Raw genomic sequence first — 57,671 nt, 5'->3', positions numbered from 1 at the left:
ATTTATACCATCTGCTGTAAATTGAATTTCAAATAATGATTCTTTATTGTTTTCAAATTCCTCAGTAAAATTATGAGCATAATTATCCATAAGCTCATAACTGCTATTCATGATTTTCGAAAACTCAGCTTTAGCTTCCGCATATTTTCCTTGATATAAATACACTTTTCCTAACATTCCTGTTGCTGCTCCAGATGTTACTCTACCTAATTCACTATCAGGCCATGACGCAGGTAATAATTGTTGAGCTTGCTTTAAATCTGCCTCAACTTGAGCCCAAACATCTGCCGGTGGTGCTTGAAGGATTTCACTAGGCTTTTCAATTTCTGAAATAGGAGATGTAATCAAAGGAACATTTAGCCAGTTATTTAATAAGTTGAAATAATTAAATCCTCTTATGAAATAACCTTCACCTACTATATTATCTCTATCTGTTGCATTCATATCTATGTTAGGCACATGAAAAATAACTTCATTTGCTCTATTTACACCTTGAAACATTGCTCTCCAAACCCATATAGTTCCATTAGCACCTGGTGTACCACCAAAACGACCAACAGCAGTTCTTTCAGACACATTAAACCCATTTACTAAATCATCTCTATAATCACTTGTAAAAATTTCAAATCTAGTATAATACCAGATATTTGTAAATGGTGCATACGCTCCTATTATGCCTTTTTTAGCATCTTCTGGTGTTTTCCAAAAGCCCGATGGCGTAATAACATTAGGGTTCACTTGTTCTAATACATCATCAGAACAATTAATATTCACAATACCTACTATGCTTAGAAAAAACATAGTAGTAATTGATAATTTTATATTTATTTTTTTCATAATTATTTTTTTATGTTAAAACGACACCTGTAAACCAGCCTGAAATGTTCTTGGTGTTGGATAAGCGGCCTCATCAACCCCTGAGTTAAATAATCTAACAGAACCTGTACGGCTATTGTTTCCTACCTCTGGATAATATCCTGTGTAATCAGTAATAGTAAACAAGTTGGTAGCAGAAACAAATAATCTTATCTTACTAACATTTATTTTATCCAGAATTTGATTTGGAATAGAATATCCTATTTGAGCATTTGCTAAACGGAAAAAAGAACCATTTTCTAAATAAAATGTAGACATTCTTCTATTATTACCTTGGTCTAATTGTGTCATTCTAGGAATGTTAGTGTCTGTGTTTGATGGTGTCCATGCGTTTAAAGCATCCGTTAAATAGTTTCCATCTGTATCAAAAATTCCTCTATACTTAGATCCATTTAATATTTCATTTCCAGAAACTCCATTAAAAAATAGGTTTAAATCAAAGTTTTTATAATCTAAAGCTAAGTTAATTCCATATTCAAAATCAGGAGTTGGGTTCCCTATAAATGTTTGATCATTCTCATCAATCATACCATCAGGAGCACTACCATCAGGGCCCGCAATATCTTTGAATTTTAAATCACCAGCTACTTGGTTTCCTCCAGTATCATTAGCTGCAGCAGCCTCAGCATCCGTTTGGTAAATTCCATCAACGATATAACCAAAGAATGAAGAAATTGGATGACCTATATCCGTTTTTGTTGAGTTGATAGTATTTGATGTGAAAGATCCTGCAATAACTGGAGTTCCTCTAGCTCCTAATGAGGTTACTTCATTATTTAAAGTAGAAAAATTAGCCGAAACATTGAATCCCAATTCTCCAACATTACCTGAATAATTGGCTGTGAATTCAAAACCTTTATTCCTAATACTTGCTGAATTCTCTGGAATAGTATTACCAAATCCAGTGTAAAAAGCCGGGTCTAAACTTACTAATACATCTTCAGAATCTTTTATAAAATAATCTAAAGTAACTCCTAATCTACTATCTAAAAGTCTAAATTCTAATCCTACATCTGTCGTTTTTGTTGTCTCCCAAATAATATTTGCATTTACACCATTTGTAATAGCATAACCATCAACTCTTTGCTGATCCCCTGTACCAAGAACATATGTACTAAATAAGTTTAGTGATGGATCTATAGAATATATTGCTACATTATTAGAACCTATTTCCCCATAACTTCCTCTAAGTTTTATATCAGTAATTGAAGTTACATCTTCCATAAACTTTTCATTACTAATATTCCAACCTACTGCAAAAGATGGAAAGGTACCCCATTGTAATTCTTTTCTAAATAATGAAGAACCATCTCTACGAAGCGTAGCAGTTAACAAATAGCGGTCATCAAAATTGTAATTGAATCTTCCAAAATAAGACTGAAGTGAACTTGTTCTATCTTGCTGTGGTGCTTGTTCCAAGTTGCTGGCAGCAGAAGCTACTCTTACGTTTTCATCAACAAAACCTGTGGCTACTATACCTAAAGATCTTGATTTATTAATTTGCTCTGAAAAACCACCTAATAAATCAACTGTATGCTTTCCAAAAGTTTTCTTATAATTTAAAGTATGCTCTAATAATGTTGAGATAAAATTTGTATTAGTTTCTCTTAAACCTCCAGCAGTATTTTGATAATCAAAACCACCACTATTGTTTGGGATTAGTGGATACGTTGGCGTAAACTTATAATTATTGTCAGAATAATATTCTAACCCTCCATTAATTTTATAGGTAAGTCCATCAAAAAACTCATATGAAGCCGCTATATTTCCAATAGCAGTGTATCTAGTAATAGTTCTATCTTCTAAAGCTGCTTCCGCAAGTTCATGTCTGGTATTATTTGTACTTACACCGTAAAAGTTACTAAATGTATCGGTTATACCTCTAACAGCTCTATCATCTACACTCCAATTACCTTCATTATCTCTTAAACGAATAGTTGGAACCATATTCCTTTCCTTACCAAAATAAGGGTTTGGATTATTAACTGTTTTATTTAAACCAATAGTATTATCCAATTTAAACTTTCCTTTTGAGAAATTAACATTTGATCTAATTGTAGTTCTTTTAAAATCTGAATACCTAACAACACCTTCATTATCAAAATTATTCATGGAAAGACTATATCTTAAATTTTCTGAACCTCCTGACAATCTAAGACTTGTATTTATAACAGTGGCGCTACGTAATGACTCTCCGTACAAATCACTGGAGTAGTTTGGGTCAAACTGCGTATCGTTAGCAGGATATCTTGGTAACCCGTCATTATCATTCGCCATATTTACAATATCAGCATATTGCCTAGCATTCGCCCAATTTAATTCATTGATAGCTTTATTTACACCAACACTAGTTTCAAAATCGATACTAACGTTTCCGTCGCGCCCTTTTTTAGTCGTTACAATTACAACTCCGTTTGCTGCACGAGAACCATAAATTGCACTTGCGGAAGCATCTTTTAAGACAGATATAGATTCAATATCGGCAGGGTTAAGTGTATTCATATTTCCAGTAATCATACCATCTATTACATAAAGTGGTCCTGCATCTGATAGTGTTCCACTTCCTCTAATAACAATATTTGGGCTACCGTTAGGAGCACCACCACTTGATTGTACTCTAACACCAGCCATTCTTCCTTGTAAGGCATTTGCAGCACTCGTATAAGTATATTTGTCAATATCTTTACTACCTACGCTTGCTACAGCACCAGTTAAATCTGATTTCTTTTGCGAACCATAACCAACAACAACAACCTCATCAAGTTGGCTAGCATCTTCTTCTAGGGTTATTGTAAAAGTGGATTGGTTGTTAATTGCTACATCTTGGGTTACAAATCCAATATAACTTACAGATATTGTCCCATTACTTGGAGCATTAAGTGTAAAATTACCATCAAAATCTGTTTGTGTTCCATTGGTAGTTCCTTTTACCAAAACATTGGCACCTGGTAGTGGTTGCCCTGTGTTGTCATTAACCGTTCCGCTAATTGTACTATCTTGTGCAAGTCCCAATGATGAGCTTGCAATCCAAAATAGTGCAAGTAGAAAAGTGCGCGGTTGGCATTTCTTTTTAATAAACTTTACTAATTTCATAAGCATTTCGAGTTTAAGTTAGTTAAACAATTTGTATGTTGTATGACAAATATATTTTTGAAATTATTGATTTTGGGAAACAGATATTTAAAAATGGATAACAAATGGTTTCTGGTGTAATTTTTTATAGAATAAGAATATTTATAAAATTAGGCCCTGTTTCCTGTCATTATATCCATTTTATGGGTGTTAACTAAGTTTTTCTTAATTAACAAGTAGTTAAAACAAATGGTTTTTGATTAAAAAAAGTAGATTTTGTTTTTACAGAATCTTAAATTTAATTTAAGATAAAACAGTAAGTCTAGAGAAGTTTTTATTCTTTTTCTACCCATTCTAGTTTATCAACATTAACGCCATAGTTTGGCCATACAACACTGGAAATATACCACTGACTATCTTCACCTTGAAATATTTCTGGCGCATGGGCATTTAAGATTGCTATTTCTTTTTCATTATCCGATCCAAAGTCTTTTAAATCATAAGATAAATATACATGAGCATCGTGGGTATATGCTCCCATTAAACTAACTTTATCCCATTGTCCTTTTTTCCAGGAGCATACAAACAAATAGAATGCGTTATTATGAAAAATAACCGTAGGCGATTCTGGGTCAAATTCATTAGTTACTAAAATAGTTTCTGCCTTGCTCCAGTTTATTAAATCTTTAGAAGTCCTCATTCTAACACATTTTTCAGAACAATATGACATATAATACGTTCCATTATGCAGTAACAAATTTGGGTCTCTTGCTCCTTTTTCTTCCTTAAATAGTTCTCCTTTTGGAGTCCATGTATATAAGTCAGGAGAGGTAGCTAACCGTATAGGACTATGACCATAAACCATATAATATAGTTTGTCTTTTTTTAAAATATAAGGAGCATGGTTAGCTGTTATTTCTCCAGGACGTTCTTTTGGTGGGAGTATTTTTGGTAAATCGGCATAATGATCTACTGCTATAGATTCTTTAAAATTGGTTACAGAAGATATAGCATGGAAAGAAGCAAATTCGCCTTGATGAATATTACCTAACTTGGGGTCTGTATATGGGTGGGTAATTCCAAAAATATGCCATTTACCATCCTCAGCTTTTACAAAAGTATGGTCGTTAGGAATCCATCTTTCATAAAATTTACCCTCTTTAAGTTCTTTAGTATCTGGGCCAAAAAAGATATCTCCGTCTGGTTTGTAAATTTCTACAAAGTTATTAGCTTGTTTTGGAATTAGGTTTTTTTTGCGTTTTTTGTTTTGAGAACAACATATTGTAAATGAACTTATTGTAAAAAGAAATATAAGAGTTCTAGTAAGCATTTTTTTAATATTATTTGTTAGTTTTTGGGGTTATATTTTTAATTATAAGAATAGCATCCGCTTTATTTCTCCAAGGTCTATAATCCCAAAAGCCGTATTTATGTTTAAACTCTAATTTTACTTCTTTAGTAAACTCGCCAGTAATAGTATTAAACCATTTTTTAGTTGCGTTCTCATAATTAAACTCCGTGTCTAAATGTCTTTTTATATCATCACTATGTACTTCTTTAGGAAAGTATTGCATAAGAACACCTTCTTTATTATTAACTAGAGTGTATGACCTTGGATTATATTTTGTAACTGGTTTAAAATTCTCATAGTTTACTTGATTAAATAATTTCCGCATATGCTTAAAATAAGCAAAATTAGGTTTTATAAAATCGTCATTTTGCTCAAACGGATTGTGAATAATTGCATTCCATGAAGCCGCTTGCCAATAATAAGTAGTGTATACTCCTGCAAATAGGCACATATAATTTCTTCTTAAACATTCTTCTGGGCTTTCATATCCTCCAGGGAAAACAGAATAAGGAGATTTTTCATAACCCCCATGTTCAATGTTAAAAACAGGTTTGTCTGGAAAAAGTTTATAGACATTCATCATGCTTTGATGAAGTGATAGTTTCCAATCTTGTGTAGAAATAAAATCTACATCGTCTTTATGATTTTTGCAAAAACTATAAGCGTGTACAGATAATAAACGATTATATGCATCTAGTTTTCTAGTTCGTGTAATTCGCTCTTCAATGTGTTGTACTATGTTTTTATTTTGAGAAACGGCAATTTTATTTGTTGCTTCCTTAGATACATCCCAAATAATATTTGGAAATGCTTGATAACGTTTAATTATATGGTCATAGTACATGTTATCAGCTTTAGAACCTGCTTCTGGCCATGCAACGCGCTTATTCCATACGTAAATCATTAAATGACTCACTATTTCTTTATTATGCATTTCTGCAATTACCTTATCAAAATGTTTAAAAAAATCAATATTCAAGGCACTGTAGTCCGGTTCTGAATTAGAACCTAAGAATGGAAATATATCTTCTCGAGCCCCATAATCATGTTGCGGGTTTTCTTTTAGTCTTTTATCCTTAACCCAATCTAAATCTGGGTCGTAGGCATAAACGTTCATGACTACTTGGTTAAACCCGTTTTTGTTTATTAAACCTAATAGATGTTCCGTTTTAGGAATTTCTTTTTGCCCATAGTCTAATGCAAATAACCAATCGCACTCAAATGCTAGATTAAAATAGTGCGATCCGTCTTCATAATAAAAATGTCTTGGATCATTTTCTTTTTTTACAATACCACCGTGTCTTTCTTTTTTCTTGTTTTCGGTTATTGTAATCTTCCCTTTTTTACCATTAAGCTCTTTAATGCTAGATTCTAAAATATATTTTTTTTTACCGATTCTAGAGCTAGAATATCTAAATACCCATTGGTTATTGTCATTGTAAAATAAAGGAATTCTTTGTTCCTCTTGTTCCTCCTTTACAATAGCAAAAATACTTTCACTGAATGGGTTAGTTATATTTTCGTTTACGGTATACAAAATGTCATTCACTTCCCATTGAGATGAAATAATGTTTTTATTTAATTTTGAAGAATTCCAAACTGTTATTTGTGCCATACTAGATTGTATAAGTAGTATGGTAAGTAATAAAGAAAAGTTTATTTTTTTCATTTTAAGATAGGTTAGTCTTTGTTAGAAATATTACTCCATTAATTTTTTATTTTCATTATTAATCCGATTTTTTTGCTTCTTATTTAGGCCGTGTTTGTAGTGTTCCTTTGGGGAATAAAGAATGTATGATCTTTTCATTTCTTGGTCATCTACATCTAGGCTTAAATCGCAATCAAAACGAGTTAAAATTGCGTGGTTTTGTTTATAATTTCCAGCCGCATTTGTAAAATGAGATATTCCCCAAGTAATACCTCTCCCATTAGTAGTATTAGTAAAGGCATCTGGAACAAAAGGCCCTCCAGCATCTGGCATTAATTCTACAATAGAAGCAATTTCAAAATTTACCCAATCCTTTGCATATTGTATTGTATTATGTTCCATGCCATCTCGTATAGCTAATGCTGCTACTCCTTCTTTAAAAGGGAATAAGGTTGTCTCATGCCCAGAAGTCATGATAGGGTTTAAATTATGCTTTTTAAAGGGCCCTAAAGGATTGTCTGCAATAGCAAGACCATGCATGCGACTTAATTTTGGATTGCGATCAAAATCAGATTTATAGTATAAGTATATTTTTCCATTATGAACAAGAGGATAAGGATCATGAATAGAATATTGGTCCCATTCACCTTCCGCACCATTTGGAATTACAACTTTATTTGCCGCTGTCCAAGGACCATCAGGAGAGTCTGCATAAGAAACGGCAACAGGGCAATTGTCCCCACCACTTTTGCCACTAGCTTCACTAAAACCTTGATAATATAAATAATACTTTCCTTTCCATTTAAGGATATCAGTAGTTGTTACTGAGCGCCAACCAACATTTGGTTTAGGAGGTCTAGGAACAGCAACACCTTGCTCTTCCCAAGTGAAACCATCTTTAGAGGTAGCATAAAAAATATCTGCTAAATCCCAGTCCGCTGAAGGTATTTCATCTGTAGATAAATGTGCGTTTTTACCACCTACAGGAGCAGTTTTAGTATCTCTATGCGTATACCAGACATAGTATTTTCCATTTTCTAAAATAACTTTTGATGGATCACGGCGAGATATAGTGCCATCATTATTATTATAATCAAAACCTTTTAGCTCTGTATATTTAAATTGTGTGTATAACTCATTATGGTCTGGTCTTGCAGACATATATTTGTCATAATTTCTTTCCATTGCCACACTTAAGGGAATGTTAGGCTTTTCTTCAGGAATAAAAAAAGGAAAGTTACTTGTGCTTTCTTTACTGATTGTTGCTTCTTGTTTGGGTTCTTTTTTTGATTGCTCCGAACAGGAGATAATCATGCATCCAATTAAAGTAAAATAAAATGATTTTAAGTAAACGTTTTTTAGTGGCATATGTTTAAGGATATAAATAATTCTTGTTATTTTTTTGATGTTTATTTTTTAAATACTTCTTCCCAGTTTTGGGTGCTAAAGGCAGAAGCAGGTAGTCCTGCAGTATTGAACAGACTTCCTTCTACATAGCTTTTCCATGCATAGCGTACATTTTTTGGATTTATAACACTATCACTCCAGACTTCTAATTTTTTTCCTTTTTCTATGATTTTTGCTTCTGCAGAATAAAATATGCCATCTTCACCAGCAACTTCAAAATTATTTAAAGGTTTTCCTAGACTTGTAATTCCTAATGGGGCTTCTTTAAATTGCAAGACTATTTTACTGGCTTCTATTTTCATAGATTTATAAACAGGACCCGAATGAACAATACCAGTAACATTATAATCTTTTGCTAAAGCCCAATAGGCCAAGCGTTCCCCTACTTGTATCTTTTTTGGAGGATGAATTCTGGTTTTGTAACCAATATCGTTTATTACTGCCATTCCGGTATTTGGTACAGTTAACATAGTTTTTAATTGGGCTAGCTGTATTCCTACCCAACCGTCTATATTGTTTCCAAAAGGAGCTAATTGAACAAAATAAAAAGGAAAGTCTCCTTGTTTCCATTTATCTCTCCAGTTTTTAATCATTGCAGGAAATAGCCTAGAATATTGCTCGGGGTTCCATCTGTTACCTTCTCCTTGATACCATATTGTGCCTTTTATAGTAAAGGGTATTAAGGGGTTAATCATACCATTATACAGGCTCGTTGCAGTTTTTGTATTGTATTCTTTTTTTAAGTCCTTGGTAAACTCAGGAAACTCAGAGGTTATTATTTCTTTAGATGTCCAAGCTTGCGCAGGTGTGCCTCCAACATTACTTGATATTAAACCAATAGGAACATTTAAATGTTCATGAAGCATTTTACCAAATGAATAAGCAACCGCACTAAAATTTGCAGATGTTTCTGGATTAGATAGTTTCCAAGTTCCTTTACAGTTGTCTAAAGGAGTAGAGCTAACTGTATCTGGAACAGTAAAAAAGCGGATGTTAGAGTTTTTGCTTTTTAAGATTGCTTTATTGCTACCTTCAATATGTTGTCCAGGGCCTCCTTTAAGAGCCATTGCCATGTTAGATTGTCCGCCGCATAGCCAAACTTCTCCTAAAAGAATGTTTTTAAGAATTATAGTTTCAGTACCTTTTACTGTAAGTGTATAAGGACCTCCTGCTTTTTTAGTTTTTAATGTTGTTTTCCATTTTCCATTCTTGTCTGTTTTGGTATTTATCTTTGCCCCCCAACTTCCTGTAATTTCTATGGTAGTCTTAGGAGAGTCTTTTCCCCAAATTTGAACCTCAGTATTACATTGTAACACCATATGATCATTAAAAATAGGGGCAATCTTAGTTTGTGATTGGCAAAAAATCGTAAATAAGAATAAGGCTATAAATAGTAGCTTTTTTATAGGAGAAAAATTAAGTGTCACTATTGTGCGATTCATATTATTGAAGTTTATAAGTTTAATTTTTTTAATCTCATTTAAGCTGATTTCCATTCTTTTCATCTTAAATTAATAGTAGCAAGACTCAGGCTTGTTTTTTATATAATACGTTTTATAATTTTTTGCCTTTGGGTCTTTACAACCGCATAAGTCTAATACCTTTAAGTTTTTAAAATCTATTGGATGACTTTCGGCTTGTAAAGCTATATAACCTTCATTTAAAATTTCACCAGTTTTAGAACTCCATGTTTCCTTGTTTATTTTCCATTTTTTCCAATTTTCACCTCTGTATTGTTTGTTTTTCTCTAAACTGCCAATTTGTGGCGTTTTAAATTTTAATACAGTATCGTTTTCTACTATAAAAGCCATAGATTCTCCTCCTAAAACAATAGCTTCTGCATGTACCCATTGATCCCCGTAATAAGTTTTGGAACTAGAGGAAACACAATGTTTGTAATTAATGTTTTCTCCAGTTACAATTAGCGTTCCTGGTGTACATACATTACCAGTTGGTCTTGCTTTTTTGTCTTTTAATCCTCCTAGAAGTTGCAGTTCTACAGAAACAGGAAATTGCTGGTCAAATTCATTACTTATAGCAGATTGGGAGTGAAGCATTATACCACTATTTCTATTGTTAGAAGTAGATCCTCCTTTAGTTTGTTCACCAGTAAATCTATAGTCAAAACTTAATTTGTAGTAAGCGAAGGGTTTCTTGTAGTATAAATGACCAAAATCATTGTTGAATTTCGAGTATGCATCATATTTAATCCGCAACATGCTATCTTCCGCAACAAAGGTATTTTTATAATTATCATTAAGCTCTTTTCCTGTAAATTTAATATCCCATCCTTCTAAATTTTTTCCATTAAATAATGATATCCATTCTTCAATATTTGAAGTGTTTTTGTACTGTAGCTTCTTGCTAGATTTGCATCCTACAAAAATTGAGACATTGAGTAATAAGAATAATCCGGCATAGTAATATTTAGTGTTGATTTTCATAAAGTATAAAACTTTTTTTAATGTTTTGTAAATGTTTTATGGGGATGACATGTTAATTATCTACAACCAAAAACTGACCTATTTGTAAAATTTTACCAGGAGCAAGTTTTATTAACTTTACTGTTGTTGTATGTGATCCAGCCCCTATTTCATTCAAAAAATAATATTTAGACTGCGTTTTACCTGTTCTTGATTTTAAATCATAAATTTTACTAGGCCCTTCATCCGTGATTACCTCAATCTGGATATCCCCTTTTTCCTCTAATAAAGCTGTAAGACCCAATAAAAAACCATCCCATTTAATAGTAAAAGATTCTCCTAAAGTTTCGGTTTTCTTTGCTTTAACAAATAACGATTTAATACCGCCATTTTTATCGGTTAAATCATCATTAATAGCAACTTCATCACCTAAATCAACATCTTTCCATTTAGAACTAAATTTAGCTTTTTTAATGGGTACTAATGAGGCTCCTGAAAATATGTTTTTCTTTAATGGCTTTGGGATTAAATTGGGACCTGTGGTGCCGTAATTTTCTATTGCCTTTAATGATCTTACCAAAACATCTCTATAAATATTGTGGCCAGCCTCTAGTGGATGTGTACCATCATTTGAAAAAATAATTTTGCTTTTCGCCGGACTGTCTCCTTTTTTAAACACAAGCTTGTCTTCTTTTAATAATTTAACAACCTCTAACCCAAATTCTATAGACGTAATACCATAATGATTTGCTACAGGTTCCATGTTAACCCCTGCATTGGTTTGGTGTCCTTCAGAAATATCCGGGATCATTCCTTTAGAAATAGTGTAAATAAAACAAATCTCGGTATTAGGGTTGTTTTTCCATATCTGGGGTATAAGTCCCTCCAAGGCTCTTCCCTTGTATGCTCCACCATTATTCACTCGGTACTCAATAAATACCATATCTGGATTATGATTTAACAAATGATTCTGAATTCTACAAGCACCATATTCTGGACCTGTACCACCTATTGCGGCATTAACTTGAGTTATGTTTGCCTTAGGGTATTCATTCTTAAGCCATTCTATTGATTTTGCTCTCCACAACCCTCCATTTGTAATACTACCGCCAATGTATCCCACTTTTACATCTTTCCCTTCTTTTAATTTTTTAAAGAAATTTGGTAAGCCAGATCTAGTACGTAATTCTTCTGTAGTTTTTGGGTTGTATATATATTGAGCGTTTAATAGTTTAGGGAATAAAAAGATTCCGAAAAACAAGATTGAAAGTGGTATTAGTTGTTTCATTCTATTTTTTAACCTTTAATTTATAATCATGAGCTCCAGGAGCAAAATTGCTTTTATAAACCTTAGTACCAATAGCTTTAGTTCCTTTACCCCAATTAACTTCAGCTCTATTGTCTCCTAATACAATATTAATGAGTTTTTCTTTCATTTTAAGTGCAATTTTTTGATATGATTTATTGAAAGCCAGGTTATTAGTTTCATTAGGGTCTACTGTCATGTCATAAAATGCAGGGTCTAAATCTTTATAAGAAGCAGTTAGTGCCCAATTCATATTCTCACCACGCTTTTTACTTGGTCTTGTTTGCATAGAAAACACATATTCTTTGGTTCTAATAAAAGCTCTAGGTCCTGTAACGGCATGGCTTTCTCCTATAACATAATCTCTCTTAGGGGCTTTTCCAGTAGCAACATTTGCTAAGTTAATTCCGTCTAAATAATTAAATTGCTCTGTATTAATATCTGCTCCTGCGGCACTTAAAATTGTAGGTGCTATATCTACAAACTCCGTATAATCCTTAACAACTTTTCCTTCTGAAAATGCTTTTTTGTCTGATGATACGACAACAATTGGATTGTGAGCATCAATATCCCAAGGAGTAAATTTTGAATAAGCACCATGTTCATTTAATTTCCATCCATGGTCTCCATTAACATAAACAACTAACCAAGGTTGTTTCTTATTGTTACTATATTTAATGAAAGTATCAATAGCTTCTCCTACCAAAGCATCTCCATATGCACAAAAGGCATAATAATCCTGAATCATTTTTTGTTTCTGCTCCTTTGTAAAATCATTAGAATAAGCATTATTCACTTGTTTCTTAAGTTGAGCTGGCATTTTAGCCCATTCCTCTTTTGTCATTTCAGGAATTTTATATTTATGTTTTTTAAAACGTTCCCGATATTCTTTTGGTGGTAAAACAGGTGTGTGAGGAAAATCATAACCAATATGGCAAAATAAAGGTTTAGATGGGTCTACTCCTTTAAATGTTGCATTTCCCAAATTAAACTCTTTATTTTCATTAAATAAATAGTCTTTAAAAGAAGAGTTATAATAACCATCGCGCGTTTTACCTGCAGGTCTTGGGCTTACACCTCCTAAAATACCATCACTAAATTCAGTTTCTGGTTTTTTTGGTGTATGCTTACGTAGTAAATCTAACTTTTCATATATATTTTTCGCCATTCCGGCGAATTGAGGATTTTTCTTTTCTAGCTCTTTATTAAAAAAATGATATTTTCCATCTTCGGTTTTTAAATACTTAATGTTTCTAAAAGGCTTAACTAATTTTTGCCCATTAATTTCTTTGAGTAAAGAAATTTTTCCCCATTCTGCAAGACCTTCATTTGCAAGAATTTTTGCACTAATATCTGTTTGATACATTTTTGGATCAACAGCTTTGCCATTTTTTATAGTTCTTAATCTAACCCCTAATTTTCCAATATGAACTGTTTGGTATCCTAATTTTTCCATCTGCTGAGGTAAGTGAGGATATGAGTTTTCTGTGTTATTATTATGATACTCAAATTCATAAACACCAGATCGGAAAGGGTAACGCCCATAATGTATGGAAGCGCGAGATGGTGCACAGCCTTGAGCCTGAGAATAGGTGTTTAAAAAAGTTGTTCCCATTTTGGTTAGACGATCAATATTGGGAGACTCAACATAACCTAAATTACTCATTTCATTATTAGTAAGCATTTTGTTAAAGGAACGAATAGCATCATATCTATGATCATCTGTTAATACCCATAGAACATTTGGTTGTTGTTCTTGACCTAAGACTAGTTTACCAAATAATAAGAAGGTTAAAATTATAAATAGTCTTAATTTCATGTTTTTCATAAGCTTTAAAATTTAATGTTTTCTGCTATTTCAATATCTTTTAAAACCCTTGGATAATAAAGTTCCCATGAAAATTTAAAAGACCTAATATGCAGTAAAGACACTTCTTGATATTGTTTTGTTGAATCTATAAGATCTAACCAGTGTTTTGATGCTTTTTTTAAGTATTGAATTGCTTTTACTCTCTTTACTTCGCTTTTAGTTTTAATAGCCTCGTCTAAATATATACCCGCCATAAGTTTATCTGCAAAATAAAGACTCATGTTTGCCCATGACTTTACATCATTAACTTCAATATTAAAATTAGCTTCATCTTTGGTATTCTTATCTTTCATTGATTCACATAACTGTAAAATTTTCAATCCGTTTTGTTCCATTTCTTTAGCTATTTCTAGCGGAGAAACTTGTTCTTCTGAAATTGAATCCCCTTTCAATTTCAGATTCGTATATGTATCAATATTAAGATATAATGGATCTAAGGTTGGATGGGTAATCATTTCATCAATTCTGATAAATGCATCTTCTGCTTCTTTATAATTTCGATACAGTTGTTTTCCATTTAAAAACCCTTCAGCATAAATGGTAAAATCCCAAGTACCTCTATAGAATGTTGAAAACCTTAATGGCATTTCACTACCTAACTGTAAGGCTTTAAAAAGAGGTTCTCCTACCTCATCACCATATCTGTACTTGAAGTTTTTAATAAAATAATCATCACTAGTTTTTGGGTCATACATTAAACGGCCCCACATTTGGTAGAATTCCCAATCTTTTTCATAGGCATATTTCCAGTTGTATTTTACATTGAGATTCATCCTGTATTCTTTTGCTGGAATGTAAGTTTCCGAACCAATAAAATAGCCCATGGTGATATCTGGAAAATCATTTACTTTAATGTGTTCCTTAATAAATGCTGTATTTCCCCAATTAAGCATAATAAAATCTTCATTACGCATCATCCACGCCATTTTGTAGTTTTTGGGTTTAGGATTCCAATATTGGTCTGATACTTTACCGCCATGCGTAATAGCCAAATTAGGTGTAGAATGCCCATGAGACCAATTGAATTTAAACTCCATAATTATTGGTCCTTCAGTATCGGTATAAGACTCAATATATTCTCTAGCTACTTCTGGTTCTACCTTAAAAGGTGCTCTATGAATAAACTTCACCTTTCTATCGGCATTCTTCATACCTTCAATAAAGGTGCTTTCCACCCATTTCATAGCATCTTCCATTGGCATTTTCATACGCTCACCAATGCTAACTCCTAAGCCTGTTAAATTTGGATATTCATTAATGGTTTGGGTTATGGTTTCACGCATATAGTCTACAATTACCTGCGAGGTATCTGCAGGTGTAAAACCATAATGCCATTCTAAATCGTCTTTATAATTAGCTACATCATGCGTTTCTGTTATACCAGGTGATGTAATAATATTCCAGTTTATAATATAGGTTTCTATATTTCGGTCTTTTGCCATTTTAAACAAGGTTCTCCAGAATTTTTGCCAATCTTTAAACTCTTGCCCTGTAAATTGTGTTGCTTCAGGAAATTTTTCAGGTTGAATCATGAACGTGAATGGATGCAAATTCCATAACGTCAAAGCATTCAATCTATTTTCAGCCATCATATCTAAATAACCTTCCCAAAACACAGTGTCTTTTACCGTTTTCATATGAAGATGTAACGACTCACCTATTCTATAAGAAGACCATGGTAGATTAAATTTAACAGCCCTGAATGAGAAATGCGGATTTTCTGTTTTCTCCTTAAATTTTGAGTTAACACCGTAAAGTTTAAGCTGATCTTTTAGCTCTAAAATACCATACATTAAACCAGCCTCATCAGAAGCTATTAGGTATGTATCATTTTCTTTATTGATAATTTGAAAACCTTCAGATTTAATATCACTAGTGTTAAGCTTAAACTTTTTTATCCAAGCCTTATCTTTTTCAGTATTAAGTAAAATAATTTTTGAATCAATTAATTTAGATTTCTTAACTGCTTCAATATTAGATTTTGAAAAACTAATTTGAGTGGCTAACTTTTCTAGAGCTATTTTTGTAACATCTGATTCTGTGGATACAAAAACACCTCTTGACTGTGAGTTTACTGTTAAAAAGAATAAACTAACAGCTGCAAAAACTAAATTTTTAAGATTCATTTTATATATGGTTTACTATTTCTTCACTAAAGGAGCAACTTTACCATACCCTCCTTTTGGAGCGTCATGTGCCGTTGCATGTTGATCAAACCTTGGCACCACTTTTTTTAATTCATCACGTTCTTTTCTATGTGCCTCAGATACTTTACTCCAATCTTTTATCTTAGGAAAATTAATTAAATCTTCCGGATATGTACTTACATTATACCAAACATTATTTCCGTCTTTCATGACTAAATCGCCTCTAATCATGGTAGTTTCTTTATGATACCCATAAACCCACTCTCTATGCTTAGGTTTGTCTGTAGTTAAGAAAGGTATTAAACTTTCTCCATTCATCTCATAAGAATCTGGAATTTCAACACCTCCTAAATCGGCTATAGTTGGAATTAAATCTGCCATATTAGCTAAGGCATCCTGCGCTCCTTTTTTAGTTAAGTTCATTCCTGGCGCATAAATAATTAATGGTACATGCGTCCCTTTTTGAGAAATTGGACTTGACTTTCCGTAACCACTTGTTCCATTGTCTGCACAAAAAATGAAAATAGTATTGTTTTCAATACCCAATTCTTTGAACTTGTTAAGGTATTGCCAGACTTGGTAATCTAAATAATTAATATGTGTGTGAATACCATTTTCGGTTATAGTGCCATAGTCATTGTAAACACCATTATCTCCAGTAACTTTTGGTGTTGTGCGTTTATATTTTTTACCATCCCAATTAATTTTTGGCGTCCCTGGCCATTTACCTTTTGTACTTGGATGAAGAAAATCCCAAGCATCGTGTCCTAAATGGCTTGTGTGATAAACAAAAAACGGTTTGTTCTCTTTTACTTTTCTTTCAATAAAATCGAAAGTAAATTCTAATTCTACATCTGGACCAAAAGTATCTAACCCAAATGTTTTCTTAGACTTCTTATCATTAGGCCACCAAACAAATTTTTCTTTTGCATCTGGGTGATTCATTAACTGTACATGTGGTTTCCAGTACCAGCCAGATTGCACATAACTTTTCTTGTGAATAGGCTTATTGGTATCTGCATTATAAATTACTTTTTTGCCATCTATTTTTCTGGTTTCTAATCTAAAATCTGTGGTGTGAATAGCTTTATTATAAGAGCCTTCTCCAGGAGTAAAGCAACCTTCATCAAACGGAAATCCTTCAATATTCATTTGGGTTTTTCCTGCCCAAAATGTGGCATAACCACCTGCTTTTGCTACATGAGCTATACTGTGTGGCGAACTATCATATAAATTCCAACTTCCTTTACCGTTTGGTGCTTTTCCTTTGTCTTTATTATGCCACCACTTATGTAAATGTGCATAACGCCCCGTCATCATCATTGCTCTACTTGGACCACAAACTGTTGATGCCCAAGCTGTTTTTACAAAACAACCTTCTTCTGCTATTTTATCTAGCACAGGAGTTACTGCCTTGTATTTTGGATCTGATGTTGTTCCTCCTGTTGGCGGACTCCAAACTGTTGAGCCGTAAATTGGTAATTCTCTTGCGCTAATATCATCTGCAAAAAGCAAAACAATGTTAGGTTGTTTCTGTGAAAACCCTAAAAACGTTGAAAATGCAAGAACTAATGTTAAGAAATATGTGTTAATTGTTTTCATCTGTTTTATTACTATATTATTTAATAACCAATGGTTTTTCTTTTTTTGCTTCGATATCTAGTTTCGTTCTAAGTTCTTGATAGAATTTTAATCGTGCTTTTTGATAACTACCTGCTTGTAAATATTTGTTAGGCTCATTTTTAGTGTTCCATTCATTCCAAAGTTTGGCAAGTTTTTTTCTAAGCTTAGGGTTCTTTTCAATAATGTTAGTGCTTTCGTAAGGATCTTTAACCATGTCTACTAGAAAACCACCATTCAATCCTGTTTCATCACGTGGTAGAAAGTATTTTGCTTCAGGAGTTCTTACAGCCCATTTTTTTCCGCTGTCCATTCTCCAGAATAATGCTTCGTGGGGTACTCCTTTATTTTTACCTTGCACATATGGAATAAGATTAACTCCTTCTAAAGGTTTTCCTGAGGTATCTCCTTTACCTAAATCGACTAGAGTTGCGGCAATATCTAATGCCGAAATAGGTAACTCATATGTACTACCCTTAGAAATTCCTTTTGGCCAATGTGCTATAAAGGGTACATGATGTCCTCCTTCAAACATACTTCCTTTACCACCTCTATATGGAGTATTATCTCCCCAATCTTTTGTTTTTCTTCGAGGTTCAAATTCTTTTCTTGTTTTATCTACAATTCCTCCATTATCCGAAATGAAGAAAATAAGAGTATTATCTAATTTACCAGAATCTTCAAGTGCTTTTACTACCATACTAATTCCTTGATCCATAGCATCAACCATAGCCGCATATATTCTACGTTGCTTGTTTTTAATATGCGCATATTTATCAATTAATTCTTTTGGTGCCTCTAATGGCGCATGAGGTGCATTATAGGCTAAATAAAGGCAGAAAGGATTATCACTTTCTTTAACAAATTTTGCAGCATCTCTACTTAATGCAGTTGTTAAATACTCATTAAATTCCGCAGCATTGTTATTTCTTAATAATGGCCAATACCCTCCTTCATTAGCAGTATAATGTGGTTTCCCGTTTTTTAAGTATAAAGGATATGTTGTAGTTACATTTTTGGGCCAATAGGTGTGTCCGCCAGATAAAAATCCATAGAAATAATCAAACCCCCTATTATTAGGATGAAAAGGATAAGAAGCACCTAAATGCCATTTACCAATCATTCCAGTTCTGTAACCCGATGTTTTTAATCTTTTTGCAAATGTAGTTTCTGTCGTTGGTAAACCGTTATGCGAATCAAAATGAGAATTGGTTAAATTGATTTCTAAACCAAATCTAGCTTGATATCTCCCAGAAATTAATCCTGCTCTAGATGGCCCACAATATGGATGCGTTACATAACCATTTGTAAATATTACACCTCCTTTTGCTAGTTTATCTAAAGCTGGTGTTTCAATTTCTTTTGACCCCGTAAAACCAAGGTCATTATACCCTAGGTCATCGGCTACAATAACAATAAAATTTGGTTTTTCTTGACCTAACATAAATGGACTAAACATTATGGTTAGTACCAATAAAAAAAAGAGTTTTCGCGTCATAGTTTTCTAGTTATAATTTTTTTAATTTAGCCTTAAACCATCCACTGCCCCAGGCAGCACACCAAAGTATATTCTCGTTATATGGATCTGGTTTAAAATCTGTCATTTTATCTGGTTGCCCAATACCTTTATTAATCTTAGACCAACTTTTACCAGCGTCTTGTGTTAAGTATAAACCTGGATTTTTAAATTGTGAATGATAAGGCACATTTACTACAATAAGTTTTGGGTTTACCAGAGAGACTTCTGCTTGCCACACATAAGGCGCTTTGAAGAATTTCTTCCAACTTTTTCCATTATCAGTACTTTTCCAAACACCTCCTGCTTCGTATGAGCCAAAACTTGAACCTGTAGACATATACATATCTTTTGTATGCCTATCTATAAATAAGTTATTAACGGATTGTATTTGAGAAGGAATCTTCACTTTTTCCCAAGTTAATGCTCCATCTAAAGATTTGTATAGTCCTCCTTCTTGATGTTTGTTTCTTTGATTAACCGAGGCGTATATTACTTTGGAATTCGAAGAATCCATAGTTAAACGACGCACACTAACTAGTTTAGGAAGTCCTTTATTACTTAATTCCCAATTATAACCACCATCATTTGAGCGATACACACCAAATTTCCCTTTAGACATTACACTTTCTTTTGGAGACGCACCAACCTCTTGAACTACATGGCGAATGGCGGTGAAATACATATTGTCTGGAACTTCTGGGGCAATTATTAATGATCCTTGAAATGCAATACCTCTGTATTCTGGGTTTTTACCTTTAAAAATAGTTGAAATGTTTTCCCAAGTTTTACCCCTATCTTTAGATCTGCGCATTTTTCCACGATGCTCCTGTCTCCAACCAATAGTGTAAATGATATTAGGATTATTAGGATGTACAGCCACTGTAGATGCAGAATGCAAACCATGATTGCCACTATGGTCATGCACTTGACCTTCAATTTGTTTTACTGCCACGGCATCTTTATCTGGGTAATCTCCTAAAGGTGCAGTTTCCCATAAACCATGTTCTCCACTACAAAGCAAATAACGATCTTTAATACCTGTTTCTAGTAACATTTGACGTCCGGGTAAATTACTATCTCCACGACCAACCCAAATATTACTGCCCGGTGCCGTTTCATAATCATCTACTTGTTTCCATGTTTTACCTCCATCATTTGAGCGTTGTGTTTGCTGCTGCACCCCTATAAACACTTCTCCTTTAGAATTAATTGCTAAACTCCTACTACCAAATCTCACCTCATTTTGTTCAGCATTGGCAATTCCAACATGTGCAAACTCTACGTTTGCTCCTTTGTCAAACCCTTTGCTTTCCCAATAGGTTTTATCTTTATTTTGATTCCAATAGTTTCCTGCACGTGCGCATATTTTCCAAGTTTGACCACCGTCCTCGGTTTTCCAAGCATCACCAGGACCAAAACTTTTATCATGACGCTGATTTGCTACTAAATATATCTCGTTTTTATTTAAGGGGTTTACAGCAATTCTGTTAAAAATAGAATAAGTGTTTTCTGGAAATTCTGGATATACCTTTCTAGATTCTACATCAAACCAATAGCTTAATACTCTATGGTAGTTATTTCTGTGAGACTTATCTGTTATTTTATTATAGTTTACGCCTAAATTACCGGTAATATTCTCCCAAGTTTTTCCGCCATTGTTGCTTTTAAAAACGCCTCCTTTAGTTGCAATTGATTTTCCGTTAGGTTCATAAACTGTTTGCTCAACTAGGTATAAAATAAATTCTTTTGTCTTAGGATTATAATAAGATGTTAAATCTCTAGGTAAATTATTTGGAAGTCCTTTTCCACTAGATTCCCAAGTTTCTCCTGTATCATTACTTACAAAAAAACCAAAATTAGTAGCAATGTACATCTGATTTGGTGTTACAGGATTTACTATAATTCTTGCAATATCTAAATCTTCTGAAATATTAGTAGCTACTTTTTTCCATGTTTTACCGGCATTTGTGGTTTTTAACACATAACCATAACTTGCTCTTGAATGCTTTTTCCCATGAATTAATTTTTCTGAACGGTGGTTATTCTTGACATTCCAAAAATCGCCCGCTCCCACAAACCAAATAGCATCATTAGTGGGGTGAATAGCCATTTTAGTATGGGCATTATAAGCCGATTTTTCAGCTCTTGGAATGGTATACACTAATTCCCAATTTCTACCTCTATTTGTAGTTTTAAAAATTTTCCCTCGCCTTTCTAGAGCTAATCCAAAATCTGGATTCTGTATAGAAAACACAATATCTAGAACACGCTCCATACATTTTCCATCACCATCATAATCTTTAATAGAATGCCATGATTTACCATTATCCCATGTACCGTAACTCACATGCATATCTGGCCCCATAAACATCACATTTTCATCTGTTGGGTGACACCAAAACTCTTCATTATAACCAGACATTCCAGGCCCGAAGTTTTTCCATTCTACGGATTGATTTGAAGTTACTCTTTCATTTTTTATTTTTTTAAAAAAAGAACTTGTTGAGGTTTCTTTATTTTGACACTGTAACTGAAAAATAGCTAACAAAATTAAGAGGCTAGTATATTGTAACTTTAGCATGATTATATTTTACTATTAGTATAATCGTAAAGTTATCTTATACAAATAAGTACTACTTAAACAAATGGTTTTGTTATTATAGTATATGTCTAGTCCTAACAAAGACTATTACTATTAGTTATTTTGCGGTATTGTATAGTTTTTAGCTAGTTTTATTCTACTTTATATTCTTTACGGAGTTTACTAAGTTCTTTTTTTAGTTTAGATACAGTGTTGGAAGTATTACTATACATGTTATTCATTTCAGATGGGTCTTTCTCTAAATCGTAAAATTCCCATTCCTCATTGTTTAAAACACCTGGACCGTAGAAACGAATAAGTTTATAACGCTTTGTAGCAACTCCTTCATGTCTTCTAACGGCATGTGCCCCTGGATATTCATAATAGTGATAGTATAAAGATTTCCTCCAGTCTTTTGGTGTTTCTCCTTCTAATAATGGGACAAGACTTTTTCCTTGCATATCGTTTGGAATTGGAGCACCTGCTATGTCTAAAAAAGTTTCTGCGAAATCAATATTTTGAACTAAATCTGTATTAACACTACCGGCTTTAATTTTTCCAGGCCATTTTACTATTAATGGAGTTCTAAAAGATTCTTCATACATCATACGTTTGTCAAACCAACCATGTTCTCCCATATAAAACCCTTGATCCGAAGAATATATTACTATTGTATTTTTATCTAAACCTTGTTCTTTAAGAGATTTTACTACTTGTCCTACACTTTCGTCTACAGATTTAATGCATCGTAGGTAATCTTTCATATAGTTTTGGTATTTCCACCTTGTTAATTCTTTCCCTTTTAGTTCACCGCTTGCAATTTTCTTATAACGTTTTGTAAATCTAGGGTCCTTTGCATAAAGTTTTCCAGAAGCTTTTAAATCTCTATCTAGATTCATACTCGTTGCAATGTCTAACTCTTGATTATGAGCTGGGGTAGCTCTGGTGCTATAATCATCAAATAAATTATCGGGTTCAGGTATTTTTATATCTTCATATAATTCCATGTGCTGTTTAGCAGGGTCCCAATTACGATGCGGTGCTTTGTGATGTACCATTACCATAAATGGTTTACTTTTATCACGTTCTTTTTCTAACCAATTTAAGGCACGTTCTGTTATAACTTCTGTAACATAACGGTCTTTATAATTGGTTTCCCCTTCTTCTGTGATAAATTGGGGATTGTAGTACTTTCCTTGCCCAGGTAAAACCTCCCAATAATTAAAACCTTGCATTTTTCCATCTAAATGTATTTTACCAATCATTGCTGTCTGGTATCCATTTTGTTGTAATATTTTTTGAAACTGTTGTTGGTCATGATTAAAAATGGCTTCTTTCCTGTTGATAGTTTTACCATGCAAATGGCTCATTTTTCCTGTTAATAAAGCAGCTCTACTTGGTGCGCAAATAGAGTTTTCTACATAACTTCTTTCAAAGCGCATTCCTTGCTCTGCTAGTTTGTCTATATTAGGGGTAGGGTTAAGGTGTTGTAGCCTTCCGCCATATGCTCCTATAGTTTGGTAAGAATGGTCATCGGAAAAAATCCAAACAATATTTGGCTTAGTTTCTTGAGCTAAAATACTTAATGGAAGTAATAAAAGTAACGTCCATATAATTTGTGCTTTTTTCATCTTATTTATGTTTAATTAATTCTACCATAGATTCTCACCATAAGCCCATCCTTCACGAACCTCTTCTTTAATATAAGATTGCAGACCTGGCTGGTTTGTAACTTTCATAGTGGCAGCATCATATTCAATTTTAGTATTGAACCTCTGTGCAAAAACACCAAGGAGAGACATTTCTGTTAGGTCTGCTCCATAAGCAAAGTCAGAACCGGGTTTTGGTCCTTTTCCTCTAATAGCTGCAATAAACTCATCATGTGGACTTTCTCTGGGAATTCTTGGAATAGTTTTTTTCCATCCTTTTATTTTAAAAGCTTCCCATTCTACTTTAGGCATAAGAATTCTTGCATCATTAGGTCTTCCACCTGTCATAACAGTAGCTTTTTCACCAATCATTAACATACCATTTCCGGGTAGTTTGTCCATTTCCCATTCTGGACGATTTTCTGGTTTTTTACCACCTTCGTGCCAGGTTAAAGTTACCGGGGGTTTGTTACCTCTTTCTGGAAATTGGTATTTTAGGATAGATTCGTCTGGTAAAAAGGAATTTGGTACTTCACTAAGTTTAGCATGTAATGGCTCTACTGTTGTTGGCATACCTAAATCTAAAGCCCAAAATGGAGCATCTAACGTATGGCAACCCCAATCTCCTAACATTGCATTTCCTAATTCGTAGTAAGAACGCCAAAATCTTCTCGTATAATGTGTGTTATGAGGTCTATTTTTTGTAGGGCCTAGCCATAAATCCCAATCTATATTATCTGGGATAGGTTGCGCTGTAGGGGGGAAAGTTTCTGGTTTACAAAACCATCCTTTCTCATGGCATTCAAATCTTGGACCATTAAACCAAGCTAAAACTTCTTTTACTTCCCCTAAATATCCTTGGTCATACCATTCTTTTACATTTCGTATACCGTCTGATGCATGTCCTTGGTTTCCCATTTGATTAATTACACCATATTTGTCTGCTGCTTTTTTAAGAGTGCGTAATTGCCATATATTATGTGCTAAAGGTTTTTCTACATACACATGTTTTCCCATTTCCATTGCGGCCATGGTAGCTGCAAAATGTGTATGGTCTGGAGTAGAAACTATTACAGCATCTATTTGAGTATGCATTTTATCTAGCATAACTCTAAAATCTTTAAACTTTTTTGCTCTTGGAAGTCTAGAAGAAGCTTTCTCTAACGCCAAATCATCTATATCACATAAAGCAACAATATTTACGTGTTTATGTGGCTTTCTTAGTTTTGTTTTATCATCGTTAGAAATTGGATATAAACCTTGAATTTGAGTCCAGTTATTTGTGCCTCTACCACCAACACCAACAACAGCAATGTTAACAGTGCTATTTGGTGAAGCACTTAGTAAATTTGGAAGAATTGCTATTCCGGCTGCAGCTGTTCCGGTGGTTCTCATGAAATTTCTACGACTTAAGTTTTTCATTTTTAGTTAGTTTTTATGAGTAGTCAAATAAAATTTTTAAAAGTTAATAAAATTCCCAAAAATCATATTTTTCGCCTTCTATATTGGCTTTTTTATCTCCTAATTCTCGCGCTTTTTCTTTCATTTCTACACGCATAATTTTAACCGTTTCTGCATATTCAGGAAAGAAAGAAAGGTCATATACTTCCCATGGGTCTTTTGTAATATTAAATAATTGTGTAACCCTAGAGCCTCTAATAGATTCGCCCTTTTTTTTGTGATAATCTTTAGCTCTAACATATTCAATAAGCTTATAATCTCCTTTTCTATATGCTCTTTGGAATTGTTTGTAGGCATGGTATGTGTAATCCCTAACTGCATCGGTTTTTTTATTTATTATGGGTAATAAACTTGAGCCAGTTACAGAGGATGGTTTTTTAATATTAGTAAACTCACATAAAGTTGGTAGAATATCAAAATTATAGGCAAAAGCATCTCTTTTAGTGCCCTTGTCTTTTACTAAGTTTCCTGAGAAAACTAATGGGATATGAACGCCATCTTCATCATATATGTTTTGCTTACCCATTAAGCCATGATTACCAACGGCCAAACCACTATCTCCGGCAAATACAATTAATGTATTGTCATAAGCGCCGCTTTCTTTTAGAGCAGATATAACCTTACCAACTTGAGCATCTAAATGCGTAATAATTGCATAGTAATCTGCTAATTGTTGCTTAGCAATTTTTGGTGTTCTAGGCCATTCTGCCAATTCTTCATCTCGGAGAACCATGTGTCCATTATCAAAAGGATGTTGTGCTAAATAGGAGGGAGGTAATTCTATATTTTCTGGAGGATACATATCTCTATACTCCTGTGGCGCTTGTCTTGGGTCATGCGGTGCATGGAAAGCCAAGTACATAAAAAAAGGTTTCTTCTTTTTATATTTTTTGATGAATTTAGAAGCATCTTCTGCAAAAATTTCAGAAGTGTGTGGCCCGTCTTCTTCTGTTCCTGTTGGACCTCTTTTGTCATTTTTATTTACAGGTCTTCTAACAATTTTCCCGTCTTCATTATAGGTTAAGAGATAGGCATCTTCCTTAGAAAATTTGCCTTTTTTATCCCAATCCCATAATGGCATTCTAAAGTGGTCCGTTAAATACACTCCTATACCCATTAATTTTTCTCCATCATTAAAAGAGCGATGTAAAGAGGCTTTATCTTGATGCCACTTTCCAACAATTTGAGAGTGATATCCATTTTCTTGAAAAACTTCTCCCATAGTTTTATGCTCTTTAGGAATTGTCTTTCCGATTCCTTGAAGCTCAAAAACATTTCTTCCTGTCATAAGCATAGCTCTACTTGGAATACAAGTTGCTCCAGAAAAAGAACCCATTAAATATCCTTTGGAGAATGAAACTCCAGCATCTACTAGTGCATCTAAATTTGGCGTTTGTACAGCCATGCCACCAAGTGCGTGTACACCAGAATAGCGATGGTCATCTGTGTAAATAACTACAACGTTTGGCTTGTTTTTTTGCGCAATAGAAGTAATACTGTATGCTATGAGGAGTATAAGAAAGAGCTTGTTTTTTATAGTGCTATATGTGTGCATAGTTTATTTTCTGTTTATTTGGTTTGCTTCAATGGATTTTTTATTAAGAAATACATTGTGGATATTATCATTTAAAACATCGTGCAAAACAATAGGTTTTCTGTGGTCGTTGTTTGTAATGATTAAATTAAAATTATCTACAACTAATCCATCTACATGACGTGCAAAAATCCCTGATGCGGGGAGCGTGCCCACTAAACTAAATTCTGGCCACCAACCTTTTAAAACTTCTAATGTGTATTCATTAATTTTTGATTTATTGGCATCCTCTTGTGTACCGCCTCCCGAGACTAGAAATTGTATATCTTTTAGAATAATATTTTCTATATAATGCTTGGGCATACCCGTTATGAAGAAGGCCGAGTTTTTATCTAATGCCGTATTATCTGCTATTATGTTTTGAAATGTAAAATTCTTCATTGCTTTCATGGGATACATCTCTTCAGGAGCATCTACGCAAGCCTTTTGTTGTGCAAAAGTCATAAACACTGGTCTTGGTACGTTTTTCATTACAAGGTTAGAAAACACCATGTTCTGCATAATACCTCCTTCGTTTAGCTGAATTTTTAGTCCAGAATCTTGAATATCATTAAAAGTACAATTACTAACGGTAACAGATTCAATGTTTCCTCTAGATAACAATCCAATGCGCATTCCTGCCCATTTGCTAGTAAACGTGCAATTGGTAACTACAACATTTTTACATGGTTTGTCTGGCATAGATGCTTGTAAGCAAATAGAATCATCACTAGTATCAAAAGAGCTGTTAGAGACTCTAACATCGGTACAACCATCAAAATCTAAACCATCACCATTGTTGTTAACACGACTAAGAATTTTAATTCCTTCCACAGTTATTTCATTGCAATACAACCAGGCAGATGTCCAAGCTGCAGGGTTTTTAAGTGTAATATTTTTTAGTTGTATTTTATTGCAATTTAAAAATCGAAGGAGCATGGGTCTGCCACCTTTCTTTTTGGTGAAGTTTTTTTTGTAACCATTACCGTCTATACTTCCAAATCCTTCAATTGCAAAGTTTTTAGCATCTTTAGCAAAAATGAGACAACGGTTCATATGTGGTTCATTCTTGTACATGTTTTTATGCGTATCTGTAGCATAATCATTGTAATTAGGACTACCTAGTAGAACTCCACCGTTTTCTACATGTAAAGTAACAAAGTCTTTTAGGTATATAGTGCCTATAACTACGGTTTTTCCAGACGGAATAATTACTTTGCCACCGCCACTTTTTGTGCAGGCATCAATAGCATTTTGCACTGCTTTGGTGTCTAGAGTTATGCCATCTGCTTTTGCACCATAGTCTAGAACATTAAAATCTGTTGCAAAGACAGTAATGTGGGTAAATAGTATAATAAGAACGGTATATAAGTTTTGTTTTTTTAAGTATATTTTCATTTTTAATAGTAGTGTTAAAAAGAAGACCTTATAAAAATACAAGGGTTAGTTCTTTAATTAGTTTACAAATAGGTAATTCCCTAACACATATGTTTTATTAAGGTTGTAAGTTACTTCTTTGCGGCTGTGTTAAATTTATTCTTGTTTATACTTTTTCTATACAAGCTAAATAAACACGAGTATTTTTTAATGAAACAAAATAAATTGTGTTTAATAATAATCCCAAAAATCGACAGGGTAATCTAAGCGTTCTTTATAGTCATTTAATTCTAAAGCTTTTGCTTTCATTTCTTTTCTCATGTTTTTTAGAATAGTTTTATATTCTTTTAAGAATGCCAAATTGGTGACTTCCCATGGGTCTTTTTTAATATGGAATAGAAGGGTAGTTTTGCTACCAGAAACTATCTTTTCTTTGCTTTTAGAAATATCTGGAGCTTGTACAAATTCTATTAACTTGTATTCTCCTTTTCTATATGCTCTTTGGTGTTGTCTATAGGCATGGTAGGTATAATCTCTTATCTGTTTCTTTTTATTGTCTATTACAGGTGCCAAGCTTTTTCCAGAAACAGAGGTAGGTATAGGTATATTAGCTAAATCGCAAATGGTTGGAAAAATATCATGAATATAACTAAAGGCGTCTATTCTTCTTCCGTCTCCCTTAATTTTTCCTGAAATGATAAATGGAACATGAACACCATCTTCATCATAAATATTTTGTTTACCTAGAAGTCCATGGTTCCCTACACCAAGTCCACTGTCGCCAGAAAGTACAATTATAGTATTTTCATATTGTCCCTTTTCTTTTAAAGAGGTAATAACTTTTCCTATTTGATGGTCTAAATGAGTAATAGTAGCATAATAATCAGATAAGTGTTTACGTGCAATTTTAGGTGTTCTGGGCCATATATCTAAAGATTCATCACGAGTGGTCATATGCCCATTATCAAAAGGGTGTTGTGCTAAATAGGACGGAGTTAATTTTATGTTTTCTTCCGGATACATGTCTTTAAATTTTTTAGGTGCTTGTCTTGGGTCATGCGGTGCATGGAAAGCCAAGTACATAAAAAAAGGCTTTTTGTAGTTGTGGTTCGTTATAAAATCTACAGCATTTTTAGCGTAAGTCTCAGAAGTATGCGGGCCATTTTTTTCTGTGCCAAAAGGCCCTTTTTTGTCCTCTTTGGTTACTGGTCTTCTTACGATATCTCCTTTTTTATTATATACTAAAAGGTAACCATCTTCTTTTTTATAATTGCCATCGGCAACCCAATCCCAATGTGGCATTCTATAATGGTCTGTAAGGTATATACCACGACTCATAACTGTTGCCCCATCATTAAACATCCTGGCTAAGGAGGCATTGTCTTGATGCCATTTTCCGCTCATAAAAGAATGATAACCTGCTTCTTGAAAGGCTTCTCCAATACTAGTATGTTTTTTTGGTATAACTCTGCCTATTCCTTTTAAATCGAATAACTTTCGGCCAGATAATAATTGAGCTCTACTAGGCACACATGTTCCTCCATTAAAGGATCCCATTAAAAAGGTGTTACTAAAAATAAGGCCTTGCTCTGCTAGGCTATCTATATTTGGGGTTTGTACGTCTTGCCCACCTAATGCATGTACTCCTGTATAGCGATGGTCATCTGTATATATTAATAAAACATTAGGTTTCTTTTTTCTTTGCGCATTTAGCGTATTCGAAAATTGAAAAACTATGCTTAGTGCAAACCCAAATAAGACTGTTTGTAATAGTTTTTGCTGTTTCATTTTATAAATTATCTACATTAATGGTAATAACCTCTTTTCTAGCATCATCAGACGTCGTTTTAAAAGATATATTTTTGGTGATTAAATTAGAAATATGACGCGCGTACATTCCGTAAGCAGGCGTTATTCCTAGCTTGGTAAATTCGGGGTACTCCTTTTCATTTTCAGGCACAATTACTTTTGCATGTTCTTCCGTTCCGCCACCAGGTAATGTAATATCTATGTTCTCTAAAGTAATAGTTCCTAGTTTATGGTTAGGAGTTCCGGAAAAGTAAAAACCAACGGTAGGAAACATGCGTAAATCTTCTATTTTTCTTGAAACTGCATTAATGTTGGAAATCTTAACATTATTTATACTTCCTACCGGTTGCTGTTCTGCTCCTCTATAGGTTAATCTGCGCTCACAAAGTCTAATGAAAATTGGCATTTCCACGTTTACCATATCAATATTATCAATTAAAATGTTACTCGCATTAGCACCGTCGGCGCTTAATATTTTAATTCCGCCACCACGAGTATCGAAAATATGACAATCTTTTACCGTAATGTTTTCAAAATTCCCCTGAGATTCTGTTCCGAATTTTATGGCACCCCAGCCACTACTAATTCGGCAATCTTTCACAACTATATCTTTAGAGGGCAATAAGCTGGTAGATTTAAAACAAATAGCATCGTCATCAGAATTAATTAAAGAGTTTTTTATAATTCCGTCTGTACTAGAGTCTATATCTATACCATCATTGTTTTTATTTGCTTTACTAAAAATCTTTATTCCATCAACCTCAAACGTATTGCATTGAAAAAAATGAAGTGTCCATGCAGCAGGTTGTCTTAGTGTAATATCTTTTAGTTTGCTATTTGTAACCCTTACTAAGCGAACTAAAAAGGGTCTATTAGAATAGCGAATATTTTTACTTACATATTGATTATCCTTGGCAATTAAGCTAGTTACATCTTCTTTTTTCTCTTTAAGACCTAATTTCTTTAATGTCTTTTTGGCGTTATTAGGAGTGAACATTTTTCCTTGACCATCTATTGTACCTTTACCAGTGATAGATATATTCTCTACATCTGCCGCACCAATAAAACATTGCCCTCGGTATTGGCCTGTGGCATCAATGAATGGGTCTATACTATAAAAATCATTAGGGTTAACACTTGCTAATAGTATTGCATTTTCAGAAACATGAAGGTTTACATTATCTTTTAAAAGAATGGTTCCAGAAATATATGTGCCACCTTCAATGGTTACTATGCCACCACCTTCTTCACTACAAGCGTCTATAGCTTTCTGAATTGCCTCAGTGTTTACTGTTTTACCATCTGCTTTGGCTCCAAATTCATTTATGTTCCAGCTATTTTTTTTGCTACAACTAATTGATATTAGAAGTGTAAATAAAAGAATTGTTGTTTTTTTCATTAAGTTATATTGTTAAATGGATGGATTACTTTAAAATTATTTTAAAGACATTAGCAGATTCATCTAAGGTAATTCCGCTAAGGTTAAGTTCTAGGTTATTTTCATTATGGTTAAATAAAATACTTTTTCCTGTGCCTAAATGAACGATGTTTTTTATAGACCCTTTTCTTATTTTAAAAGTAGTATTTAGAGAGTTAATCTTTAAATTCCCGTCTGGTTTTCCTAAGCATGTTGCATATAGATTATTCCCATTTACAGTGAACCTAATATCTTCTTTGGTATATTGAATTTTAGCAAAGTGGTTATTATGGTGGTACGTGTAATTACCTTCTGGTATATTAGTTGGTCCTTCTCCATAAATAATCCATGAGGAAGTTTTATAAACGGCTTCTCCATTCATCTTTAACCATTTTCCTAATTTCGTTAAATTGGCTTCTATTTCTTTAGGGAATGTGCCATCTGCTTTTGGTGGGATGTTTAGTAAGAATACTCCATTTTTGCTAATAACATCCATTAGCATATCTACTAATTCGTTTGTAGAGCGTAAAGGAATATTTTCTCTATAGAACCATCCGTGTGTTGGAAAATCTGGCGGTACATTCATATCCATATCTGTCATCCAAACATCATAGGCAGTTTCTGTAAGAATACCATTCTCTAAATCTCGCATTCCTACTGAAGGAGGAATATCATTAGATTTATAAACAAACTCTACTTTTTTATCTTTTTTTAAAGCATCATTATAGAAATAAGAAATAAATTCTTTTTGATAAGCATCTTGGAAAACAGGAGATTGTAAATTGCCTTCTCCAATATATTTAGACTTTTGTACTACTTTTTTGTTATGTGCTCCCTTTGTTCCTCCAAAACTGGCATCTACCCAAAAAATATCTGGACTATATTTATCCACCCCCTCTTTGGCAAAATCTATCCAAGATTCTCCTTTTACAGAATGGTAAGAAACTAGCGTTTTCATATTACGTTTTCTTACAGCTTTAAAAACCTCTCCAACAATATCAATTTTTGGGCCTAATTTGACTGTATTATAGTCAGAAATATCGCTGTCCCAATGTTTAAGGTCACTACCATGCCAGCCTATAACACCTGCAAATTTTGCGCCTGCCGTTTCAAATAGTTGTGCCCAGGTATCTGCATTAAAATTTTCTCCTTTAAATTGAGATAACAACGCATCGTTAGATAAATTTTCTTTCCCTTTCTCGTAACTAATAGTTTGAATACCCCAGTGACAATAAATTCCGAATTTTGCATCCATTAACCATTGTGGCGTACTATGGTTTCTTAAAGAATTCCAAGCTGGGATGTAAGTTTGTTCTTGGGAAGTAATTACGTTACTTGAGAAAACAAGCAAGCCAATTAAAAGGAGTGTAATTTTTTTCATTAGTTTAAAATTTAGTTTCTTTTTTATTTAAAATACTATCTACTTTAGTACCTATAGGGACTTCTTTTACCCCAAGAATAGTTCTTGCATCTAGAATGGTGTCACCTGATGTTTTTTGCCACCGAAATAGTTCTGTTCGTAATTGAGCTACCACACTTTGGTATTTTACATTATTAGACAGATTCTCTATTTCTTGAGGATCGTTTTCCAAGTCGTATAATTCTATTGTGGGTTTCGATGGGTTAAAATACATTTCCTGCAAAGGATTTAGTTCTCCTTTTTTATATAAATGAAGCATACTTTTAAATGTTAATGTTCTTTTAGCATAAGCATTGTTACGATAACCGAGTTCTGGATAAAAATGATGGATGTATTGATATTTTTTTGTAATTATAGTTCTAGAGGCATCAAAGAAATTATTCATTCCGTCTCTAGTAGCAAAAATGTGTTTTCGAAGCTCAGTTTTATCCCCTAAAAGGTTTAGCCCTTCCATAGATATAGGGATAGGTAATTTTGCTGCCGAAAGAATAGTAGGGGCAATATCAACAATACTAGCAAGTTCCTCATTTTTTATACCAGCATTTAGCTTTCCTGGCCAACGTATAATCATTGGAATATGTAAACCTGTTTTCCAAAGACATTGTTTGTGTCTAGGTAAGCTTGCACCATGATCTGATAATAGTATAACTAAAGTATTTTCTGCTTGGCCAGATTCTTTTAAAGCTGTTAAAAATTTACCAACTTCTACGTCTACATGTGAAACAGCGTCTAAACTGGCAGCTAAGGTACTGCGAACTTCATCCGTATCTTTATAATGTGAAGGTATTATTAGTTTGGAAGAATCTACAGCAATTCCTTTTTCTTTCGCCCATTTTCTACCTGGAACAAAACCATGTTTTTTTCCAGTTTCTATATTTGCATAGGCAAAAAATGGTTGTCCTTCTTTTCTTTTTAACCACTCTCCTCCATGAAAGTAAGTATTAGTGTTAAATGGGTCTATAATTTGTAGGTTGTTAAAAACTTCTTTTCCGCTCTCTAAATTATTTTCTGGTTCTCCACGATTAAAATTTAAATCGGTTTTCGCAGTAGCTCCATATATTTTATTGAACATACGGTCTCCATTACTTTTAAAATTCACCGTAAAATAACCTGCTTTAGAAAGTAATTCTGTAAGTATACTATAACCATTCGGTAGTTTTTTAGCATACGTACTTCTGTGATGTTGGGCTTTTATTGTAGTAGGATAGCAGCCTGTAAGGATTGAACTATGGCTAGGGCTGCATACTGGTGCAGATGCGTAAGCTCTTGTAAATAGAGCGCCTTCTTGGGCTAAATTATCAATGTTTGGGGTTTGGGTGTAAGGATTTCCATAACAACCAAAATCAGGATCTAAATCATCTAGAAATAATAATAAAACATTTGGTTTCTGATACGGTTTAGGTATGATTTTTTTGGAGGAACATGCACTTAAAATAAAAAACAATAACAATAGAATTACTAAATATATAGTATACAAAAAATGAACTTTTTTAGTTGTTCTTAGGAGTGTTTTATTAGTTACTTTTAAATCTTTCATTTTAAGTCTTATATAATTACGTTAACGTTAACGTAATTTGTTGAGATAAGTAATTTTTGAATTTTTTAAATCATTTTAATCTTCGGTTTGCAAACTTCCCCACCAATTGTTTTTGGGGTCAAAATCTGGAGATAAAAAAAGACTTCTTTGCTTCTCTAAACTTTCTAATTTCTTTGTTGCCATTTTTTCTAAATGTTTGGCTTCTAATGCAGCACTGTATAAAGGGTCTTTTGCGGGAAACCTGGCACCTACATTTTCTAAATAGTCAAAAAGTGCAACTTTCAGGTTGGTAACTATCTCTGTATTCTCTTTTGATATTTCATTCTTTTCTCCAAGGTCATTTTTTAGATTAAACAACTCATTTCTTCCGTCTTCGTAATAATGAATTAATTTCCAATCTCCTTTTCTAATAATAGAAGAAGGTTCTCCTCCTTGGTTTCCATAGTGAGGATAATGCCAAATAAGTTCACGTTCTTCAATATTTTCTCCTTTTAATAGGGGAGCTAGACTTACACCATCCATATGCTCATTAGGTTTTAACTCGGCGCCAACCAAGTCTAATAATGTTGGATAAAAATCGGCCCCAGTAACAGGGACGTTATTTTCTTTTACATTGTTATTTAACCATGGAACTTTTATAAAATAAGGTTCTCTAATTCCGCCTTCATATTGATACCCTTTGCCACCTCTTAATGGTAGGTTAGAGGTAGAGAAAGCATCGCCAGCAGATACGCCACCATTATCAGAAGTAAATACAACGATAGTATTTTTATCTAAGCCTAAATCTTTTAGCCCCTGTAAAACAGTTCCTACCGCATCATCCATTGATTCAACTAAACCAGCATATATTGGGTTGTCTTGCGTTTCTCGCATCGGAAAAAACTTTTTCATTTTAAATGAGCTTTCTGCTATGCCGTTTTTCTCGGCTTTATTACGATACTTCTCCCATTTTTCTTTAGTAGATTGAATTGGCCCGTGCACGGCATAGAAAGATAGATAAGCAAAGAATTTTTCATCTTTGTTTTCTTTCATAAACTTTACAGTTTCTTTTGCAAGACGCATACTAAGGTTTTCGCCATCTTTTCCATCTTTTAAATTTGGATTATTATATGGAGAATAATATCCACCACGTGGGCCGCCAGCATCCCAACCACCAACATTAATATCGAAACCGTGATCTTCTGGCCATGAGCCTTTTTCTCCTAGATGCCACTTACCCGCAAAATATGTCGTGTAGCCTTCTTCTTTTAGAGCCTCTGGTAATGTAATATCTTTATGTGCTAAATTGTGTTCGTATGTGGCAGGCATAAGTTTATTGAATCTTTTTTTCTCTCTCCATTTTTCTCCTTCACGAGCACCAATCCAATCTGTAATTCCATGTCTTGCAGGAAACTTGCCGTTCATTATACTTGCTCTAGACGGGCTACAAACTTGACAATTGGCGTAACCATTATTAAAAACCGTCCCTTCTTGGGCAATTAAATCAATATTTGGAGTTTCGTAAAAAGAATCATTCCTAAAACTCATATCATTATAACCATAATCATCGGCTAGAATAAATAGGATGTTTTTCTTTTCAGGTTCTGTTTCTATAGTTTTAGTTGTTTCGGCTTTTTTATCTTTACAAGATGTAAGTACAACAAATACTAACGTAAAAAGGGTTGTTATTCTTTTCATTTTATTCTATTTAGTGTCCGATTTAAATACAATTGGAATAGCGATATTACCATTTACATTCTTATCATAAACTGCAACATACAGCATAATTGGTTGTCCTTTTTCATTGGTTAATACAAAAGGTCGTTCTACGCGTTTAGGTTTCCATAAAGTGCCATCCGAAAGTACGAATTCTTTTTTCATGAAAACTCTTCTTTCATCGGGTTGCCAGTCGAAACCATTAATAGAATTAAAAAGTGCTAATTCACTCTTTCCCATCACATGGCAAACCATATAATATTTGTTCAACACTTGATCAAACCAAATACAAGCATCTTCTGTTTGTGCTTCTGCATAAACTGGCTTTTCTTTAAAATTGAAAGGGCCTTCAGGTTTGTTAGAATTACCTATTAATTGTATTCTAAATGGTTCTTTGTGTTGTAAGTCGTCCCCTTTCATAACCATATAATATTGATTATTTCGATATATTACAGCGGGGTTTACAGCAATTTTTCTGAATTTGATGTTATCTGGTTCTACAACAACTTTTTCAGAACGTATAAAAGGACCATCAGGATTATTAGCGATAGCAACACCTATGCGTTGACTTTCTCTAATGGGTTGTCTATTGTCATTAAACCATTTTTCTGATGGAAACTTAATGTTATCTTTTTTTAATAATGGATTGATGTCGTTGGCTATGTAGTATAAACAAATTTTCCCTTCGGCAATAGTTGCATATGGATTGTGAGAATTGTTTATATCCCAGCCACCAACTTTCTTGTCTTTTAAAACAACATTCACAAATTTAAAGGGCCCTTCTGGAGTATCTGATATTGCATGTGCAATTTCACAATTTGTCATCCAGCCTTTATGCTCGTATTTTTTGTTCCATCTAGAATAATAGGCATGGTATTTTCCTTTCCATAGTACAACGCTCAATCCCCAAACATAATAACCAGGATCCACAAGAACTTGGGCAACCTTGGTAGTGTTATTAAAATTGTCTACAACCTCAGGCGATAGAGGGGTAAAATCCAAATTTTTGTAGTTTTCCAAATCAGAATTTGCTTTGCTTACTACATTGCTAGGTTTGCAAGAGCCAATTGTGATAATGGAAAGCAGAATAATTATTTGTTTTAGCATACGTACAATAATTTAATTAGTGCTTAATTTAGAAAAACCAATTAATAATTTGCCTTCTCTAGTTTTGCCTAAGAGTTTTCCGGCAAAATTATTTTTAGTAATACCGTTGCCCTTACCATCAAAAAAGAGGAGTAAATCTTTTCCTTTCTTTTTAGTATTTATAAGCCGCGCACCTCTCCCGAAGTTCACTTCTTCGGAAGCGCCATATCTTAATGAGTTTAGGTCTATATCCTTTTGAGGATTAAAACCTTTTTCTGAAGCTATTAAGATTTTAATTTTTTTGGTGGTCGCTGATATTTTATTCTTATTTAATAGTTTAATTCTTTTATGGACTACCAATGGAAGAATAATGTTTTTAGAACTATGTTTATCCTTTGCTAAATCATCTGCTTTGGGTACATCAATAACAGCTAGTGATAAGTGTGTCGCACGTCCATATTTATCTGTTAAAACATGTGGTCGTTCTAATTTGTACCAATGTGTTTGTGTGTCATTTTCATATAATGTATTATTAGGTGTATAAGCAGTTCCTGGATTAAATTTCCAATGAATACCATCTGGAGAACGTAAGTATATGGCACGGTAATCAATAAATGCATTAATCATCATATGGTATTGCACTTCGTCTTTCCATAGAACAGGGTCTTCAAAATTAGAATTTCTGTATTTTTCAGGTATTATTGTATTTCCTTGTAATGGTCCAGTTTTAATGTCATAAGGTCCTAGAGGGTTGGTTCCTTTACTAAGCATCATTGCGCCTCCTTTGGTAACAAATAAAAAGCGACCATCTTCTAAATGAATTCCAGATAAATTTCTTTCAAATCGATAATACCTTTCTGGTTTTTCCAATGCAGTATTTTTGTTTACTTGCATTATCCCTAATCTTTTCCATGGACCATTCATAGATGTGCTAGAAAACAAAGTAGCTTCCCAATTTATTAAGGAGTACATTAAGTAAGTGCCGTCATTTAATATAATGATATCTGGATTATGACCTAGACCATTATTGTAATTGTAAGCTATATCTTTTTTTACCTTATATGGCCCCGTTGGTTTTTCGGAAAAAGCATGTACTACAGTAGAATTTGGCCATTCCCAATGACCTTTAGTAGCATTTGCTGGCCAACGAGTAACATTCATATGGTACTTGCCATCTTTATCTTTTACAGGGCGCCCACCCCAATAACTCCATTCAGGGTCCTCTATACCATTATTAATATTCCGAGGTAAAACAGCATCTGTGCCCCAAGTTTTTGAAGTTAGTTTATGGGAAATAGGCATTGGTAAAATTAAATCGCTGAATGATGCTCCAGGGACCATTTTTACTTTAGCTTTTAATGGTTTTGAAGCAATACTTTTGTTACCGCTGTAGTCTTCTGCAAAAATCACATAAGTATTTTTAATGTCTTTGGCTGGTGTAAAATCTAAGAAGAAATTTTTAGTGATGTCGTGAGCAATTTCTTGTAGATTATTTCCATTTTCATCACCTCTATAAACAGAATATTTTTTTACATCTTTATCGACGCTTTTCTTCCATAAAATTTTTATTTCAGAATCTTGTATTTCTGCTTTTAAGTCGGTAGCACTAGCAGGTGCAATGGTATCTTTTTTACTAATAACTATTTTGTTTGATGCACCAGATTCTTTTTTGTTTACCCTTGTTATTACGTAAGAATAATTTATACCGTTAATTACTGTAGTGTCTAGAAAAGTAAAATTTGTTGTTTTTCCAATCTGTTTATACTTTTCTTTTTCTTTAAGTTGACGATAGACATGAAATACACTTTTTTTATCTGCGTGCTTGTCTTCCCAATGTAGTTTAATTCCATTGCCTTTTACACTAGCCACTAATTCTGGGCCTTTATTTATTTCATCAGCAACACTAATATTTACATAATGCAAGAATACTTTAATTTGATCTTCGGAATAAAAAGTTACTCTAACAAAAGGTAATCCTGCGCTAACATCTTCTTGGTTCACAGTATATGTTCCATAAAAGTGTTCTACAATTTTATCGGAACCTTCTAATTTAATTTTATTAGCTAATATTCGTTCGTGTTTTCCAAAAACCAGACTAAGCGAAATACTCCCATTGCTTATATATTCTAAATCGGCTCCAAAACTCCAATTTATAATATCTCCTGCTTTTGGATTTTGATAATTGGGATTGGTGTTTAGTATTTTAGATTCGGTTATACCAACATCATTTATACTAAACATAGTACCGTTGTGTATACCCATTTTATATTCCCCTGGGCCTTTAACATTATAGGTTTTCCAAAACGGAGATTGTTTGGATTGTCGCCAATATCCAGGAATAGCTTCAAAGTCACCATCGTTAACATTTGCATAAGGGATATTTTCTCCTAATAGAACAATTTGAGCAGATAGGGGTACTAAAAATCCCATCAAAAACAAAATGCAGAAATAATAATTTTTTGCTCTATTCATGATGGGAATTTATTTTACAAACTGTTTTGCTAAACTAAATTACTTAGATATGGTGAGTATTTTTCCGCTTTTTAAACCTTTAGATTTTGCAGTTAATGTTATTTTACCTGAAGTTTTAGAAGATTTAAGTATAGCTAAACACATTCCGCTAAATGCTTTTCTTTGATTAGCTTGGAAAGACTCTAAACTAATTTGATTTCCATTATCTACAGCTAATAATTTACCTGCTCCTTTTACCGAGAAATTAACTAGGTTATCTGCATTAGGACAAAGGTTACCATTTTTATCTTCGATACGCACTGTTACATAGGCTAAGTCCTCTCCGTCTGCATTTATTTCTGTTCTATCTACAGATAAGGATATTTTTGAAGGCTTACTTGCTGTAAAAATCTGCTCTTCTTGTACCACTTTACCGTCTTTGTAGCCCACAACTTTAATGTTACCAGCTTGGTAAGGAACGTTCCATGATAATCTGTACTTAGAGTCAAAAGTTTTTGGCTCGTATCTAGAGAAATCTATAAGAAGTGAAGTCAAATCTTTCCCTTTTACTTTTCTACCCATAGATTTTCCGTTCACAAAAAGTTCTGCTTCATCGCAATTTGTATAACAATATACAGGAATATCTTTGCCTTCCATACCTTGCCAGTTCCAATGTGGTAGAAGATGAACCATAGGTTTTGTTGTCCAGTGACTTTGGTATAAGAAGAATCTATCTTTAGGGAAGCCAGCTAAATCTACAGCTCCAAAATAAGAGCTATGAGAAGGCCAGTCTGCATTCCAATATCCATTTGTAGAGTTGTCTTTCCCTCCATATGGCGTTGGTTCTCCTAAATAATCAAAACCTGTCCAAATAAACTCTCCCATAATATTTGGGTTTTCTTCTTGAAAATGAAATTCTATATCTGGAGGATATGCCCAAGGTGGGCCAATAATATCATAACTTGTTACATGAAGAGATTCATGTGTTTTGTATTTCTCTATAGGTAAATGGTACACCCCCCTACTACTTGTACAACTAGAGGTTTCAGAACCATAAAGTGGTAATTCTGGATAGGTGTCTATTAAAGTTTTATAACTAGAAGGTTTGTAGTTTACACCAGCAATATCTACCTGCTGTGCCATATTATTTTTATATGGTCCAGGGTAATTGTTAAATCCTGCTGAGGTTGGTCTAGTAGGGTCTATTTCTTTACAATAGGTATTTAATTGTTTAGCAACTTTCCATCCGTTTTTGGCATCTTTTTGTTCAATAATTTCATTGCCAATACTCCACATTACGATTGAAGGATGATTTCTATCTCTACGAATCATATCTTTTAAGTCGGTTTCTGCCCACTCATCAAAAAACACATTATATCCATTTGGTACTTTTTCCATTTTCCAAACATCAAAAGCTTCATCTTGAACAAGAAGACCAAGTTCATCACATGCTTCTAAAAACTCTCTAGATGGTGGGTTATGACTTGTGCGTATGGCATTTACCCCCATACTTTTCATGATTTGTAATTTTCTTTCATCTGCTCTTTTGTAGACAGCAGAACCTAAAGCACCATTATCATGGTGTAAACAAACGCCATTAAAGCGCACTTTTTTTCCGTTTAAGAAAAAACCTTCTTTAGTATAAGCAATTGATCTTAACCCAATTTTACTATGGTGTGTATCTACCACAGTATTATTTTCTGTGATAGTCGTTATTGTTTTATATAAATTAGGATTTTCTGTATCCCAGCGCTGTGGGTTTTCTATATTTGTATACAACTGTGAAATTGCTGTTGCATTAGGTTTTATGGTTATGTCTTCATTTACCGTGGCAACAACTTTACCTTCAGGAGATACGTATTCTTGTTTTACATTTACAGTTACTTCTTTATTATTTTTGTTAACTACTGTAGTCTCGTTTTGTACAACAGCTATTTCTTTGGTAACTGTTGGCGTAGTAATATAAGTTCCCCATTGCCCAACATGAATTGGATTATCAATTTTTAGCCAAACAGAACGATATAAGCCTGCGCCAGGATACCATCTAGACGATAAATCTTGTGGTCTTAAACGAACGGCAATGGTGTTATCTGAACCATCATACTTTAGATGTTCACTAATGTCGAACTCAAAACCAATATAACCATAAGGTCTATTACCTACTAAGGTTCCATTTACCCATACATAGGCATCATACATAGCTCCTTCAAATTCTAGAGTAACTACTTTTCCTTTGGCATTAGCTTCCATGGTAAAATGCTTACGATACCATCCTGTTCCATGAAAAGGTAATCCGCCAGCACGAGCATTATATTTAACATCAAAAGGACCTTCTATTGCCCAATCATGTGGTAGACTTAAGTTTCTCCAAGAGGAGTCATTATACGTTGGTTTTTCTGCTCCTTCTGCTTCTTGGTTGTGAAATTTCCAATCGGCATTAAAGTTTATGTCTTGAGCATTAATTATACCACAAGAACCAAGTAGTATATAGCAAAATAGTATTATTTTTTTCATTTTTTTTTATTCAGTATGTGCATTTTGGTCTCCACCAATATTATTCTCTGTGTAACCTTCTAAAAGAATTTTATAAGCATGGGCATATGTTGATGGCGTTTTCTTTGGAGCCTTAATTACTAACCCCTTACTGTTTCTTTCCCAAACTACTTTTTCAGAACTACCCAAAAGCTCTATTTTAGTAATTTTAGAGTTAAGAACTCCTATATCCGTACTTAAAGTTTTAATTACTGTTTCACCATTTGCTTCGGCCATAACAATAGCATAAAACTCTTTATCCGATTTTTTAGTAAAGCGAATATCTTTGTCTGTATATTCAATTTTTATTTTTTCTACTTTATGTCCGCCTTCTGGTAAACGAGTAGGTCCTTCTCCAAATACAGTCCAAGGACGTGTCCCATAGATAGCATCTCCATTAATTTTAAGCCATTGCCCCATTTCGGTAAGCAAATTTACCATAACAGGCGGAATAGAACCATCTGGATTTGGAGGCACGTTTAATAACATATTTCCATTTTTAGAAACAATATCAATCAGAATATCTACTAATTCGTTAGGAGTTTTAAATTCAGCATTTGGTCTGTAAAACCATGCTCCAGGTGATGTGTCTGTTAACCATGCTTGTTCTTTTGGTTGGTTAGGGCGTCCACGCTCATAATCTTTAATAGCGGTATCTTCAGGGAAAGTACTTTCTTTATAACAAACAGCTACTTCTTTATTCCACTCAATTCCTTTATTGTAGTAGTATGCTAAGAATTTTTGTCTAGATTCATCTGTCATATTTTCTAGCCACCAATCAAACCAAATTAAATCTGGCTGATACACATCAATAAACTCTTTTAATTTAGCCCACCAATCTTTATAAAATTGTTCGTCAGGCACGTCTGAGTCTAAACTATGTGGATTAGTATAAAGGTCGTAATCTTTGGCTTTAACTCCGCCATAAGCATGTGCTGTAGAAAAGTATTTCCAGGTAAATGCATGGTGAAAAGATCCCATGTATTTTAAACCTTTAGCTTCAATTTCTTTTTTTAGTTCTGCAGATGGATCAATGCCTCCGTAATTCATAGAATTCCATCGTGTAGCTTTAGAGTCCCACATTGCAAAATTATCATGATGCATGGCAACAGGTCCAGCAAATTTAGCACCAGATAGCGCAAATAAATTTGCCCATTCTTTGGCGTTAAAACCAGAAGGGTCAAATTGCTCTATAATATGTTTATAACCATACTTAGATGGATTACCATACTTTTTTCTGTGGTGTATGTAATTGTTTGTTGGTTGTCCTTTTTTTGTTTTATCTAATTTACCATTATCATACATTTTCATACCATGCCAACCAGCATAATGTTTGTCTGGATCTGCACCAACAAATGCAGATGAAACAGGTCCCCAGTGGGCATATATTCCAAATTTAGCATCTAGAAACCAATCAGGAGTTTCATTTATTTTACTTAAAGACTCCCAGTTTTGTTCAAACTTTTTTGGAGGATTTTCTTGCGAAAAACTTATTGCAGAAAGAAATAAAAAAGTGCAAAAAAATAGTGATTTTAAAGGGACTATTCTCATTTTACTTGTAGTGTTAATTGAATTATAATTTATTCTCTTTTTAGATTATAACAGAGTACTTAATCTAGAAAGTCAAAACTATACTTTAACAACTATTAAAGCTTAAACAAATGGTCTTGTCTGTAGAATAAATGGTTAGAGTTTAAAAATAAAATAATAAAATCCTCACATTTTCAGTTATTTAAATGAAAAAGAGAAAATTTGTTATTGAAAAAAATTATTGGATTGTAGTGTTCTTTTTCCATTCGGTATTAAACATGTCCAATAAAGAAGTAGTTAAGTTTACATCTAATTTTGCGATATTTATAGTCTCTTTTGGATCTGTAATATGATCGTATACTTCTACAGCTAAAGGTTCCGATTTTTTATTTCTAATATCTTTCCAAACAACAAGTCTGTACCGGCTTGTTCTCATAGCGTAGCCCATTAAGTGATTCTCAAATAAATTTCTATCCCATTTTTCTTTTTGCTGAATTTTTATTTTTTCTTCTACCTCATTAAGTAGCGGTCCAAAATAGGTTTCTCGCATCGCAGGTCGTAAAGGAAAAGCTCCCCATTCTCTTAAAGCGGGAGATGGGAATTGACTAAATACGGCTTTTTTCCACTCTTGAGATGGGTTTTTTAATAATGGAGCAAAGCTTTTCCCGTCAATTTCTTTAGGAATATCTATACCAGCTAAATCGCATAGACTAGGATATATATCAACTAACTCAACTAAAGCATTTGTTTTTATTCCTCTACTATTTGTAGGCATCTCAGGTGTCCATATCATCATTGGTACTCTGGTTGCTATTTCGTAATTTGTAGCTTTCCCCCAAATTCCCATATCGCCTAAATGCCAACCATGATCGCTCCATACTACGATGATTGTATTTTCTCTTAAGCCTGCATCTTCTAGAGCAGTAATCATTCGTCCAATTTGTGCATCTACATAACTTACACAAGCTAAATAAGCGTGTTTTAATGTTTTGGATAGTTCCGGGTTTAAATCTCCATTTTTAGGAATTCCAGAACGTACTCGTAATTCAAAAGAAGGATGTAAACCTATTGATGCTCCATTTTTTGGGGCGCTGGTTTGTGTGGCCATTGGAATTTTTGATTCGTCATATAAATCCCAATATTTTTTTGGAGCCACCCAGTTTAAATGTGGTTTTTGAAAACCTAAACCTAAAAAGAAAGGTTTGTTTCCTTCTTTTGCCATTGCTTTCATAGTTTCAATGGCTAAATCGGTATTATACCCATCTGAATAGGTGTTGTCTGGAACATCAGCAGATTCATAAGCAGGCCCCATGGCTAATCCGTATTTAGCAACGTCTCCATATTTAGAAAACATTTCTTTTCGAGTATCTGCTTTTATTTTTTGATTCTCAGGTAATGCAAAAGGAACAGGTTTAGGTGTGTTTTTGAGCTCTTTTAGTTGTGTTCTAGACCATGATATTTCGTCTTCATCTCCATGATGAAAAATTTTACCATAATAAACAGATTCATATCCATTTTCTACAAAGTGTTGTGGGATAGTTTTAATAGTTGGGTTCTTTTCTCGAAACCTAATATAGTTGTGAATTACGCCGCTGTTTTCTGGCCGTATTCCGGTCATAACACTAGCTCTAGATGGCCCGCAAATGGCTTGTTGGCAATAGGCATTGTTAAAGAGTAATCCTTGGCTTGCTAGTTTATCTAAATTTGGACTTTTGGCAATTTCAGATTCATAACAACCTAATTCTGGTCTAAGGTCATCTATAGCAATGAATAGTATATTAGGTTTTATAAGTGATTTTTCTTCTTTTTTTTGAGAAGATGTACAGCTGCAAATATGTATTAGAACGAATAGTAATGCTACTAATTTTTTCATGATATACAGATGTTAATTTTTAGAAGGCAACCATACACTCATATCTACACTGCCCCGATTATTCCATGCATAGTATGGTACAAACTTAATTTTTGATTTTTCAGAAACGGAGTTGTCTAATTCTTGGTATAAAGTAGTATTCCAATCTTGGGTCTCTTTAGTAACTAAAGCTTCTCCTTCTAGAACTGTTACGCCAGATAAAAGTTTTTCATCATAAATTGGGGTAAGGTTAATAGTATTAGGAATACTTATTTCTGAAAGTTTTACATTAGAAGGTAAGTCAATTGCTTCTAAACAATATACCAATGGTCCTCTTTTAATGGCAACTTGATTTCTCGTTTCTTCTACAGCTGGGTTGGCAGCCATAAGAACAGGGGACATTGGTAAATTTAACTCAACAGTATCACCAGAAGTCCAAGTGCGAGATAACTCAAAATAACTACCTCTAACTAAATTTTCTTTAATAGGTTTTCCATTGATTTTTAAAGATACTTCTTTTGCCCATGCTGGTATACGAAGCATTATAGCAAATTCATCCTTTTTTTCTGCTTCAACACTAATACTTATTTTTCCGTCCCATGGATAATTGGTTTGTTGTGTTAGTTGTATTGCTGAACCATCTTCTAATTCTGTATTAATTACATTACTGCCATATAGGTTTACCCAAACACCTTTTTTAGAAATACTATAGGCATATGTCTGTAATTGGGCTATTGTTCTTATTATGTTTGGAGGACAACAAAAAACGGATAAAGATGTACTTCTTGCTCCATTATCTTTTGTGTTTTGTGGATGCCCTTCTATAAAACGTAATGGGTTAGTATAGCAATAATGTTTACCATCTAGAGCTATTCCTGATAGAGCACTATTATAAAACACCAATTCAACAATATCCATAAAGCGAGCTTCTCCAGTTGCACGGAACATACGGTAATTCCACATTGCATTTCCTATATTGGCACACGTTTCGTTATATGCTTTTATGTTAGGTAACTCATATTCTTTTCCATAAGATTCACAAACAAAATCTAAATTATCTGATAATCCAAAATGATGTGGTCCAGTAGCACCCGTGATATACATTTTTCTAGTGGTAACATTTTTCCAGATTCTTTCTAGTGCATCCCATAAGCCACAATCTCCTGTTTCTCCATAAACATCAGTTACGCCACAGTACAAATAATTCGCATGACCGGCATGACCTACAGCTTGTTTTTCATCTCGTATAGGAGTTCTTTTTTGACTATGATCTAACCCTCTGCCGCCTCTAGTTTCATTTTTTCCTTTTTCTCCATTACCGCGCATATTTACAAAAGACTCTGCTAATTCTAAATATTTTTTATCCCCTGTGGTGCGATACATTTCTACCAATCCCATATAATGAGGAGGGTTCCAATCTACATAAGCCAATTCAGGAGAAAGTTCTCCGAATCTATCATATAAATGGTTACTGGCCTTTATGGCAATATCTAAGAAATTTGTTTTACCAGTAGAGTTATAGTGCGCACAAGCAGAAGTCATTAAGTGACCAAAATTGTAAAATTCGTGATCAAAATCTATTTGAAAAGCCTCTGTTTTATCTTTGTATTTAAATTCTGACGGATGCCCAAATCCCTCAGTTCCATGCCCAATAGTTATGTAAGTACCTAGGTATCCATCTTTTCTTTGTGCTTTTGCAATAACAGTAATTTTTTCATCTAAAAGGGCATTTATTTTTTCATCTTTAGATATAGCATATGCATGGCTTAAAGCCTCTAAGTATTTGTAAAAATCACCATCATGAAAAGGCCATCCTTTAAATTCTCCTTCTGCTAGACCAGCAGCAACCTTAAAATTTTCATAGGCATGAATGATTTTTGGGTCATCCATTAATCTCCCTAAATTAGGAATCATCTCGGTATGACAAAGTTCTAATTTTTGTGCCCAAAAACCATCTGTCCATTGACAAGCATCAATTTTTGGTTTTTGTAATTTAAAATATGGACTGGCTATTTCTTTAATCTGCGTTTTCATTAATTCTGTGCTAAAAGATGTATTATTTAATAGTTTGTTTGTAACGATTGTTTCTGTTTAATATTTAAGTGGAATCCAAACCGTCATATCCGATTTTTCACGATTACTCCATGTAAAGTATGGAATTAAGGTAATGTCAACCTTCTTTAGTTTTTGGCGAGTTAATGGTTTGTAAAGATTATTTGACCAATTTTCTTTAGAAAGCATTTCTCCTTGGCCTTCTAATACTGTTACCCCTGACAATAAATTGGAATCAAAACGCGGGGATAACGTAATATCTTGTGGAATTACAACATCTGTCATTGAAACATCTTTTGGTAAATCAGCAGATTCTAAACAATAAACTAATGGGCCACGTTTAACAGCCACCTGATTACGAGTTTCTTCAACCTTAGGATCTGCGGTAAGTAATTGAGTTGGCATTGGTAAATCTAAAGTTAGTACATCTCCTTTTTTCCATTTACGATTTACCTCAACATAGGTTCCTGATTTAATATCCGTATTAAAAGGCTCTCCATTTATTTTTATGGTTCCTTCATTTGCCCAACCAGGTATACGTAACATTATAGAAAATTCTTTTTTGCGCTTATTATTCGTAGTTATTTCTATATGACCATCCCAAGGGTAATTTGTTTTTTGCGTAAGATTTATTGTAGTTCCATCTTCTAATTTCGTATCCAATTGATTGCTACCATATAGATTGACCCAAACACCCTTGTCAGATTTAGAGTATGCGTAGGTATGCATTTTAGCTATAGTACGTATAATGTTTGGAGGACAACAAAATACAGACATAAAATCGTTACGTTCGCCTTCGTCTTTTGTGTTTAAAGCATGCCCGTCTATAAAACGTAATGGGTTAGTGTAAAAAAATTGATTACCCTCTAATGATATTCCAGAAATAGCACTATTATAAAATACTAATTCCATAATGTCTGCAAAGCGTCCTTCTCCATTAAAAAGAAACATACGCCAATTCCACATAGCATTACCAATGTTAGCACAGGTTTCATTGTATGCTTTAAGGTTAGGTAACTCATAGTTTTTGCCATAAGCTTCTGTTTCCATTCCTTTTCTTGTTGCCATAAAATGATGAGGTCCTGTAGCACCAGTTATATACATTTTTTGGGTAGTAACATTCTTCCATATTCGCTCTAGAGCGGCTAATAATTCTTTATCACCAGTTTCTGCATATAAATCTGCAACACCAGCATATAAATAATTACCATGCCCTGCGTGGCCAACTGCTTCATTTTCCTCTCTAATTGGTGTCGCTCTTTGGCTGTGAGCCATAGCTCTATGGTCCCCTTTTTTAGCTTTACCAGAACCCAACATATTAATAAAAGATTCTGCTACATCTAAATATTTTTTATCTCCGGTAGTACGGTACATTTCAACAAATCCCATATAATGTGGGGGATTCCAGTCTATTCTTGCTAATTCTGGGGAAGGGTTTATAAATTTTTCATAAATAAGGTCACTAGCTTTTATGGCTATATTTAAAAAATTCTTTTTTCCAGTAATTCTATAATGCACACACGCTGCGGTCATTAAGTGGCCAAAATTGTAAAATTCATGCTCTGGCCCATGTGTAAAGGCTTTTGTTTTTCCATTTTTAAATGGACGAGCAGATTCGTGTAAAAAGCCGGCAATACCATGTCCTATTTGTTTTTTAGTATGTAAATAACCATCTGGCCTTTGTGCTTTAGCTATAACAGCGATGATTTCATCCATTTTTGTATTAATGGTTTCATCTTTAGTAACTGCGTAATCATATGCTAGCGCTTCAACATATTTATAAAAATCACCGTCATGAAAGGACCATCCTCTGAATTCTCCTTCTTTTAAACCCGCAGCAACTTTAAAGTTGTCATAGGCATGTATTATTTCTGGATCAGCCATTAATCTCCCAAGATTAGGGATCATAGTTTTATGTGCTAATTTTAATTTATCTGCCCAAAAACCATCTATCCATTGACAGTCATTTATGTCAATAGTTTTTAAACGCATATATGGTGTTTTGGAGTTATTTAACACCGCTTTTTCTTGACCATAAGAAGCCTGTAGCATCGCTATAGCGATTGCTACTAAAAGTACCTTTTTCATTCTTTTAATATTTTGTTTGTAGTTAACTTTTTATAGGTAAATAGAACCTTAAAAAGGTGCTGAAACGACAATTTTTAAGCCTTGTTCCAAGGCTTAAAGTTACCTAGTTCTGAGCTTGAGCTATGGGCGAAAATTAACAGAGGCTTACTTTATTTTACCCATCTAAAAATGGGTGTTTATTCTTGAAGAATTTACTCTATAATAGAGATTTAAATGCTCCGAGGCTTGCCTCGAAATCAAAATTAGCTTCCTAATAAATGCCTCGTGAGCTTGCCCCGAGGTAGTTTACTTTAAAAAAGAACAACATAACCGAAACTTAAACCCCGGTTATGTTGTATTTAAATATTAGTCATTAGACTTTTTAATAGTAATAGGAATTTGGATGTTAAAGGAATGGCGAACATTATTACTATCGATACTATCCGCAGCACAAAGCAACGCAATAGGTTCATTATTTTCCATAAACACTTGTGGGCGCTCCAAGTGGTCAAATTTATAAGAAGAACCGTCTTCCCATGTTACTGTTCTATCTGATATTTCAAAATGTTTGGCTTTATTCCAGTTTATACCATTCTCTGAGTCATAATGAACCAAAGAAAATATACGTTTTTTCCCTTCATGCTTAATACGTTTTACAATAGCTCTGTATTTACCATCTTGGTACCAAATGTATGGGTCTTCCGCAGGAAAAGTCTCGCCTTTAAATGTAAATACAGGGTCTGGATATTTTTTGAAAGGTCCGGTAGGAGTATCTGCAATAGCAACCATATGTACTACTGGACCACCATTTGGTAATTTACGTTTTTTGCCTACAGCCTTATATACCATTAATATTTTTCCATCGGCCATTTGGCATACTGATGGGTTTGATGTCATTAATGCATCATGAGCTAAAGAGTCGTTTTCTGTTATATCTAAAACAGGCTTGTCAAATCGTTTCCATGGACCATTTGGACTATCTGCAACTGCAACGCCAATTCGTTGGTTGTTTCTGTGCACCCAATTAATTCTTGCTTTACCAGGAACACTTACAATTTTTTTATCTCCAGTATTTCCCATATAATAGAGGTAATATTTACCATTGAATTTATGTACCGTTGGATTGTGTGTTGTGGAACCATCCCAATGTTCGGCGCCACGGTCTGGTAGAGCATCATCTTTAGTAGTAAAAGGTCCAAAAGGAGATGTAGATGTTGCGTGAGAAATTACAGAATAATTAACCCATTCCCATCCAATTTTTTTTGGCCATTGTGAATAAAACATATGATAAAGGTTGTCTTCTCCTTTTACTAAAGAACCTCCCCAAATACTAAGGCTATCATTTTTAAAAATAGAGTTTTTAGATACTTTTCCCAATTCAATTTTATAATCTGGAATCTCGTGTGTTATTTCTTTTTTTGCTTTTTCTTCTTTGCAGGAGAGAATACATATTGCTAAAAAGAATAGTGTAGTTAGTTTTGATAAATTCATGTTATTATTATTTAGAATGAATATTTTTTTTAATTCTTTTTAACTGCTTTTTGCTTAATCCTTGTTGGTAGTATACATTAATATCATGGCGTATTCCTGTAGTTTTCATTTCAGGGTCATCCACATCAAGACTTAAATCGCAATCAAAACGTACTAAAATGGAGTGTGGATTAATACCTGGTTTTCCTGCATTAACAAAATGAGACATTCCCCATGTAATACCTCTACCATATTTTGTGTCTGTAAAAGCATCCGGAACAAATGGTCCAGTTGCTACTGGTACTAACTCGCATATAGATGCAATTTCAAAGTTTACCCAATCTTTAGCATATTGGATAGTAAAATGCTCGGTCCCATCTTTAGCAACAATAGCTCCTAATCCTTCCTTAAAAGGAAAGAGTGTTACTTCATGCCCAGAACTTGTAAGTGGATTTAATAGATGTTTTTTAAATGGTCCAAGGGGATTGTCTCCAGTAACCAAACCTCCTCCAACCCATACTGGGTTTGGTCTATTAAAAGCAGATTTATAATATATATAAATTTGACCATTATGTACAAGAGGGTAGGGGTCATGAATGGCATATTGATCCCAAGAGCCTTCTGGACCGTTTTCAATAACAACTTTTCCAGCAGGTGTCCATGGACCATCTGGAGAATCTGCATAAGAGGCTGTTACTGGGCAATAATCACCTCTTTTACCACTAGCTTCCATGAAACCTTGATAATACAAATAGTATTTGCCTTTCCACTTTAAAATATCGGTTGTTGTTACAGCACGCCAACCTACTTCGGGTTTTGGAGGCCTTGGAACAGCAACCCCTTGCTCTTCCCATGTAAAACCATCTTTACTTGTGGCGAACCAAATTTCTGATAAATCCCAGTCTGTAGAAGGAATAGTATCATTACTTTTTTCAGCGTTTTTGGCGCCCACTGGTATTACAGGAGTATCTCTTTTTGTATACCAAACGTAGTATTTTCCATTTTCAAAAATAACTTTGGAAGGATCTCGGCGAGATACAGTACCATCATGACTATTATAATCAAAGCCTTTTAATTCCGTATATTTAAAGTTAGTATATAACTCATTATTTTTTGGATGAATATTACTATAATGATTAAAACTTCTATCCATAGCAGCACTTAATTTTCGATTTTTAGAACTATCTGTAACCGTATATGGAAAAGGCTTTTGGTTTTCTAATACTTCCGTATCCTTTTTCGAATTTTTACAAGAAAGTAATCCCATTACTAAAAATGCTAAATAAAATCTTTTCATGATTTATATTTTTGTAATTAAATTAAAGTGCTATTTATTTTTGTTTGACACCTCTTCCTTCGGGATGTTTGTTAATGCTTCCTGTTCCTTGTGCAAAATATACGTCGGGCTTGTGCCAAACACCAGTGCTTTTATATGCTGGTTCGTCATAATCTAAGCTGAGGTCGCAATCAAAACGAGCAATGATAGAATAGCTTTTTTTAGCTTTTCCTGCATTAATAAAGTGCGATAATCCCCAAGTAAAACCTCTTCCATTTTTAGTATCTGTAAAAGCATCTGCCGCAAAAGGAGCTCCTGCAGATGGGACTAATGAAACACATGATGCTATTTTAAAATTTACACCGTCTTTAGCATATTGTATAGTTTCACGTTCATTTCCATCTTTAATTGCTAGAGTTGCTACACCTTCTTTATATGGCCAATAGGTGGTTTCATGACCAGATTGCATAACTGGGTTTAATGGATGTTTTGTATAGGGTCCTAAAGGATCATCGGCAATTGCTAATCCATGACCAACAGCATAATTAGATCTGTTATCTGGCCATTTATTATACGCTGCTTTATAATACACATGAATTTTACCATTACGAACTAAGGGTTGAGGGTCGTGAGTTGCCTTATGGTCCCATTCATTTTCTTTTCCAAATGGTATAACTTTATCTCCGCCATGAGTCCATGGACCATTTGGAGAATCTGCATAGGAAATAGAAACAGGACATAAATCACCTCGTAACCCGCTTGGCTCATCAAAAGCTTGGTAGTATAAATAGTATTTCTCTTTCCATACTAAAATATCGGGAGTGGCTACAGAACGCCAGCCAGATTTAGGTTTTTCAGGTCTTGAAATAGCAACACCTTGTTCTTCCCATGTAATGCCATCTTCACTTGTTGCGAACCATATTTCTGCTAAATCCCAATCTGTAGAAGGAATGTCATCGGTGGCTTCAGCAGCACGACTCCATCCTATTGGAGGGACTTTTGTATGTCGTTTTGTGTACCATACATAATATGTACCATCTACAAGAATTGGTCTGGAAGGGTCTCTACGAGAAATTGTACCATCACCATCATTATAATCAAATCCTTTTAATCTTGTATACTTAAATTGTGAAAAAAGTTCATTGTCCTGAACCCTAGGGGTTGGATAATCAAACATTCGTTCCGAAGAAGCACTTAAAGGAATGTTTGGTTTTTCAGTAGGCATTTTAAAAGGAAAAACCCCTTCAACTTGCTTTTTAGGAATTTCTTTTGATTTTTTTTCGCTATTAGAGCAGGAAAAAGTAAAAGTTACAATGGCGGATATAATTCCTATTATTAATAGATTTTTTATTTCTTTCATTTTTAAATTATTTTTTATTCTCAGGTAATTCTTTTACCCCCCAATAATCATATATTTCTTTTAGCTGCTTATAAGCTTCTTTTTTATTGCGATTTTCGTCAACAATGCCCCACTCTCTAAAACCAGACTCTGGGGTTCCTTTATAGTTACTTCTATAGTCATTATAACTCCAAAGAGAAATACCAGTAACCCATGGAAATTCTTTTAATTCTTTAAGATACCTCACTAATTCATCTGTTAATTTTCCTTTCGGAGCAGGGCCTATTTGCCCTTTTCCTATTTCAGAGATAAAAATTGGCTTTCCGGGGAATTTTTCATGCGTTTTTTTAGCAAGTTCAACAGCTTTGCCATAAGTGTTCATAGATAGGAAGTCTACTTTTTCGTATGGTTCTGTGCCAATTTGCCCTTTACGGTACCCTGTAATACTTACATAAGTTTTTAAACGACTTGTATCTAGTTTGTCCACATAATCTAACATCGAATTAACATATTCATACTGATTTTTAGTCATCTTTTTTTCAGGCCAGGTAGCGGTAATAGAATCATCTTCTCGCAACTCATTACCAACGCTCCATGCTACAACGGATGGGTGATTGTAATCGCGTTCTATCATTTCTTTTAACCATTTTTTTGTTAATGGGTTATTTGGATAGGACTGTGGGTCATCATCTCCCCAAACAGGTATTTCTTCTACTAATAAAAAACCTATACTATCGCATACTCTTAATAAGTTTTTAGATAGTGGGGCGTGCATTAATCTTGAAAAATTACAACCTAAAGATTTAATATCTAACATATCTTGTAATATCAAATTATCTGGCTCTGTATTTCCATAATCTGGATGGTCATGTACTCGGTTTAACCCATTCATCCGAACGGCTACATTGTTTAAATAAAACTGTTCGCCTTTAACCTCAAATTTTCTTATACCAAATTTATCAGCTGCTGTAGTAACTATATTGTTATTAATTAAAATAGAACTCTTTAACTCATAAAGGTTAGGGCTGTTAAAATCCCAAAGTTTAACTTCTTTAAGTGGTTTTTTAAACTTTATATAAGAAACCGCTGTTGCTGCTTTGTCAACATTTATTTTTATAGAATCTTTATGAATATCTCCTATTTCTGAAAGAATATTTGTAATTGCAGATGTATTGCCGTTGTTTTTAATCTTATATTTAATAGTGAAATTTACTATTTGGTTTTCAAAATCAGGTTCCGAAGTAATGTGTTGGTACACAATTCTTACATCATTATCTGCAATTAATGACACGTCTCTACTAATACCTCCCCATGCCCACCAAGCACCACGTTTATAGGTGTTATTTGCCATGACAATTACTGAATTTGGGGCGTTTAATTTTACCTTTTTTGTAATATTAAACTCAAACGGAGTATAGCCGCCAATGTGTTCTCCTAATAATTCGCCATTTAGCCAAACTTTAGAGGTCTCATACACAGCATTAAACTTTAACCTTATTTGTTTCTCTTTCCAATTTTCAGGAATAGTAAATGTTTTTTGATAATACCCTTTCCCTACATATTCAGAATATTTTTTTTGAGTATCCCAATTTCCAGGAACTTGTAAAGTGTCCCAATTAGAATAGGTTTCTTTTAAAACATTTGCTTCTGATATTTCATTTGAGGCAAGAAAAAACCAGTCTCCAGATAAGGATTGTGTAGCATCAATAATGGAAGCATTATAATCTTTGTTTGTTGGTGCACAACAAACAAAAATTAATGTAATTAAAGCGATAGTTAGTTTTGTAAATTGTTTCATTTTTTTAGGTGTAAGCTATTAGACCACTGGCTGTCTCCAGAGGTAGTTGTTCTTTTTATTTGAAAGTAAATTTGTTCTTGGTTAGCAATAGGAATAATCATAATACCTCGAGAATTACTTTTTTCCTCTCTAGATAAGTTATTCGTAGAGCTCCCGTATTTAACGGTATAGGATATATCTTCAAAAGCTCCAGAATAACCAATTATAAGATTGTTGTCTTTTATAAAATAATCCCATACAATTGGAGCTAATGGCGTGCCTTTGGTTGTAATTGTACTGCTTTTTGAAGCTTTACTATCTCCTTTAGAATTACTAGAAATAAGTTGTAATTCTATTACTTTGTTAGACGGTAAACTATCTAAGTCTATATAGTTTGCAATGGTTTTATAGCTCTCTTTTTCTTGTCCATCTATGCTGTACTTTAAATAATACTCAAAGGCATCTATATTTTTTGTAAAATGCACTCTGATTTTATTTTCAGATGCTTTTACTTCCTCGATGACTGGTTTAGAAGGGACATTAAAATAAATAGTTTTTTCTCTCCTTGTATAGCCATTGGTAGAAACAAGTGCAACAGAAAGTGAGTATGGTGTTTCTTTTAATGATTTCCAGAAAATATTGCCTTGCCATTGTCCCATACCAGGTGTTAAAATTGGGAGGTTAACCTTTTCTTTTATTAACTCTATTCCTAGATTGTTTTTGAAAGAATACTGTAATGTATAATCCTTCATTGTAAAACTTGGAAAATCTTCAAGATCCCTTACCTTAAAAGAGACAACTGCACTTCCTTTTTTTAAGTTTACATTTTCTATTTTAAAATTGGTAACAGGACTATTTTCTTTTTGGTGTGTATAAAATGCTCTACGTTTGGTTCTCCACGCATTTACCATACCCCACGCTCTATTTTCATCTGGAAGCGTTTGGGAATATCCACTTTTATAATCGTTATATGTCCAGATAGAAGCTCCAGTAGTATATGGTCGCTGGTTTCGCATATGGTTATACCAATCACCAAGTTTTGTAACATTATTATCTAAACTGGCAGTGGTAAATCTTTCTACGCCAAATTCAGAAAAGAACATTGCTTTATTTGGCCAACGGGCATGTAAGGTGTCCATTACGGCACCAGGGTCTTTTTGGTATATGTTTTGAAAAATCATATCGCCATATTGTAATGGATTATTAGAAGGAGATTCCCCTTTTCTATACCCTCTATTACTTACATGCAGTACTAAACGATTTGGGTCTATTTTTTTCGCATATTCATAGGCCATTTTTACATACTCAAAATGGTCTTCTAATTCATTGCCAACACTCCAACCTACGATAGAAGGATGGTTTGCATCGCGTTCAATCATTTCGCGAATCCATTGCTTAGGATATGCGAAATCATCTTCATAGATTTCGGGCATTTTTAATTCTCTAATATTAGCTTCTTCAAAAATTAATATTCCCTTTTCATCGCATCTATCTAATAGTTTTTTGTTTTGAGTGCCATGCATAATACGATTAAAATTGGCTCCTGCATTTTTCATTAAATCAACATCTTTATTTATCAGTTCCTGAGGCTCAGAAGAACCCCAATACCTGTGGTCGCTGACTCTATTAAAACCAACTAAACGTACTGGTTCCCCATTTAATAACATTTGGGTAGCAGTGGCTTCAAATTTTCGTATTCCAAAACGGTCTATTTTTCTATGCAATAGATTGTTGTTTTCCGTTACGGAAGTTTCTATGTTATAGAGTTGGGGGTTGTCAAAATGCCATAGTTTAACATCTTCTTTTTGTAGTAAACCTTCTAGTTCAAATTCTTTAATACTATTAGGGGCAATAGTAATTTGTGTAGAAGTACTGTGTATTGGTTTCTCTTTTATAAGGACAGATGTAAGCTTTAAAGATTTAGTCTTTCCTGAATTGTTCTCTACCCGTACTTTTACCTTATAAGATGCCGTTCCTGATTTTAAATTTGGCTCCGCATGTATATATTGCGATTTTACACGTACTTCTTTATTTTTTACCAAAGTAACCTCTCTTATAATTCCTCCCCAATTCCAAGTTGCTCCCACCAAATAATTATTATCAGCCTCTACAGCCAATATATTTTTACCTGAAAAGCTAATTTCATCTGTAATATCAAACTCAAAAGGAGTAAATCCACCTTGATGACGACCAATATATTTTCCATTTAAAAACACTCGAGCTACATGATAGACCCCTTCAAATTGAACTCTTATTCTTTCTTTAGAATTTTTTTTCCAGCTTTTTGGTAAACTTATTTCTTTACGATACCAACCTTTACCAGAATAGTTGCTGTACTTATTAATCATTCCAAAATGTCCTGGTACTTTTAAATTGTGCCAATCCGAATCATCATATTCTAGAAGTGCAGCTCCTTTTTTGTTTTGGAGTTCTTTGGTAAATTCTTTTTCGTTTACTGGTCTTAACATTACAGCATCTACG

At 33.7% G+C, this 57,671-nt stretch carries 34 protein-coding genes (2 of these 34 running past the window's edge); all 34 read right to left on the bottom strand.

Annotated features, from left to right (window positions below):
- A protein-coding gene (locus tag CLV91_RS02205; RefSeq protein WP_121063531.1) for a RagB/SusD family nutrient uptake outer membrane protein crosses the window boundary here: on the bottom strand, window positions 1-837 show its 5' portion. The gene continues 720 nt to the left of window position 1, outside the view; only the first 837 of its 1,557 coding nucleotides appear in the window; it begins with the start codon at window positions 835-837; the stop codon falls past the left edge of the window.
- Between the two features lie 15 nt (window positions 838-852).
- Window positions 853-3,969 (bottom strand): SusC/RagA family TonB-linked outer membrane protein, encoded by a 3,117-nt coding sequence (locus CLV91_RS02200; protein ID WP_121063529.1) that lies wholly within the window; start codon window positions 3,967-3,969, stop codon window positions 853-855.
- 313 nt (window positions 3,970-4,282) lie between these two features.
- Window positions 4,283-5,278, bottom strand: a complete 996-nt coding sequence (locus tag CLV91_RS02195) for a family 43 glycosylhydrolase (protein ID WP_121063526.1) — start codon at window positions 5,276-5,278, stop codon at window positions 4,283-4,285.
- 10 nt (window positions 5,279-5,288) lie between these two features.
- Window positions 5,289-6,968 carry an apiosidase-like domain-containing protein gene (locus CLV91_RS02190; RefSeq protein ID WP_121063524.1) on the bottom strand — a complete coding sequence of 560 codons (1,680 nt, stop codon included), beginning with the start codon at window positions 6,966-6,968 and terminating at the stop codon, window positions 5,289-5,291.
- Window positions 6,969-6,998: 30 nt separating this feature from the next.
- Window positions 6,999-8,261 (bottom strand): glycoside hydrolase family 117 protein, encoded by a 1,263-nt coding sequence (locus CLV91_RS02185; RefSeq protein WP_121063523.1) that lies wholly within the window; start codon window positions 8,259-8,261, stop codon window positions 6,999-7,001.
- A gap of 95 nt (window positions 8,262-8,356) precedes the next feature.
- On the bottom strand, window positions 8,357-9,796 hold the full coding sequence (locus tag CLV91_RS02180) for a sialate O-acetylesterase (RefSeq protein ID WP_170146686.1): 1,440 nt from the start codon (window positions 9,794-9,796) through the stop codon (window positions 8,357-8,359).
- Window positions 9,797-9,865: 69 nt separating this feature from the next.
- The gene (locus CLV91_RS02175; protein WP_121063519.1) at window positions 9,866-10,798 is read right to left on the bottom strand and encodes a 3-keto-disaccharide hydrolase; all 933 of its coding nucleotides are present in this window, start codon (window positions 10,796-10,798) and stop codon (window positions 9,866-9,868) included.
- A 52-nt stretch (window positions 10,799-10,850) separates the two neighbouring features.
- A complete protein-coding gene (locus CLV91_RS02170) occupies window positions 10,851-12,065 on the bottom strand; it encodes an SGNH/GDSL hydrolase family protein (protein WP_121063518.1) in 1,215 nt (404 codons plus the stop codon).
- Between the two features lies 1 nt (window position 12,066).
- A complete protein-coding gene (locus CLV91_RS02165) occupies window positions 12,067-13,911 on the bottom strand; it encodes a sulfatase-like hydrolase/transferase (protein WP_121063516.1) in 1,845 nt (614 codons plus the stop codon).
- Between the two features lie 5 nt (window positions 13,912-13,916).
- On the bottom strand, window positions 13,917-16,079 hold the full coding sequence (locus tag CLV91_RS02160; protein WP_121063514.1) for a hypothetical protein: 2,163 nt from the start codon (window positions 16,077-16,079) through the stop codon (window positions 13,917-13,919).
- A gap of 15 nt (window positions 16,080-16,094) precedes the next feature.
- Window positions 16,095-17,702 carry a sulfatase-like hydrolase/transferase gene (locus tag CLV91_RS02155; protein ID WP_121063512.1) on the bottom strand — a complete coding sequence of 536 codons (1,608 nt, stop codon included), beginning with the start codon at window positions 17,700-17,702 and terminating at the stop codon, window positions 16,095-16,097.
- Between the two features lie 16 nt (window positions 17,703-17,718).
- A complete protein-coding gene (locus CLV91_RS02150; protein WP_170146685.1) occupies window positions 17,719-19,218 on the bottom strand; it encodes a sulfatase family protein in 1,500 nt (499 codons plus the stop codon).
- Window positions 19,219-19,228: 10 nt separating this feature from the next.
- Window positions 19,229-21,820: a VPS10 domain-containing protein gene (locus CLV91_RS02145; RefSeq protein ID WP_121063508.1), complete on the bottom strand. Its 2,592-nt coding sequence runs from the start codon at window positions 21,818-21,820 to the stop codon at window positions 19,229-19,231.
- 152 nt (window positions 21,821-21,972) lie between these two features.
- Window positions 21,973-23,451, bottom strand: coding sequence for a sulfatase family protein (locus CLV91_RS02140; RefSeq protein ID WP_121063506.1), 1,479 nt, complete (start codon window positions 23,449-23,451; stop codon window positions 21,973-21,975).
- Window positions 23,452-23,472: 21 nt separating this feature from the next.
- Window positions 23,473-24,891, bottom strand: coding sequence for a Gfo/Idh/MocA family protein (locus CLV91_RS02135; protein WP_121063504.1), 1,419 nt, complete (start codon window positions 24,889-24,891; stop codon window positions 23,473-23,475).
- A 43-nt stretch (window positions 24,892-24,934) separates the two neighbouring features.
- Window positions 24,935-26,485 carry a sulfatase-like hydrolase/transferase gene (locus CLV91_RS02130; RefSeq protein ID WP_121063502.1) on the bottom strand — a complete coding sequence of 517 codons (1,551 nt, stop codon included), beginning with the start codon at window positions 26,483-26,485 and terminating at the stop codon, window positions 24,935-24,937.
- 3 nt (window positions 26,486-26,488) lie between these two features.
- Window positions 26,489-27,901 carry a glycoside hydrolase family 28 protein gene (locus tag CLV91_RS02125; RefSeq protein ID WP_121063500.1) on the bottom strand — a complete coding sequence of 471 codons (1,413 nt, stop codon included), beginning with the start codon at window positions 27,899-27,901 and terminating at the stop codon, window positions 26,489-26,491.
- Window positions 27,902-28,111: 210 nt separating this feature from the next.
- Window positions 28,112-29,668, bottom strand: coding sequence for a sulfatase-like hydrolase/transferase (locus tag CLV91_RS02120; protein WP_121063498.1), 1,557 nt, complete (start codon window positions 29,666-29,668; stop codon window positions 28,112-28,114).
- A 1-nt stretch (window position 29,669) separates the two neighbouring features.
- Complete coding sequence (locus CLV91_RS02115) at window positions 29,670-31,088, bottom strand: glycoside hydrolase family 28 protein (protein ID WP_121063496.1); 1,419 nt, start codon at window positions 31,086-31,088, stop codon at window positions 29,670-29,672.
- A 25-nt stretch (window positions 31,089-31,113) separates the two neighbouring features.
- Window positions 31,114-32,487, bottom strand: a complete 1,374-nt coding sequence (locus CLV91_RS02110; RefSeq protein ID WP_121063494.1) for an alpha-L-fucosidase — start codon at window positions 32,485-32,487, stop codon at window positions 31,114-31,116.
- 4 nt (window positions 32,488-32,491) lie between these two features.
- Window positions 32,492-34,063 (bottom strand): sulfatase family protein, encoded by a 1,572-nt coding sequence (locus tag CLV91_RS02105; protein ID WP_121063492.1) that lies wholly within the window; start codon window positions 34,061-34,063, stop codon window positions 32,492-32,494.
- A gap of 75 nt (window positions 34,064-34,138) precedes the next feature.
- Window positions 34,139-35,740, bottom strand: a complete 1,602-nt coding sequence (locus CLV91_RS02100) for a sulfatase (RefSeq protein WP_121063490.1) — start codon at window positions 35,738-35,740, stop codon at window positions 34,139-34,141.
- Between the two features lie 6 nt (window positions 35,741-35,746).
- Window positions 35,747-36,865, bottom strand: coding sequence for a glycoside hydrolase family protein (locus tag CLV91_RS02095; protein ID WP_121063488.1), 1,119 nt, complete (start codon window positions 36,863-36,865; stop codon window positions 35,747-35,749).
- A gap of 12 nt (window positions 36,866-36,877) precedes the next feature.
- The gene (locus tag CLV91_RS02090; protein WP_147406397.1) at window positions 36,878-39,316 is read right to left on the bottom strand and encodes a hypothetical protein; all 2,439 of its coding nucleotides are present in this window, start codon (window positions 39,314-39,316) and stop codon (window positions 36,878-36,880) included.
- A gap of 39 nt (window positions 39,317-39,355) precedes the next feature.
- On the bottom strand, window positions 39,356-41,809 hold the full coding sequence (locus tag CLV91_RS02085; protein ID WP_170146684.1) for a glycoside hydrolase family 2 TIM barrel-domain containing protein: 2,454 nt from the start codon (window positions 41,807-41,809) through the stop codon (window positions 39,356-39,358).
- Between the two features lie 6 nt (window positions 41,810-41,815).
- Complete coding sequence (locus CLV91_RS02080; protein WP_121063484.1) at window positions 41,816-43,378, bottom strand: alpha-L-fucosidase; 1,563 nt, start codon at window positions 43,376-43,378, stop codon at window positions 41,816-41,818.
- Between the two features lie 217 nt (window positions 43,379-43,595).
- A complete protein-coding gene (locus CLV91_RS02075) occupies window positions 43,596-45,230 on the bottom strand; it encodes a sulfatase (RefSeq protein WP_121063482.1) in 1,635 nt (544 codons plus the stop codon).
- Window positions 45,231-45,242: 12 nt separating this feature from the next.
- Complete coding sequence (locus CLV91_RS02070) at window positions 45,243-47,243, bottom strand: glycoside hydrolase family 127 protein (RefSeq protein WP_121063480.1); 2,001 nt, start codon at window positions 47,241-47,243, stop codon at window positions 45,243-45,245.
- Window positions 47,244-47,300: 57 nt separating this feature from the next.
- A complete protein-coding gene (locus tag CLV91_RS02065; protein WP_121063478.1) occupies window positions 47,301-49,349 on the bottom strand; it encodes a glycoside hydrolase family 127 protein in 2,049 nt (682 codons plus the stop codon).
- Window positions 49,350-49,694: 345 nt separating this feature from the next.
- Entirely contained in the window at window positions 49,695-50,819 is a 1,125-nt protein-coding gene (locus CLV91_RS02060; protein ID WP_121063476.1) for a glycoside hydrolase family protein, read from the bottom strand.
- 7 nt (window positions 50,820-50,826) lie between these two features.
- Window positions 50,827-52,095, bottom strand: a complete 1,269-nt coding sequence (locus CLV91_RS02055; RefSeq protein ID WP_121063474.1) for a glycoside hydrolase family 117 protein — start codon at window positions 52,093-52,095, stop codon at window positions 50,827-50,829.
- A 34-nt stretch (window positions 52,096-52,129) separates the two neighbouring features.
- The gene (locus CLV91_RS02050; protein ID WP_121063472.1) at window positions 52,130-53,434 is read right to left on the bottom strand and encodes a glycoside hydrolase family 117 protein; all 1,305 of its coding nucleotides are present in this window, start codon (window positions 53,432-53,434) and stop codon (window positions 52,130-52,132) included.
- Window positions 53,435-53,441: 7 nt separating this feature from the next.
- Window positions 53,442-55,211, bottom strand: a complete 1,770-nt coding sequence (locus tag CLV91_RS02045; RefSeq protein WP_121063471.1) for a glycoside hydrolase family 2 protein — start codon at window positions 55,209-55,211, stop codon at window positions 53,442-53,444.
- On the bottom strand, window positions 55,208-57,671 hold the 3' portion of the coding sequence (locus tag CLV91_RS02040; protein WP_170146683.1) for a glycoside hydrolase family 2 TIM barrel-domain containing protein. Its footprint extends 584 nt past the window's final position; the window shows 2,464 of its 3,048 coding nt (coding positions 585-3,048); the start codon falls outside the window, past its right edge; its stop codon occupies window positions 55,208-55,210. The genes CLV91_RS02045 and CLV91_RS02040 overlap by 4 nt, the downstream gene beginning before the upstream one ends.

The sequence above is a fragment of the Maribacter vaceletii genome (assembly GCF_003634105.1).
Taxonomy (GTDB): Bacteria; Bacteroidota; Bacteroidia; order Flavobacteriales; family Flavobacteriaceae; genus Maribacter_B; species Maribacter_B vaceletii.
The sequence above is the reverse complement of the archived record's forward strand: the minus strand, read 5'-3'. Positions and strand labels throughout refer to the sequence as shown.

Excerpts from the sequence above, each read along its gene's own strand:
- CLV91_RS02130 (WP_121063502.1), bottom strand. The coding sequence starts at position 26,485 with ATGCACACATATAGCACTATAAAAAACAAGCTCTTTCTTATACTCCTC.
- CLV91_RS02115 (WP_121063496.1), bottom strand. The coding sequence starts at position 31,088 with ATGAAAAAAACAACAATTCTTTTATTTACACTTCTAATATCAATTAGT.
- CLV91_RS02095 (WP_121063488.1), bottom strand. The coding sequence starts at position 36,865 with ATGCTAAAACAAATAATTATTCTGCTTTCCATTATCACAATTGGCTCT.
- CLV91_RS02060 (WP_121063476.1), bottom strand. The coding sequence starts at position 50,819 with ATGAATTTATCAAAACTAACTACACTATTCTTTTTAGCAATATGTATT.
- CLV91_RS02070 (WP_121063480.1), bottom strand. The coding sequence starts at position 47,243 with ATGAAAACGCAGATTAAAGAAATAGCCAGTCCATATTTTAAATTACAA.
- CLV91_RS02150 (WP_170146685.1), bottom strand. The coding sequence starts at position 19,218 with ATGACGCGAAAACTCTTTTTTTTATTGGTACTAACCATAATGTTTAGT.
- CLV91_RS02190 (WP_121063524.1), bottom strand. The coding sequence starts at position 6,968 with ATGAAAAAAATAAACTTTTCTTTATTACTTACCATACTACTTATACAA.
- CLV91_RS02080 (WP_121063484.1), bottom strand. The coding sequence starts at position 43,378 with ATGAGAATAGTCCCTTTAAAATCACTATTTTTTTGCACTTTTTTATTT.
- CLV91_RS02195 (WP_121063526.1), bottom strand. The coding sequence starts at position 5,278 with ATGCTTACTAGAACTCTTATATTTCTTTTTACAATAAGTTCATTTACA.
- CLV91_RS02110 (WP_121063494.1), bottom strand. The coding sequence starts at position 32,487 with ATGAAAAAAATTACACTCCTTTTAATTGGCTTGCTTGTTTTCTCAAGT.
- CLV91_RS02155 (WP_121063512.1), bottom strand. The coding sequence starts at position 17,702 with ATGAAAACAATTAACACATATTTCTTAACATTAGTTCTTGCATTTTCA.
- CLV91_RS02120 (WP_121063498.1), bottom strand. The coding sequence starts at position 29,668 with ATGAAACAGCAAAAACTATTACAAACAGTCTTATTTGGGTTTGCACTA.
- CLV91_RS02050 (WP_121063472.1), bottom strand. The coding sequence starts at position 53,434 with ATGAAAGAAATAAAAAATCTATTAATAATAGGAATTATATCCGCCATT.
- CLV91_RS02165 (WP_121063516.1), bottom strand. The coding sequence starts at position 13,911 with ATGAAAAACATGAAATTAAGACTATTTATAATTTTAACCTTCTTATTA.
- CLV91_RS02055 (WP_121063474.1), bottom strand. The coding sequence starts at position 52,095 with ATGAAAAGATTTTATTTAGCATTTTTAGTAATGGGATTACTTTCTTGT.
- CLV91_RS02065 (WP_121063478.1), bottom strand. The coding sequence starts at position 49,349 with ATGAAAAAGGTACTTTTAGTAGCAATCGCTATAGCGATGCTACAGGCT.
- CLV91_RS02085 (WP_170146684.1), bottom strand. The coding sequence starts at position 41,809 with ATGAAAAAAATAATACTATTTTGCTATATACTACTTGGTTCTTGTGGT.
- CLV91_RS02125 (WP_121063500.1), bottom strand. The coding sequence starts at position 27,901 with ATGAAAATATACTTAAAAAAACAAAACTTATATACCGTTCTTATTATA.
- CLV91_RS02180 (WP_170146686.1), bottom strand. The coding sequence starts at position 9,796 with ATGAATCGCACAATAGTGACACTTAATTTTTCTCCTATAAAAAAGCTA.
- CLV91_RS02185 (WP_121063523.1), bottom strand. The coding sequence starts at position 8,261 with ATGATTATCTCCTGTTCGGAGCAATCAAAAAAAGAACCCAAACAAGAA.
- CLV91_RS02200 (WP_121063529.1), bottom strand. The coding sequence starts at position 3,969 with ATGAAATTAGTAAAGTTTATTAAAAAGAAATGCCAACCGCGCACTTTT.
- CLV91_RS02100 (WP_121063490.1), bottom strand. The coding sequence starts at position 35,740 with ATGAAAAGAATAACAACCCTTTTTACGTTAGTATTTGTTGTACTTACA.
- CLV91_RS02075 (WP_121063482.1), bottom strand. The coding sequence starts at position 45,230 with ATGAAAAAATTAGTAGCATTACTATTCGTTCTAATACATATTTGCAGC.
- CLV91_RS02175 (WP_121063519.1), bottom strand. The coding sequence starts at position 10,798 with ATGAAAATCAACACTAAATATTACTATGCCGGATTATTCTTATTACTC.
- CLV91_RS02135 (WP_121063504.1), bottom strand. The coding sequence starts at position 24,891 with ATGAAAAACTTAAGTCGTAGAAATTTCATGAGAACCACCGGAACAGCT.
- CLV91_RS02145 (WP_121063508.1), bottom strand. The coding sequence starts at position 21,820 with ATGCTAAAGTTACAATATACTAGCCTCTTAATTTTGTTAGCTATTTTT.
- CLV91_RS02170 (WP_121063518.1), bottom strand. The coding sequence starts at position 12,065 with ATGAAACAACTAATACCACTTTCAATCTTGTTTTTCGGAATCTTTTTA.
- CLV91_RS02045 (WP_121063471.1), bottom strand. The coding sequence starts at position 55,211 with ATGAAACAATTTACAAAACTAACTATCGCTTTAATTACATTAATTTTT.
- CLV91_RS02140 (WP_121063506.1), bottom strand. The coding sequence starts at position 23,451 with ATGAAAAAAGCACAAATTATATGGACGTTACTTTTATTACTTCCATTA.
- CLV91_RS02090 (WP_147406397.1), bottom strand. The coding sequence starts at position 39,316 with ATGAATAGAGCAAAAAATTATTATTTCTGCATTTTGTTTTTGATGGGA.
- CLV91_RS02160 (WP_121063514.1), bottom strand. The coding sequence starts at position 16,079 with ATGAATCTTAAAAATTTAGTTTTTGCAGCTGTTAGTTTATTCTTTTTA.
- CLV91_RS02105 (WP_121063492.1), bottom strand. The coding sequence starts at position 34,063 with ATGAAAGATTTAAAAGTAACTAATAAAACACTCCTAAGAACAACTAAA.